Genomic DNA, 42457 nt, shown 5'->3' with positions numbered 1-42457 from the left:
GACGGCCCGCGAGGTCCTGCGCGCCACCGCCGCGCGCGTGGACGAGGCGGCCGAGCTCCGGCTGGTGCGCCTCGCCGCGGCCGGCCTGCCCGCCGACGCGCTCACGGCGCCGCGGGGGAGCCTGACGGACGCGGCGGGGCACGACCTCGTGGACCTCGCCCGCATGCTGCTCGTCGAGCGCGACCGCCACGCCGACCGGGAGGTCGCCTTCCCCGCGCACGTGTCGGCGTCGGGCCTGGTCCGCCTCGCCGCCGACCGGGACGCGTTCGCGCTCCAGCTCCGCAGGCCCGTGCCGGTGCAGCCCACCGTGCACGCACGCAGGGGCACCCGGTTCCACGAGTGGGTGGAGCAGTTCTTCACGTCGGCCACGCTGCTCGACGTCGACGACCTGCCCAGCGCCGAGGACGACGAGCTGCCCGAGGACACGGACCTCGACAAGCTCCGCGACACGTTCCTCGGCTCGGAGTGGGCGGCGCGCACACCGGTCGCGGTCGAGGTCGACGTCGAGACGCCGGTGGCGGGCGTCATGCTGCGCTGCCGCATGGACGCCGTCTTCCGCGACCCGGAGCGTGGGCACGACGCCGTGGTCGTCGTCGACTGGAAGACCGGGCGGGAACCCCTCGACGCCGCGGCCCGCGCCGCCCGTGAGGTGCAGCTCGCCGTGTACCGGCTCGCGTGGTCGCGCTGGACGGGCCTGCCGCTCGACCGGGTGAGCGCCGCCTTCTACTACGTCGGCTCGGACGCCACGGTGCGCCCCGAGCGGCTGCTGGACGAGCCCGAGCTGGAGGCTCTCATCCGCGGCGAGTGACGCGCGGCGGGGCGACGGCGCGCGATCACGCGCCCGCCGGGCCGCCCAGCCACTCCTCGATGAGGGCGCGGGCGATCGAGGCGCGGCCGGGCGGGCTCAGCCTGCCCTCCGCGATCGCGGCGCCGAGCTCGGCCCGCGTGAACCAGTCCGCCTCGGCGATCTCGTCCTCCTGCCGGACGAGGGACGTGGTCGTCGCGCGGGCGCGGAAGCCGACCATGAGGGACGCGGGCAGCGGCCACGGCTGGCTGCCGCGGTACTCCACGGTCGCCGGGTCCACGACCACGCCGACCTCCTCCGCGGTCTCGCGCACCACCGCCTGCTCGTGGCTCTCGCCCGGCTCGACGAAGCCCGCCAGCACCGACCGCCGGTCCGTGGCCCACTGCGGGCCGCGGGCCAGCAGCAGGCGGTCGTCCGCGTCGGTGATCGCCATGATCACGGCGGGGTCGGTGCGCGGGAAGTGGTGCGTGCCGTCGGCCGGGCAGACCCGCACCCAGCCGGCCTGTGCCACCTCGGTCGGCGTGCCGCAGCGCGGGCAGTGGGTGTGGGAGGCGTGCCACTGGGCGAGCGCGATGGCCTCGACCGCCAGGCCCTGGTCCAGGTCGGGCACGTCGAGCGTGCGCAGGCCGGTCCAGCCGAGGTCGGGACCGGCGGCGGAGCCCGAGCCGTCCAGCACCGCGGCGAGGTACGCCACGCCGTCGGCCTCCCCGAGGAAGAGGCGGGTACGGACGGCGAGGTGCGCGACGTCGTCGGGCGCGAGGAGCGCCACCCGGGAGCCGGCCGTGGCGACCGTGTCGCCGTCGAGCAGGAGGAGGCGGGTGGCCGGGTCCTTGAGCAGGTCGTCCACGAGGCGGGGGTCCGTGCGCCGGTGGGCGGCGCGGTCGTGGGCCGACCGGACGAACGGGAGGTCGAGAGGGTGCACCGCTCGACGGTAGCCGCCGCACGCCGGACCCGTCGCCGCCGGAAGCCTTGTCTCACAAGACTTGTATTGCAAGTCTTGCTATACAAGGTTACCGTCCTGCCATGAGCGAAGAGCGCATCTCCACCAATCTCCGCAAGGGAGTGCTCGAGTACTGCGTGCTCGCGCTGCTCTCCCAGGGCGAGAAGTACGGCCTCGAGCTGGCCGACGCCCTGACCGCGCGCGAGCTCATCGCGAGCGAGGGCAGCCTCTACCCGCTGCTCGCCCGCATGCGGGAGAACGGCCTCGTCGAGCCCCGTCGCGAGACGTCGGACTCCGGCCGCCCCCGTCGCTACTACGCCATCACGGAGCACGGCACCGAACAGCTGGCCACGTTCACCCGCGTGTGGACGTCGCTCGCCGCCCAGGTCGACGCGCTGCTGGAGGGACCACGATGACACCGAGCACCACGACCACGGAGCAGACCACGATGGCCACGGACACCGAGCAGTCCTACCTGCGCGCCGTCACCAAGCGGCTGCGGGCGCTCACGCCCGAGCAGCGCGCGGCCGTCCTCGACGACGTGCGGGCGCACTTCGCCGACGCCGCCGAGGCGGGCCGCACCCCGGAGCAGGCCGTCGAGGGCCTCGGCGACCCCGCGACGTTCACGCGCCGCGTGCAGGCGGAGCTCGGCCACGACGCCGGGCGGCTCGACCGGATCCGGCGCGTGCTGCAGTGGACGGCGGTCGGCATGGCCGTGTTCACCGCGATGTTCGAGACGTTCCTGTGGCCCGAGGGCATGACCTTCGGGCTCCTCGTCCCGTACCGGGGGGACGGCTTCGCCGTCGTGCTGTGGAGCCTCGTCCCGGCGCTGGTCACCGCGCTGCCCCTGGTCGTGCCCGCCCGTGCGCGCACGGGCACCGCCGTCGCGGTGGTCGCCGTGCTCACCGTCCTGGCGCTCGCGGCGCAGATGACCTTCGTGCCGACGGCGATGCTCGCCTGGGCGGCGCTGGTCGTACCGGTCGCCGCGCGGCACGGCCGGCCCGCGCCCGCCTGGCGCATCACCGGTGGTGCGCTGCTCATGCTGCCCGGAGCCCTGATGGTGACGGGCGCGATCGCGGGGAGCTGGGGCCTGGAGGCGGACGCCGTGGCCTACATCGCCGCCCTGCTCGGGCTCGGCCTGCTCATCACCGTGGGCCGGAGCTGGACGGGCGCCGTCGTGGCAGCCGTCGGGGTGGGCGTGCTCGTCTGGGCCACGCTCGACCTGGGCATGCTGGTCCTCGCCGTCTGGTGGGCCGGCGGCCTGTTCCTCACCATCGGCCTGTCCCACGCTCTCGCCCACGCGGCCCCGCGGCGGGCGGACCGCGCGTAGCCGGCCGGGGACCAGCACGGCGGTGCCGCGGCACCAGGTAGGGGCGCAGTACGGACACGCCCCGGTCCTGGTCCGTGGCACCGCCGGTGCTGCAATACGGTGTGCACGTGTCCCGCACGCCCCTCGCTCTCGCCGCCCTCTCCACCGCCGCCGTACCCGGCCTCGACGCCCAGTCGGTCCGCGTCGGCGAGCTCGCGGGCGACTACGACGTCGCCGTCGTGACCGGTCAGGACGGACAGGAGTGGGTGGTGCGCGCCCCGCGGACCACGGTGGCCGGTGCTGCCCTCGAGGCGGAGATCGAGCTCCTCGACGCCCTGCGGCTCTACATCGACACGGGCGTGCTGCCGTTCGTCGTGCCGCAGGTCGCCGGCCACGCGCTGCTCCCGGAGGGCGGCCGCGCCGTCGTGCACCGGCGGATCATCGGGACCACGCTCGACGTCGAGGCGCTCGAGCCGGGACCGGGCCTCGCTGCCGACCTGGGCCGTGCGATCGCGGCCGTCCACGAGCTGCCGACGTCGGTGGTCGAGACCTGCGGGCTACCGAGCTACACCGCGTCCGAGTACCGCGAGCGCCGCCTCACCGAGGTGGACGAGGCGGCGCGGACGGGGCGCGTGCCTCCGACGCTGCTGCGGCGGTGGGAGACGGCGCTCGAGGACGTGTCGCTGTGGCGGTTCCGGCCCGTCGTGGTGCACGGCGACCTGGCGCCCGACCAGCTCCTCGTGGACCGGCAGCGGGTGGTCGCGGTCTCGGGGTGGTCGGAGGCGCGGGTGGCCGACCCGGCGGACGACCTCGCGTGGCTGCTCGCGGCGGCGCCGCTGGAGGCGGTGGACTCGATCATGGAGGCCTACCAGCTGCGCCGCACGGAGCTGAGCGACCCGCGGCTGGCCGAGCGCGCGATGCTCGTGGGCGAGCTGGCGCTGGCCCGGTGGCTCCTCCACGGAGTGCGCCACCGCCTGCCCGAGGTGGTCGAGGACGCGACGTCGATGCTCCAGGACCTGGACGAGGCGACGGCCGACCAGGCCTGAGCGGGCCTGAGCGGGCCGGGTCCGGGCGGGCTCAGGCCGCGAGCGCCTTCTTCACGTCCGCGAGCGACGGGTTGGTGGCGGCGGAGCCGTCCGGGTAGACGACGGTGGGCACCGTCTGGTTGCCGCCGTTGACCTGCTCGACGAACGCGGCGGCCTCGGGGTGCTCCTCGATGTCCACGACCGAGTACCCGATGCCCTCCGAGTCGAGCTGGGTGCGCAGCCTGCGGCAGTACCCGCACCAGGTGGTGGAGTACATCAGCACGGTGCCTGCGGCGGGTACGGGCGAGGTCGCCTCGGACATCGCTCCTCCTTCGGGTCGGGTCGGATCGTGTCAGTGGTTGCTGCGAGAATCGCAGACGATGCTCACCCAGACCAACTCCGCCGGTCCGGACGCCCCGGGACCGAGGACCCCTGACGCGATCCTGTCCGCGCTCGACCCCGAGCAGCGCGAGGTGGCGCTCGCGCTCACGGGGCCGGTCGTCGTGCTCGCGGGTGCGGGGACGGGCAAGACGCGTGCCATCACCCACCGGATCGCGTACGGCGTCCGTGTCGGGGCGTACAAGCCGACCGGCCTGCTGGCCGTGACGTTCACCGCCCGCGCGGCCGGCGAGATGCGGACGCGGCTGCGTCAGCTCGGCGTGCAGGGCGTGCAGGCGCGGACGTTCCACGCGGCGGCCCTGCGCCAGCTCAGCTACTTCTGGCCGCGTGTCGTGGGCGGCGCGCCCCCGCGCCTGCAGGAGCACAAGGCGCAGCTCGTGGCGGAGGCGGCCCGGCGGCTGGGCCTGTCGGTCGACCGTGTGGCCGTCCGCGACCTGAGCAGCGAGGTCGAGTGGGCCAAGGTGTCGCTGGTCACGGCCGACGACTACGAGAAGGCGACGGCGCTGACCGGCCGCCCGGCGCCGTCGGGCTACGACACGCAGGAGGTGTCCCGGCTCATCGCCGCGTACGAGGACGTCAAGACGGAGCGCGGGGTCATCGACTTCGAGGACGTGCTCCTCATGCTGGCGGACATGCTGAACAGCCACCCGGCGGTGGCCGACGAGGTGCGGTCGCAGTACCGGCACTTCGTGGTGGACGAGTACCAGGACGTGTCGCCGCTCCAGCAGTTCCTGCTCGACCAGTGGCTCGGCGGGCGCAAGGAGCTGTGCGTGGTGGGCGACCCGTCGCAGACCATCTACTCGTTCACGGGCGCGACGCCCCGCCACCTCCTGGAGTTCCGGCGCACGTACCCCGACGCGCAGGAGATCCGCCTGGTGCGCGACTACCGGTCCACGCCCCAGGTGGTGCACCTGGGGAACTCGGTGCTGCGGCGGGCGGGGCGCGACGGCGGGGCGCACCAGGCGCTCGAGCTGGTCGCCCAGCGCGAGCCGGGCCCGCCGGTCGCGTTCCAGGCCTACGACGACGACGAGGCGGAGGCGAAGGGCGTCGCCACCCGGGCCGCGCGGCTCATCACGTCGGGCACGGTGCGCCCCAGCGAGATCGCGGTGCTGTACCGCACCAACGCGCAGTCGGAGGCGTTCGAGGCCGCGTTCGCCGACGCCGGCGTCGGGTACCAGGTGCGCGGTGGCGAGCGGTTCTTCCAGCGCAAGGAGGTCCGGGACGCGTTGGTGCTGCTGCGCGGCGCTGCCCGGTCCGCTGACCCGCAGCTCGCCATGCCGGACCAGGTGCGGGACATCCTCGCCGCGGCGGGGTGGGCCGACCAGGCGCCCGCGGCCCGTGGCGCGGCGCGCGAGCGCTGGGACGCGATGCAGGCGCTCGTCACGCTCGCGGACGACCTGGCGGCGTCGGCGCCGCCGGACGCCCCCGCGACGGTCGCGGGTCTCGTGGCCGAGCTGGACGAGCGCGCCGCGGCGCAGCACGCGCCGACGGTCGAGGGCGTCACGCTCGCGTCGCTCCACGCGGCGAAGGGGCTGGAGTGGGACGCCGTCTTCCTCGCCGGCATGAGCGAGGGCCTCATGCCGATCTCGCTCGCCGAGACCGACGCGGCGGTGCACGAGGAGCGCCGGCTGCTGTACGTCGGCATCACGCGTGCCCGGGTGCACCTCGAGCTGTCCTACGCGCGCAGCCGGAACCCCGGCGGCCGGGCGACGCGCAAGCGCACCCGGTTCCTCGACGGCCTGTGGCCGGAGGACCGGCGCGCGCCGCGGACCCGCACGGCGTCCCGCAGCCCGGGGCACGTCGAGCTGACGGACGAGCGCGACGTCGCGCTGTACGAGGCGCTGCGCGACTGGCGGCTCGAGGTGGCCCGGGAGACCGACAAGCCTGCCTACACGGTGCTCACCGACTCGACGCTCGCGGCCATCGCCGAGACGCGTCCTTCGGGCACGGCCGAACTCGCTCGCGTGAACGGCATCGGCCCGGCGAAGATCGACCGGTACGGCGCCACGATCCTCGCGATCGTGGCGGCTGCGAGAGGCCTCTGAGAGAGGTTTCGCGGGCCCGGAGGCGGTCCACGAAAAACTTCTCGAGAAAGTTCGGAAAAAGAGTTGGCCCCCCGCAGCGGCCCGGCATAGTGTTCAGATGTCCCTGACAGCAGTGGGCGGGATCGAGAGATCCGGCCCGGATTCGAGTGAGGAGGTGGGTGTGTTGGAGATGAACCAGATTCCGCAGGCAGATCTGTACCTGAGCGGTCGTGTGCTCGGCTGCGAGCCCGCGCCGGCTAACGGCACAGCTCTGTCCTTCCGCGTGCGCACTCACCGCGGAGGCGTCAAGCCGTCCGCTCTCGCAGCACTCGACTCCGTGTGTCCAGGGGATTCTCCGGTCCAGTAGACCGAAGAGTTCCAGGCCGCGGAGTCCACCAGGACCCGCGGCCTCATTTTTTGCCCGGAGACCCGGCCCGTCGTGGCCGGCCCAGGCCGAAGCCGTAGCCCGGGGTCCTGTTCCACCCGACGTTCATCGACGACGTTCATCACCACAGGACACAGGAGACAACCGTGCGCCTCACTGCGCTCCTCGACACTCTTCCCCAGGGCGGCTCGGGGCCCTGGGACCCGCCTCAACTGCCCGCCACGAGCGGGACCGGTTCGGACTCGGCGGAGTTCAACCGACTCATGGACACGCTGCTGCCGTGCCGTACCAACGACCCGGAGCTGTGGTTCGCCGAGCACAGCGCGCAGGTCGAGCAGGCCAAGGCGCTCTGCCGCACCTGCCCCCTCATCGAGGGCTGCCTCGCCGGCGCCCTCGAGCGCCACGAGCCCTGGGGCGTCTGGGGCGGCGAGGTGTTCGTCGACGGTGTCGTGGTGGCCCGCAAGCGGGGCCGTGGCCGGCCGCGCAAGTCGGAGAACGTCGCCGCGGCCTGACGCCTGACCGGCCCGGGGTGCCCGCCGTCCACGGCGGGCGTCCTAGGCCGGCAGGTAGACGCACCCGCACCGCGGGTGCGGACCCGTCGGGTGGACACGGGGCAGCCCCGCCGGGAGAGAGATCTCCAGGCACGCACCGACGGCCGCGGGCCGGTGCCCGTCCAGCAGGGCGAGCACCTGGGCCGCGGCCGTCGCTGCTGCCACGGCGGCGAGCGTCGCCTCGTGCGCCGGCTCCGCCGTCGTGCGCAGCTGCGCGGCCAGCGCGGGCCACCGGGCGTCCACGTCCGCGCGCGCGAGGTCCACGCACCTCACGCACGCCGACCGCCCGGGCAGCACGAGGGGGCCCACCACCATGTCGGCCTCGCGCACCACCACGGGCAGGTGCGGCACCCCGAGGCCGAGCAGCCGCTGGTACCGCGCCGGGTGCGCGGCGTGCGGCTCCACCACCACGACGACGTCGAGCCCGCCGAGGTCGGGCACCTCGTCGGTCCGGACAGCGGCCCGCGGCGACCGCTCCGCCAGCAGCGCGCGCACCGCGTCGTGGCGTGCCCTGCCCACGTCCGCCGGACGCAGCCCGCCCAGCCCGACGTCCGTGACCTGCACCGGCTGCGGGTCGTCCAGCACCAGGCTCCCGACCCCCGCGGTCCCGAGGTGCTGTGCGACGCCGGTGCCCACCCGCCCGAGACCCGAGATCCCCACCGTCCGCCGCGCGCGGTCCGCGAGGGTGACGAGGCCTGCGCCGTCGGGGCGGAGCATGCCCAGCACCGTCGCGTCGGCAGCGCCGTCCGCCGCCGCGGTCACGGCACCCACCGTGCCGGGCACCGGGACGAGCACGCCCGCGCGCACGAGCGCCGTCATGATCTCGTCCCGCCGCTCTGCCGGCACGCCGCACCGCGCCGCCGCCTGCTCGAGGGTCACGTGCCGCCGCTCGGCCACCTCGCCGAGCCACCGCTCCTCGTCCGGCGTCAGCCCGGACAGCACGAACGACCACCGCGGGTCGGACCCGCACTGCACCTCGCCGCCACCCCGGCTGAGCACCGGCGTGCCGGGCCGGAGCCGGAGCGGGGAAGGACGTCGCACGTCCTCAACGATGCCCGACGCCGGGAGCCGCGCCCCGCCGTCGTCCACAGGGCCAGAGGTGCCGGACGCCGGACTCTCCCGAAGAGAGTGCAATGCACCACCCGGCCCCGGAGTTCCCGAGTGCGCCCAGAGCCGAAAGCCCGGCGCGCCCCTTGCCCGGCCGGTTACGGTGACCCTATGAGCGACCAGCACCAGCCCGGCGATACCCCCCAGTCGTGGGAGGACATGCTGCGCTCCATGCTCGGCGACGGCGCGGACGACGTCATGGCGGAGATGCGCGCACGCGGCATCGACCCGACCGCCCTCGGCGGTCCGCCGGACCCGATGATGATGCAGTACGCCCTCGCCCAGGTGCAGAAGATGCTCTCGGCCGAGGGTGCGGGCCCGGTGAACGCGGACGTCGCGCACGACGTCGCGCGTCAGGTCGCCGTGAGCGAGGGCGACCCGTCGCTGACCGGCCGGCAGGCCAAGGACGCGACCGACGCGCTCGCGGTGGCAGAGCTGTGGCTCGACGCCGTCACCGACCTCCCGCCCGCCGGCGGCACGCGCCGCGCGTGGAACCGGTCCGAGTGGGTCGAGGCCACGCTGCCCGTGTGGAACGAGCTCGCCGCGCCCGTCGCGACCTCCGTGTCCGAGGCCCTCGCCACGGTCCTGCGCGACCAGCTCCCCGAGGGTGTCGACGACGGCGAGGCCGTGCCCGGCATGCCCGCGGGCGTGCTGCACGGGCTCGGTGGCATCCTCGACCCGACCCAGATGATGCGGCGCCTCGGCTCAGCGGTGTTCGGCATGCAGGTCGGGCAGGCGGCCGGCACGCTCTCGCGCGAGGTGTTCGGCGCCACCGACGTCGGCCTGCCGCTGCTCGACAGCCCCGACACGGTCCTGCTGCCCACGAACGTCGCGAGGTTCGCCGACGGGCTCGACGCCCCGATCGAGGAGGTCCGGCAGTTCCTGGCGGTCCGCGAGGCCGCGCACGCGCGGCTGTTCACCCACGTCCCGTGGCTGCGCTCGCACCTGCTCTCCATCGTCGAGCGCTACGCCCGCGGCATCACCATCGACCTCGACGCCCTCGAGGCGCAGGTGCGCGACATCGACCTCTCCGACTCCGACGCGCTGCGCAGCGCGCTCTCGGGCGGCGTGTTCGGGCTGCAGAACACCGACGAGCAGAAGGCCGTGCTGCTCAACCTCGAGACCACCCTCGCGCTCGTCGAGGGCTGGGTCGACGAGGTGACCGCCGTCGCCACCCTGCCGCACCTGCCGCACGCGATCCCGCTGCGCGAGATGATCCGCCGCCGCAGGGCCGCGGGCGGCCCGGCCGAGCAGACGTTCTCGACGCTCGTCGGCCTCGAGCTGCGCCCGCGCCGGTCGCGTGACGCGGCGACGCTGTTCGCGATCGTGTCCCGCGCGCAGGGACAGGCGGGGCGGGACGCGATCTGGGACCACCCCGACCTGCTGCCCGGCACCCTCGACCTGGACGACCCGTCGGGCTACCTCGTGCGCCGCGAGGCGGCGGAGGCGGAGCACGCCGACGTCGACGCCGCGCTCAAGGAGATCTTCGGCAGCGCGGAGGACGCCGAGCCGCCGACGGACCAGTCGGGCACGGACCAGCCGGGCACGGACCAGCCGGGCACGGACCAGCCGGGCACGGACCAGTCGGACGCCGACCGGCCGGAGGCCGACGACCCCACGGACGAGGACCGCGGCCCCCGGTGACCCCGGGCCTCTGACGCTCACTCCTCCTCGCGAGCAGGCGGTTCGGCACGTGGTCGGGCACGGAGGCGTGCCTGATCGCCTGATCGAGGCGGACCTCGGTGGAGTCGCGCGGTCTCAGTCGTCGTCGTCCGTGGTGCGCTGACCCGGTTCGTCCTGCGCGTGCGAGGCGCCCTCGAGGAACCCACGCGCCCGGTCGGTCCGCGGGTACACCTCGAGGATCTTCCAGAAGTCCGGTCCGTGGCCCGCGTGCAGCAGGTGCGCCAGCTCGTGCAGCAGCACGTAGTCGAGCACCCAGGACGGCATGCCCTGCACTCGCGTCGAGATGCGGATCGATCCGTCCAGCAGCGTGCACGACCCCCAGCGCCGACCCTGGTTCGACGACCACCGCACGCTGGAGGGCTGCGCCCGGCCCTCGAGGTACTTGGCCGACAGCTCGGCGGCGCGCTCCATGAGCTCCTGGTCGGACGGGCGGCGGCGGCGTTCCTTGTCCTCGAGCCGAGCCACCATCTTGGCCACCCACTCCCGTTCCTGTGCCCGAGAGAAGCGCGCAGGAATGGCGACGATGGTTCGTCCACCGTCGCGATAGGCGCTCACCGTGGCGGTGCGACGACGGCTCCGGCGCACCTCCACGGACGTCAGGGCGTCGTGGGCCACAGGACGACCGTAGCGTGTTATCGGCGTCACGTGGGATAGAACACACCGTTCAAGTGGAAATTCTTTGCCCGACGGCGTAGTGGTTGCCTCATGCGCACCGGGCCCGCCTGCGGATACATGGAACCCCCAGCCACGTGCGGAATGATGGGCCGGTGACCGAGATGCGTGACCGCCAGCCCGCCCCGCCGCCCGAGCCGGCTCCCCTCGAGGACCCGGCGCCCCCGGTCGCGCCCGTCACGCGCCGTACCGTGACGCTCGGGGTGTCCATGCTGGCCACGGCCGTGCTGGCCGCCGTGGCGCTGGTGCTGCCGACCCCGTACGCGATGCGCTCGCCCGGACCGACGGAGGACACGCTCGCGCAGGGCCTCATCCAGATCGAGGGCGCGCGCACGTACGAGTCGACGGGCGAGCTGCGCCTGACGACCGTCTCCGTGCTGGGCGGCCCGGGCTACCCGATGACGGCGGGCCAGGTGATCCAGGGCTGGCTCGACCCGCGGCGCTCCGTGCTGCCGGTCGAGGCGATCTTCCCCGAGGCCACGACGCAGGAGCAGCAGCAGGAGGTCAGCCAGGCCGAGATGGTCTCGTCGCAGGAGTCCGCGACGGCCGCGGCCCTCACCGAGCTGGGTTACAAGGTGCCCGCCGTGCTCGACGTCGCCGGCACCGAGGACGGCTCCGGCGCGGACGGGAAGCTCGAGGAGGGCGACGTCATCACGGCATTCCAGGGCGAGGAGGTCGGCACCTACGCGGACCTCATCGACGGCCTCGCGAAGACGGAGCCGGGCGACACCGTGACCCTCGGCGTCCGGCGTGGCGACCGCGAGCTCGACGTCGACATCCGGACCACCGGCAACGGCGAGCGGGCGGTGCTCGGCGTCTTCATCGACCCGCGCTACGAGTTCCCCGTCGACGTCTCGATCGAGATCGAGAACATCGGCGGCCCGAGCGCGGGGACGATGTTCGCGCTCGGCATCATCGACAAGCTCACCGACGACGACGAGGCCAACGGCAAGGTCATCGCGGGGACCGGCACGATGAGCCCCGAGGGCACCGTCGGCCCCATCGGCGGTATCGAGCAGAAGCTGTACGGCGCGGCGCGCGACGGCGCCACGTGGTTCCTCGCGCCCGAGGCGAACTGCGAGCAGGTCATCGGCAACGTGCCCGACGGGCTGCACGTGGTCCGGGTGGCCACGCTGGCCGAGGCCCGCCACGCCATGGAGCAGATCGGCCGTGACGAGGGCGCGGGCCTGCCGACGTGCCCCTGACCGGGCTGCCCCCGACCGACCTGTTGATGACCGTGTGTTGCACATCCGGATGTGGGAACCTTGTCGGGAACCAAGAGCACCGTCCGGCCGTTCCACCGGGGTACGGCCCAACCATTGATGACGTGAGGTAACGCAGAAGTGTCCTTCGCCGCAGCACCTCGCCGCCCCTCGGGCGGCGCCCCCCGAGCCCGACGACGCAGTCCGCTGGGGATGGCGGTCGTAGCGGTCGCGGTCGTGATCGCAGCCCTGCTCCTCCTCGCCCAGTTCTGGACCGAGGTGATGTGGTTCGACCAGATCGGCTTCTCCCGGGTCATCTGGACCGAGTGGGGCATGCGGGCGGCCCTGTTCGCCGCCGGCTTCCTGATCATGGGCGGGGCGGTGTTCTGGTCGTTCACCGCGGCGTACCGTTCGCGCCCGATCTACGCCCCGAGCACGCCGGAGCAGGCGACGCTCGACCAGTACCGCGAGGCCGTCGAGCCGCTGCGCCGCGTCGTGATGATCGCGGGCCCGGTGCTCGTGGGCTTCTTCGCCGGTGTCGCGGCGTCGGCCCAGTGGCGCACGGTGCTCCTGGCGTTCAACAGCGAGCCGTTCGGCGAGGCCGACCCGGAGTTCGGCATCGACCTCGGCTTCTTCGTCTTCCACCTGCCCGCGCTGCGGTTCGGGGTCGGGTTCCTCATCTCCGTCGTGGTCATCGCGGCCATCGCCGGCGTCATCACGCACTACCTGTACGGCGGCCTGCGGGTCGGGCCGGCCGCGGCCGGCCCCCGCACCACGACGGCGGCGCGCGTGCACCTCGCCGTGCTCGGCGCGGTGCTGCTGCTCCTGGTGGGCGCGAACTACTGGCTCGACCGGTACTCCATCCTGACCAACGCCGGCGACCGGTTCGACGGTGCCTCCTACTCCGACGTGCACGCCGTGATCCCCGCCAAGGGCATCCTCACGGTGGTCGCGATCTTCGTGGCCCTGCTGTTCGTCGTCACGGCGTTCCGCGGCGACTGGCGCCTGCCCGCGATCGGCGTCGGGCTCATGGTCGTCTCGGCCATCGCCATCGGCGGGATCTACCCCGCCGTCGTGCAGCGGTTCCAGGTGAACCCGAACGCGCAGGAGCTCGAGGCCGAGTACATCCAGCGCAACATCGACTCGACGCTCTCGGCCTTCGGCATCGAGGACGTCGAGAAGGAGCAGTACGACGCGACGACCCAGGCCGAGGAGGGCGCGCTGCGCGAGGACGCGGCGACCGCCGCCTCGATCCGCCTGCTGGACCCGCAGATCGTGTCGCCGTCGTTCCGCCAGCTCCAGCAGAACAAGCAGTACTACAACTTCAACGACTCCCTGTCGGTCGACAAGTACGAGATCGACGGCGAGAAGCGTGACACCGTGATCGCGGTGCGCGAGCTCAACCTCGACGGCCTGGGCCAGGACCAGCGGAACTGGGTCAACGACCACACCGTGTTCACGCACGGTTACGGCGTCGTCGCCGCGTTCGGCAACCAGCCGGGGCCGGACGGGCGTCCGGCGTTCTTCGAGGGCGGCATCCCGTCGCAGGGCGCGATCAGCGACCTCGAGGACGGGTACGAGCCGCGCATCTACTTCAGCCCGAGCACCCAGACGTACTCGATCGTGGGCGCGCCCGAGGGCACCGAGCCGTGGGAGCTCGACTACCAGGCCGACGACGCGGACGACGGCGGTCAGGTCAACACCACCTTCACGGGCGACGCGGGGCCGCACATCGGGTCGTTCGGCAGCAAGCTGCTCTTCGCGCTGAAGTTCGGTGAGGAGCAGATCCTGTTCTCCGACCGCGTCACCAGCGAGTCGCAGATCCTCTACGACCGCGACCCGCAGCAGCGTGTCAGCAAGGTCGCGCCGTGGCTCACCCTCGACAACCGGGTCTACCCGGCCGTGGTCGACGGGCGCGTGAAGTGGATCGTCGACGCGTACACGACGAGCGACGCCGTGCCGTACTCGACGTCCACGCCGCTCGACGAGGCCGTGGCGGACACCCTCACCCAGCAGCAGGGCGGCGCCGTCATCCTGCCGGAGGAGGTCAACTACATCCGCAACTCGGTCAAGGCGACCGTGGACGCGTACGACGGCTCGGTCGACCTGTACGCGTGGGACCCCGAGGACCCGATCCTCCAGGCGTGGACGAACATCTTCCCCTCGGCCGTCAAGCCGATGGAGGAGATCTCCGGCGACCTCATGAGCCACCTGCGCTACCCCGAGGACCTGTTCAAGGTGCAGCGCACGCTGCTCACCCAGTACCACGTGACCAACTCGGCGGAGTTCTTCTCGGGCCAGGACTTCTGGAACAACCCGGCCGACCCGACGTCGGACTCGACGCCCGCGGCGCTGCAGCCGCCGTACTACCTGACGCTGCAGATGCCTGGCCAGGAGGAGTCGACGTTCTCGCTCACCTCGACGTTCATCCCGGGCGGTAACACCGACCGCGAGGTGCTCACCGGCTTCCTCGCCGTGGACGCCGACGCCGGGAACCAGGACGGTGTCAAGGCGGAGGACTACGGCAAGCTACGGCTGCTGGAGCTTCCCCGCGACACGACGGTGCCGGGCCCCGGCCAGGTGCAGAACAACTTCGACTCGAACCCGACGATCTCCGAGCAGCTCAACATCCTGCAGATCGGTGCGTCGACGGTGCGGCGCGGCAACCAGCTGACGCTGCCGGTGGGTGGCGGCCTGCTGTACGTCCAGCCGGTCTACATCCAGTCGACCGGTGGCACGCAGTTCCCGCTGCTGCGCAAGGTGCTGGTCGCCTTCGGTGACGACATCGGCTTCGCCGACACGCTCGACGAGGCGCTGGACCAGGTGTTCGGCGGCGACTCCGGTGCGGAGGCCGGCGACGCCGGTACGGCGGAGGACGAGGCGCCGGTCGCGCCGCCGGACGACGCCGAGGGCGGGGCCGACCCGACCGTGCCGTCGACCGAGCCGTCCACGGAGCCGTCGACCGAGCCGTCGTCGGAGCCCGGTGGTGGCGCGGGCGGCGCGCCGTCCGGCGACGTCGAGGCCGCGCTGCGCGAGGCGGCCGACGCCATGGAGGACGCCAACGCCGCGCAGCGTGCGGGCGACTGGGCGGCCTACGGCGAGGCGCAGGAGCGTCTGCAGCAGGCGCTCGAGGACGCCATCGCGGCGGAGGAGGCCCAGCAGGGCTGATCCCGGTCCCGCACGCGGACGGCCCGCAGGTCACCAGGTGACCTGCGGGCCGTCCGCTGTTCGGGACCGTCACACCGGACGACGGCGGGCCACGACCACGGAGTTGATGACGTCGTCGGTGGGGTGCACGACCTCGAGCACGTCGAAGCCCGGCGTCGCCGCAAGGTCCACCGGCGGGTACAGGAGGGTGCGCAGGCCGCGCGCGCTGCGCGCGAGGAGCAGCGTGCCGGGGCGCACGGCCTGCGCCACGCGCTCGAGGATCGCGGTCTTGGCCGTCGGGGTCTCGCCCACGAGCGCGGCGAGCACCACGACGTCGTACCCGCGCAGGTCGGCGTCCGCGGCGTCGGCCTGCTCGAACCGGACGCCGGTCGCGCCCGTCCGCGCGGCGACCTCGCGGGCCAGACGCACGGCCGCGCCGTCCCGGTCCAGGCCGACGACCGGGCCGCCGAGGGCGTCGGCGTACCCGAGGGTGCTGAGCGGGAGCGGGCCGCAGCCGACCACCGCCACGGCGGCGGGGGCCGCGCCGGCCCACTCCCGCAGCAGGCGGACCTCGAGGGCGGTCAGGCGCCGGTAGTTGTCGAGGTAGGGGAAGGCGGCGAGCTCGGCGCGGGGGTCCGGCGCGGCGGTGATGCGCGCGGCCCAGTCGTGCTCCAGGGCGGTCTCGCCGCGGGCGGACAGCTCGCGCACGGTGTCCTGCCGGCTGCTGACGTCGGGATGGTCGAGCACGGCGCGGGCCTGTCCCTCGGGTGCGGCGAGCACGGTGTGCACCAGGTCGCCGAAGAGCGCGTTCGTGCGCGGGCCGGGTCGCAGGTGGGGGAGTGCGGCGAGTTGGTCGGTGAGGTGGACGATGCGGTCGGCGGTCAGGGTCGTGTCGCTCAGCTCCGTCGTCATGGGGCGATCGTTCCACGGCCGGATCGGTTCGACGCCCTGTGACCTGCGTCTCGACCGGCCGATCCGGTTTGCGTCCTGACCGGAACGGTGCGTAGAGTAGGGATCACCGACGCGGGGTGGAGCAGCTCGGTAGCTCGCTGGGCTCATAACCCAGAGGTCGCAGGTTCAAATCCTGCCCCCGCTACAAAGTCAGGCCCGGAGATCTGCGGATCTCCGGGCCTGAAAGGTTTGTAGAACTTGAGCACCGCAACAGAAACGCAACTTTCCGTAAGTAGCGCGCGGGCGCAGTGTCCGTCCCGTAGTACTTCGGGCATGACGACTCTTCTCGAACCCGCCCCGATCCACGCTGGCAGCGACTTCTCCGGCCTGACGACCGTGGATGCCGCCCGTGTGGCGGCAGCGATTTCCGCTGAGCGCGCCCCATCGACCCTGGCCTCGTACGCCTCGGCCTGGCGTCTCTTCACCCGATGGTGTGCCGACCGTGGGCTGGCGTCGTTGCCTGCCGATCCGGCAACGGTGTGTGCCTACCTGGCCGAGCGGGCAGACCTCGGTCTGGCCAACGCCACGATCACGGCGTGCTGTGCCGCGATCAGGTACGAGCACCAGCGGGCCGGCGCCCCGGACCCGATCGCAGACCCGACCGTCGCGAGGGTGCGACGAGGCCTGCGACGCATCCTCGGCGTCGCGCCCCGTCGGCAGGCACGTGCGTTGGTGACCGAGGACATCCGGAACATGGTCGATCAGATCGACAGGAGCACCGCAGCGGGGGCGCGGGACCGCGCTCTGCTCCTGCTCGGCTTCGCTTCAGCCCTGCGCCGGTCGGAACTGGCGGAGCTGGCGCTCGACGACGTCTTGTTCGTGCGAGACGGCGTCCTGCTGAACATCCGGCGGTCCAAGTGCGACCCCGATGCGAAGGGGCAGGTGGTCGCGGTAGCCATCGGCGCGCACGCCGTGACCGATCCGGTGGCAGCGCTGCGCTACTGGACCGCCGTGCGCGGGACCACGCCGGGGAACGTGTTCACCAGGATCCGCTCGAACGGCCGCCCGACCATCGAACGCATCAGCGGCCACACTGTCAGATGCATCATCCGCACTCGGGCCGCAGCTGCGGGGATCGAGAGCGAACGGGTCTCGGGGCACTCGTTACGTGCGGGGCACGCCACGGCCGCCGCCCTCGCCGGTGTACCCCTGGACAGGATCGCCGCCCAGACCCGCCACAAGGAGATCTCCACGCTCGTCCGGCACTACATCCGCCCGCTGGACGCGATGGCAAACACGTCGAGCCGGTCGCTGGGACTCTGAGTTCCTGGAGGGCGGATCAAGATGCGCCTGAGCTAGGTCACCCCCCTCCAGGCAGTGCCTGTCGCGCTACTGCCTGGAGGGGTTGTGGTGGAACCGCCGTGCGACCTAGGCCGACTCTTACCGCGCTGTGAATGTGATCGAGTGGCCGAGCGCGCTGACCGGCAAGAGGCAAACGTCGAGCATCAGATGTAGAACCCTCCGGAGACTTCGATCGACTGGGCGTTGACCCAGCGGTTGTCGTCGGAGAGCAGGCTCGCGATGACACCACCGACCTCGTCGGGCTCGCCGACCCGGCCCAGTGCCGTAGCGCCGGCCAGCTGCGCCTCGAATTCCTCGTTCAGGCCGCCGCCAATCTCGGTGCGGATGGCGCCGGGCGCGATCGAGTTCGCCCGGATGCGGCGGTCGCCGAATTCCTTGGCCATGTAGCGAGTCAGGACCTCGAGGCCGCCCTTGAAGCTGGCGTACGGTGCGACGCCGGTGGTCGCGACGCGGCTTGTCGCGCTGACGAGGTTCACGATCTGGCCGCCGTCGGCGATCAGGGGCAGCAGGGTCTGGGTGAGGAAGAACGGGCCTTTGAGGTGCACGCGGAACAGGCCGTCGAACTGTTCCTCGGTGACCGTGGCGATGGGGTTGTAGAGGCCGTAGCCGGCGTTGTTGACCAGGTGGTCGAAGTCGGTCCGGCCCCAGGTCTCCTGCAGGGTGCTGCGGACCGTCGTGGCGAAGGCCGCGAACGTGGTGGTGTCGGTCACGTCGAGCGCCAGCGCTACCGCCGTACCGCCGTCGGCCTTGATCTTGCCGACGACGTCCGCGGCCGCGTCCGGGTTGCTGTTGTAGGTGATGATGACGCCGAGGCCGCGTCGGGCGCAGGCCAGTGCTGTGGCGGCGCCGATACCGCGGCTGCCGCCGGTGATGATCGCGATGTTCATGACACTGAGTCTTCGCCCGCGGCGGCGACCGGAGAAGGGCGGGGCTGCCTAGGAGTGCCGCACCCTGGCTGCGATCAGGAGGGCGCGACGCCCGGCCCGCCGCCGAGCCGGGCTGTCAGTTCTGGACGGGAGCTGATGCCGACCTTGGCGTACACGGCCTTGACGTGGTCACGGACCGTGTGGATCGAGAGGTGGAGCCCCGTGGCGATCTCCTTGATGGAACGACCTTCGACAAGCATCGACGTGAGCTGGGTCTCGCGTTCTGTCAGGCCGTAGAGCGCGACCAGCAGCGGCCACATGGAGGCGCCGGTCGCCGGCTCGAGCCCGAGGACGACGGCGCCGTCGACCGAGCCGCGCAGCACCTCGGCGCGTACCGTCACCAGCTCGCCGCTCGCGACTCGGATGCGGGAACGTGCCGGCCGCAGCGTGCGGCCCCCGGCAGGCCCCGAGGCCGGCTGACGGTCCTGGGCGCGCGCCTGGAGCGTGATCCAGCGCAGTGACGCGGGAAGTTCTTCGTCCGACGTGTGCACGCCGAGGCGTTCGAGCCAGTGCCCACCGTCGGGCGTGAAACCGAGCACCCGGTCGTCGCGGTCGGCGACGACGGTCCCCGACCGTTCATCGACGGACGCGGCAGACCACTCGCCGCTGTTGCGCACCACGGTCCGCAGCAGGTCCGTGCGCAGGGCCAGGCCGACGTCGCGCGAGATGGCCGAGATGACTGCGACTTCGTCTCGCGTGAAGTCAGGTAGGTCCTCGCCGCGGTACAGGCACGCGGCGCCCCAGGTCCTTCCACCGTTGCGTGCGAGCACCCGCATCTGGTCGCCGCCACCAGCTACCCGGTAGTGACCGTCGAACTGGGCGGAGCGGGCGTGCTGGCCTGGGAGGGCCAGCCCAAGGGTGGAGACGTTGCGGCTCTGCCGGTCGAGCTCGTCGAGGCGGTTGACGTCGTTGGCGGCTACCTCGTACTGGAGCGCTGGGTACTCGAACGGCCGTAGCTCCATCGGGAGCAGGGTCTCCGGGTCGGACGTCCACCAGTCGCCGCCGTCGAACTGGACCACCTTCCGCAGGCGGCGTTCGACCTCGTCCAGGAACTCCCGTGCCGCAGGTGGACGAGCCGCCAGCTCGGCGACGGTCTCGCGTAGTGCAACGACACGATGGTCATGCAGGGAGATCTGAGAGGTGACCACCTCTGCACAGTACGAGGCCCGGGTGGGTTGCGACATCCCCCAGGTGCGGGGGTGTTCGTCACCCCCAGGTGGGGGATGGGCTCGCGACACCGGTCCGCACAGGCTGGAGCCATGTCAACCACTTCCGCCTCCGCCGGTCCGACGGCCGGCCGACCCCGTGGCACGTCCTTGGGCCGGGCGCCCCGGGGTGCCAAGCTCCCGGTACGACCGGGCCTCTTGCTCGCCGTCCTCGCGATCACCCAGCTCACCATCCAGCTCGACACGACCATCGTCACGGTCGCGCTGCCGTCGGCGCAGGCGGACCTCGGAATCTCTGACGCCGACCGGCACTGGGTCGTGACCGCCTACGCCATCACGTTCGGCGGCCTGCTGCTGCTCGGCGGCCGGGTCGGTGACTATCTGGGGCGCAAGCGCGCGCTGGTGTGGTCGCTGGTCGGGTTCGGCATAGCGTCTCTGCTCGGCGGCATCGCCGGTAGCGCGGGCCTGCTCTATGCCGCGCGTGCACTGCAGGGCGCGTTCGGTGCCGTCCTCGCACCGGTGGTCCTCTCGCTGATCACCACGAACTTCACCGAGCCGGCCCAGCGAGCCAAGGCGTTCGCGGTGTGGGGCGGTGTAGGTGGACTGGGCGCGTCGCTCGGACTGATCCTGGGCGGCGTCCTGACCGAGTACACCTCCTGGCGCTGGACCCTGCTGGTCAACGCTCCTCTGGCGATCGCCATCGCCGTCGCAGCGCTGCTCGTGGTCCGGGAGTCGAAGGCCGCAGTCCGCGGCCGGCTCGACCTGCCCGGGACGGTGACGTCGACCCTCGGCGTCGCGGCGATCGTGTACGGCGCCACCCTCGCAGAGGCGTACGGCTGGGCGTCGATCCAGGCCTTGGCGCCGATCGTGGGAGGGCTGCTCCTGCTGGTGGCCTTCGTCGGCATCGAGCACCGGACCAAGGCCCCGCTGCTCCCGCTGTCCGTGCTCACCGACCGCGTCCGCGGCAGCGCGTTCGGAGCGACCGCGCTCCTGGCCGGCGCCATCTTTGCCAGCAACGTGCTGATCATCTACTACCTGCAGCAGGTGCGCGGATACAACGCGCTCGAGTCCGGGCTGGCCTTTCTGCCCACGACCCTCGCCGTTCTTGTCTTCGCCACGGTAGGTGGGCGACTCATGCTCAGGTTCGGGCCACGCGTCGTGATCGCGACCGGCGCGGCGTCCGGGGTAGCCGGGTTCCTGATGCTCTCCTCGTCGAGCAGCGCCACCGGGCTCGCCGTCCTGTTGCCCGCGATGGCACTGGTCGGCGCCGCAGTCGGCTTGTCCTGGCCCGCGCTGAGCGCCACAGCGCTGACCGGCGTGCCGGACGAGCACTCCGGGGCAGCGGGCGGAACGGTGAACGCTGCCCAGCAGGTCAGCGGTGCGGTGGTCATCGCCGTACTGAACACCGTCGCCGCCAGCGTGACGGTCGCCAGCGGCTCGCTCATGGACGGCCTGTCCGTGGCCCTCCTGGTGTGCGCCGGCCTCATGGTCGCCACCGTGCTCGTCTCCCTCAACATCACCGTCCCCCGTGAAAGGACCCGGTCATGACTCTCTCCGACCTCACCACCGAAGCCCCGCTGAGCACCGGCTACGACACCGCGACCCGCGACGACCCAGCCTTCCAGGACACGTTCCGGCACGGCTTCACCACCATCGACGACCTGCAGATGCACTATGTCGTCGGGGGCGACGGGCCTACCCCGATCGTGCTGCTGCACGGTTTCACCGAGACCTGGTACGGCTGGCTGCCGATCATGACCGACCTCCTACCGGGCCACACCGTGATCGCGATCGACCTCCCCGGCCTCGGCGACAGCACCGGTTCCCTCCCGTCGCACGACAAGGTCACCCTCGCCGGCTACGTCCACCGGCTCCTGGACCTGCTGGGCTTCACCAGCGGCGTCCAGCTCGTATCGCACGACGCCGGGAGCGGTATCGCGTTCGCCCTGGTCACCCAGTGGCGCGACCAGTTCACGGGCTGGCTGATGATGGACTTCCCGATCGTTGGTGGGTCGCTGCGGTACGACCAGGTGCGCCCGCTGTCCTTCCACTTCGCGTTCCACGAGCAGGAGCCCCTGTTCGAGGACCTCGTCGCCGGGCGCGAGCGCCTCTACCTCGACTACTTCTACCGGGTCCAGGCGGGTGGCGGTGAGCTGCCGATGACGCCCGGGGTCCTCGAAGAGTACGTGCGGGCGTATGCCCGGCCTGCTGCGCTGCACAACGGGTCCCGGTACTACCAGGCGTGGCCGCAGGACGAGGTCGACAACCGGCTGGCCATGGCGCTGCCGCTAGCGATCCCGGTGCACGTCCTGGCTCAGGCGCCGCTGCTCGATAGCTTTCTGCAGGCCGTCCGGGACGCCGCGCCGCAGGCCACGGGTGCGGCGTTGGACACCGGCCACTGGATGTTGCACGAGGCACCTGAGGCAGTCCTGACCGCGATCAAGGAACACTTCGGCTACTGACTGTGATCAGCACCTCCTCGCGGCTGCTGCAGCTGCTGTCCCTGCTGTGGTCGCGGACGAGCTGGACGGCCGGCGAGCTCGCGCAGCGTATGGACGTCACGGAGCGGACGGTGCGACGTGATGTCGCCCGGCTGCGCGACCTCGGTTACGACGTCGAGTCGGATCCCGGCCACTGGGGTGGTTACCGGCTCAGGGAAAGTCGCAGCCACCTGCCCCTCGTGCTCGACGACGAGGAGGCGCTGGCCGTCAGTGTCGCGCTGCGCGAGGCCGCGCAGACCAGGGTGCTCGGTGACGACCAGGCGGTACTGTCGGCGCTGCTGAAGCTCCGCCAGCTCCTACCGGCGCGGGTGGCGTCCCGGCTCGGTGCGATGGACGGCGTCTTCGAGCACACCACAAGGGTCTGCGGGCAGCCGCTCTCGCCCGGGATGCTTGCGGGGTTGGCGCAGGTCTGCCGGCGCGGCGAACGGATCACGCTGTCCTACCGGAGCATGCAGGGGACCGACACGGTGCGTGACGTCGATCCGTATCGCCTGGTCTTCACCGGGAACCGCTGGTACCTCGTGGCGCTGGACGTCGCCAAGGGAGCCTGGCGGACCTTCCGCGCCGACCGGGTCATCGACGTCCACCCCACCGGCCGGCTGGTGCACGTGCCGGACCCGCCCGACGCCGCACGGCTCGTCGCCGAGATGCTCGTCAGCGACTACCCGCTCTACGCCGTCGTGCGCCTGCCGCTCTCTCTCGACGACGCGATGCGCGCCGTGCCGCCCACCGCCGGTACTCATGAGCCGGACGGGCCGCACGCCACGATCGTGCGGATCGGCGGCACGGACGCGGAGTCCCTCGGGGAGTACCTGATGCGCCTGGGAGTTCCGCTGACGGTCCTGTCCCCGGACTCGGTGCGGGAGGCGGTGCGACGACGGGCCATAGCGCTCGTCGAGAGCAACGGCTCGGCCGGGGCGACAGGCTCGTCGCCCCGGCCGTAGCGCCGCCGTCCGCGCTGCTGTCAGAGGTCGACGATGATGGTGTCCGCGATGCTGGTGGCCAGCTCAGGGCCGTAGGCCGAGGCGGGGCTCTGGAACCCGGCGGTGAACTGCCCGTCGAGTACCCGGCGTGCGATCTCCACCGAGCTCAGCTGGGTGAACGTGTAACCGGTGGGGGTGTCGATCAGCGATCGTGCCACCGCACCGTCACGGCCGGTCACCTCGGCGATGGCCAGGTAGCGCCCCTGGGCGCGTTCCTGCGCGGTGGGGCCCGCGTCAGCGGGGTCGACGTCAGGGAAGCCCGCGTCCGTACCCAGGAACACCTCGATGTTCCCGATGCCGGTCGACTTCAGTCCGGTGATCAGGTCGCCCATCGGGGCGGGTATGCAGTCCTCCGGGCCGTTGCCGAAGTCGAACGACCGCGTTCCGGCTTGGTCGAGCCGAGTCAGCTCTCCGGACCGGCGCACCAGGGTGCCCAGGTCCTCGATACCCGCAGAGCTGGCCAACGAGCCGCGGGAAAAGCCGCCGGTCACGCGCAGCGCGATCGTGAGCTTCTCGGCATCGGCCACCCGGCGGGCGGTGTGCAGGGCGAGGCTGTCGCTCGGCACCACGTCCCACCCTGTCCCGGACATGACCATGACCCCGGCACGAGACGCCGCAGCGTCCTTCGACTCCGCCAGCGCGAAGATCTCGAACTCCGCTGTCGTGTCGAGATAGTGCACACCGGCCTCGACGGCCGCGTCCATCAGCTGCCGGGCCGTGTGCCGGAACGGGCCAGCGACGTTGAGCACACAGTCGACGTCCCGCAGCGCGCTGCGCACCCCGTCGATGTCATCGACGTCGAACACGCGGGACGCGACGCCCAGGGAGCCCGCCAGGTCGCCGACCTTTCCGGCGTCCCGTCCGGCCACGGTCACGTCCAGGCCGACCTCCACCGCCCGCTCCGCGACCAGGCGACCGGTGTACCCGGTTGCACCGTAGATCAGCAGTCGTCGTCCGCTCATAGTTGCCGATTCCCCTCTCAGGACCGGGCCCCTCCCGGTCCATCCGCACGCTATGGACCTACCCGGACAGGTGTGGTCCGGAAAGCTGGACCGGTTGTGTGACGCAGCGGACATCGGTACGACGACGGAGCAGTTCGGTGCCGACACGCCGTTGGGCAGTGGATCAGAAGGGCGAGGAGCCCTGTTGCTGCCGGCTCCGATACTGGGCGATCGAGACCTCGGTGCCGTGCGCGATCATCGCCAGAGCCTCGGCGAAGGTGTCGTCATCGAGGGAGTCGGCCCCCGTATCCTCCACCGTCGAGGCGGGTGGGACCTCCAGCAGCCCGAGCTGGCTCGCGGCCAGGCGTTGCTGCTCGTGGAACGTGAAGCCCATGACGAAGTGCATGACCGCCTCCGCTGCCACCTCGGCCAGAGCGTTGGGCACGCCGTGCAGGCGAGAGACATCCAGGAGCTTGGTCCGCACGGGTGAGCCGACCAGCCCGAGGGCGAGCGAGCTCGACACCAGCTCGGACGCGTCCCGGTGGGCGAGCAGGCACTCACGCATCCGCGCGCCCAGCGTGAGCACCGCCTCGTGCATGGACATGTTGCCGATCGATACCTCCCCCATCGGCGCGAGGATCCGCTCGCTGACCGCTGCCAGAAGGGCCTGCTTGTTCGGGAAGTGCCAGTACAAGGCGCTCGGCTGGAGGCCGAGGGCGGTCGCCAGGTGCCGCATCGTCAGATAGGGCAGGCCCTGCTCGTCCAGGAGGTGCAGGGCCATGTCGGCAACGTCGTCGCGACTTCGTCGTAGCGAGGTCCCCGAAGCTGGCATGCTGCCACTATAGTAACCTGAACAGCGTTCAGGTGAACGGTGTTCAGGTCGGAGGTGAGCAGGTGTTCCTCGAACACGGTGTGCGGCGTCGAGCATTCGACGCGACGGACATGGCGCGCGTGGCTGTCTTCGTCGCGCTGATCGCGGCGCTCGGTCTACCGGGTAGCTTCAGCGTTCTCGGCGCGGTACCGATCACCGCGCAGACGCTGGGCGTCATGCTCGCCGGAGCGGTCCTCGGACCTCGGTTGAGCGCACTGGCCGTCGTCGTGCTGCTCGCGCTCGTCGCCGTCGGGCTGCCGCTGCTCGCCGGAGGGCGCGGCGGAATCAGCGCGTTCGTCGCGCCCTCCGCCGGATACCTGGCCGGGTGGGTCGCCGGGGCGTTCGTGACGGGCCTGATCGTGCACTCCTCGGCCCGGAAGCCGAGCATCTGGAGAACGGCGATCGGCACGGTCGTCGGCGGGATCATCGTCGTCTACTCGTTCGGCATCCCCGTGCAGAGCCTGATCACGCGCCTTTCCCTGGAGGAGACGGCCCTCACCAGCCTCGTGTTCCTCCCCGGAGACCTTGTGAAGGCGACGCTCTCCACCCTCACCGTCGCGTCCCTCCTGCGCGCCTACCCCCGTGCGTTCCGGCGCACGTGGCTCCCGTCCCGATGGCGGGACAGTCCGGCTACGGAGACGACGCGATGACCCCGCGCATCGTGGTGCTGCGGGGTTCGCCCGACGAGCTCGTCGACCGCATCCAAGCCGTGCGTGGCCGCAGGGACGTCCCGCTCGTCGGCGACGACCGCTGGCCTGCGGCGCAGTGGTCCGCGGTACGCGACCTCGCCGACGCCGGTCCGGTCCCGGACGGCGCGGCCTGGGCGGCCCTGACCTCAGGGACGAGCGGGGCACCGCGGATCGTGCTGCGCACCGACGCGTCGTGGGAACGGTCCTTCGCCGTGGTCTCGAAGCTGCTGACCGACGGGACGGCCGTGGACGAGCTGATCATGCTGCCGGCCCCGCCGTCGTCCTCGCTGACGCTGTTCTCCCTCGCCCACGCGCTCAGCGGGGGACCGCGGCCCGTCTTTCCCGGCGGCCGGGAAGCCACCGAAGCAACCCTCTTCCACGGCACACCACAGGCGCTGCGGACGATGCTCGAGGCCCGAGCCCTTCCGCGGCTGCGGACCGCCCTCGTCGGTGGCTCGCGCCTCGACGCGGGGCTGCGCGCGGACGCGGAGTCTCTTGGTATCCGCGTCGTCTCCTACTACGGGGCGGCGGAGCTGTCGTTCGTCGCGCTCGACGAGGGGAGCGGCCTGCGGGCCTTTCCCGGGGTGGAGACCGCCGTGCGGGACGGCGAGCTGTGGGTTCGCTCGCCGTACACCGCCCTCGGCTACCTCGGTCGGTCCGGCCCGTTGCGTACCGGCGGGGGATGGGCGACGGTCGGTGACCTCGCGACCGTCGACGGCGGGGTGCTGACCCTGCGCGGCCGCGGGGACGAGGCCATCCTCACCGCCTCGGCCACTGTCGTCCCCGACGAGGTCGAGGCGGGCCTCCGGACGCTCCCGGGAGTCGCCGACGCCGTCGTCTTCGGGATTCCCAGACGCCGCGTCGGGGCCCTGGTCGCCGCCATGGTCGAGGTGGACGCCCACACCCCGCCGCCCACGGCGGGCAGCCTGCGCTCGATGGCCGCGACCCGGTTCACCCCCGCACACCGGCCCCGCGTGTGGTTCACCGGCCAGCTGCCCCGCACCGCATCCGGAAAGCCCGCACGAGCGGAGGTCCGGCGCCTGGTCGCCACTGGCGAGGTGGTACGACTTGCCTGACGAGCCCGTCATCGTCGCCGCACGCCGCACGCCGATCGGCACCCGCAGCCGTGCCCTCGCCGAGCTCAGACCCGAACAGCTGGCCGCGCCTGTCATCCGGGCCACCCTCGCCGACGCGGAGGCGGCCACCGGGTCGACGCTGACGGTCGCCGACGTCGTGCTCGGCAACTGCATGGGCCCCGGAGGCAACCTCGGCCGTGTCTCCGCGCTCGCCGCCGGGCTCGGCGTCGGCGTGCCGGGCGTGACCGTGGACCGACAGTGCGGCAGCGGCCTCGCCGCCGTCCTCGACGCGGTCTCCGCGATCCGAGCCGGGGACGACCGCCCGCGCATCGCGGGCGGCGTCGAGAGCGCGTCCACGGCCCCGACCAGGTCCGTCGACGGCGTGCCCTACGACCGGGCGCCGTTCGCGCCGTCCGGCTGGCCCGACCCGGACATGGTCCGCGCGGCCGAGGACCTCGCCCAGGCCGACGCGATCACCCGGGAACGGCAGGACGCGTACGCGGCGCGCAGCCACGGGCGGGCGCGCGCCGCCCGCGACGCCGGACGGTTCGACGCCGAGCTCGTCCCACTCGGGGACGTGCGCTCCGACGACTCGACCGGTGTGACCGAGTCCCTGCTGGCCCGCCTGAACCCCCTGATCCCGGGCGGCACCGTCACCGCGGGGACCTCGACCCGGATCAGCGACGGCGCCGCGACGGTCTCCGTCGTGCCGCATAGGCTGCGCGCGGGGGCCCCGGGCCTCGTGGTCCTTGGGCACGCCACCGTCGGCTGCGACCCGGCCCTGCCCGGGATCGGCGCGGCACCGGCCGTGCTCGCGGCGCTCGCGGCCGCGGAGGTCACTATCGGTGACGTCGCGGCCGTCGAGATCGTCGAGGCGTTCGCGGCGCAGTCGCTGGCGGTGCTCGGCCGCATCGGCGTCGACGATGACGACCCACGGGTCTGCGTCGACGGCGGGGCCCTCGCCCTGGGCCATCCGTGGGGTGCCAGCGGCGCGGTCAGCCTGGTGCGGCTGTTCAGCCGCCTGGTCCGCTCCGGGGCGCCCGCCGGAACCCTCGGGATGGTCGCGGCCTCGGTCGGCGGCGGGATGGGTGTCGCGGCAGTGGTCGAGGTGCTGCGGTGAGCTACCTCGAGCTGGACTCCGTCAACGTGCGGCTGGGAGACGGCGACGTCCTGCGCGACGTCACGTGCTCGTTGGACGAGCGCACCATCGCTGTCGTCGGGGAGAACGGTTCGGGCAAGTCCACGCTCGCGCGGCTGGCCGGCGGGCTCATCCACGCCGCGAGCGGCACCGTCCGCGTCCTGGGCCTCGACCCGGCGCGGGACGCGGCCCGGCTCCGCCGTCGCGTCGCCCTCGTGTTCAGCAACCCGGACACCCAGATCGTCATGCCGACAGTGGCGGAGGACGTCGCGTTCTCGCTGCGTGCGGACAAGCTCCCGCGGGACCAGAAGGCCCGACGGGTCGCCGAGGCCCTCCGCGAGTTCGGTCTGACCGACGTCGCCGACCGGGCCTCCCACGACCTGTCCGGCGGGCAGAAGCAGCTGCTCGCGCTATGCGGAGCCTTTGTGCGGCGACCCGACCTGGTGATCGCCGACGAGCCGACCGCCTACCTGGACGCACGCAACGCCCGCCGGGTCGCGGACCACCTCTTCGCGGACGGACGGCACCGGCTGCTCCTGGTGACCCACGACCTCGCCCTGGCCCAGCGCTGCGAGACGGCGGTCCTGGTGCAGGACGGGACGATCGCCGCCGCCGGGGCCCCCGCTGCGATCGTCGCCCGGTACGAGGCCGCGCTCGGATGCTGACCCTGTACCGCCCGGGCGACGGCCCCTGGCACCGGTTGCCGGTGGGGCCCAAGACCGCGGTGCTCATGCTGGTCGTGCTCGGGGTGAGCGTGCTCCCGTCGAGCTGGTGGGGTGCGGTGGTCAGCGTGGCGGTCTGCACGGGCTGCTACACGGTCCGGGGGGCGGGGATGCGCAGTCTGCTGGCGCAGGTCGTCACCATCCGGTGGATCCTCGTGATCACGCTCGCCGGACAGCTCGTGTTCACCGGACTGGAGGGCGGGACGGCGAACACGCTGAGGGTGTGCGCGGCCGTGGTGGTCAGCGGACTGCTCCCGCTGACCACACCGGTCGGTGAGCTGCTGGACATGCTGGAGCGGGCGTTGCGGCCGCTGGCGTGGCTGCGGCTCGACCCGCAACGCGCCGCCCTCACGATCGCCGTGACCCTGAGCACCCTGCCGGTGCTCGCGAGGCTCGAGCGCGAGGTCCGCGAGGCGCAGCGGGTCCGGGGCGGCGGACGGAGCCTGCGACTCTTCGTGATCCCGTACCTGGTCGTCGCCCTCAAGCACGCGGATGCGCTCGGTGATGCGCTGACGGCGCGAGGGGTGAGGTGACCGGGGCGCTGTCCGCCCGGGCCCCCACGGCCACCATCGTCAGCGCGAAGGTCGAATCGGCCTCGTCCGCCCGGTTGCCGGGCGGTGGCCTGCGCCGCGGGGGCTGCGCCAGGCGTGCTGGACGCGGTCGCGCGAGGGCGGCGGGCGACGAGATCGCCGACTACCTCGGTGGGAGCAGCGGCTTCGGTGGGGTGCGCCAGTAGGCTGTTCCGAGGAACCGAAGAGGTAGGACGAGCAATGAGCACCGAGCCGCGCGAGCTGCGCGCGGATGCGCGTGAGAACCGGCTCCGCATCCTGGCGGTGGCGACCGACGTCATCGAGCAGCAGGGCACCATGGCGTCGCTGAACGAGATCGCCAAGCGTGCCGGAGTAGGTCCTGGCACGCTCTACCGCCACTTTCCCTCGCGAGAAGCCCTGCTCGCGGAGGTGCTGGCGACATGGGTGAAACGAGTGGAGGAAGCCGCCCAGTCAGCTCCTGTGCGGACTCGCGACGATCTCGTGGACTGGCTCGGACGCCTTGCCGGAATCGCGAGCGGATACCGCGGACTGGCCGCGAGCATGGCCGCGAGCATGGACGACGAGGCCTCCCCGCTGCGTCATGCGCATCGCGCGAGCCTTGTGGCCAACACTCTCGTGTTCGAGCGTGCCCGCGAGGCCGGACTGATCGACCACGCCGTGGATTCAGGAACTGTGGCCCGGCTCGTCACCGGCGTGGCGATGGTCGCGGAGCAGGCGACGCTGCCGCCCGAACAGGTGCGCGACATGCTCCGGGTGATCCTGGACGGGTTGACCGCGCGCTCTGACTGAACCACGGAGGGCGCACGGGAAAGCACCTGGTGGTGCCAGCCCGTGCGTCCCTCCTGCGGTCAGCGCTGCTGCGCGATCGCGCCGATCTTCGTGGCCAGGTCGTACTCCAGAGGCCCTCGCTCCTGCATGCCCTTCTCGAGCAGCCGCTCGACAGTGGCGCCGACCTCGGGGTTGGAGACTGCCGCCCAGTAGGCGTCGGAGTGCAGCGGGTACTCCCCGTCCGGCAGGCGCGTGTACTTGTTGATGAACTCCTTGACCTCCACGATCGCCTGGTGGTCCCACCCGGACACGCGCCGGGCGAAGCGGGACACGAACTCGTCCAGTTCTGCGTCCGGGAGCGCGCGGTTGACGTAGCCGTACTTCTCCGCGAGGGCTCCGTCGAAGTCCTCGGCGCCGAGCAGGATCTCCATCGTGCGCCCGCGGCCGACCAGGGAGGGCAGTCGTCCGCTGGCGCCGCCGCCGGTGACGGCGTTGAGCGCGATCTCGACCTGGGCGAGCTTGGTCTTCTCCAGGCTGGCGAAGCGCATGTCCATGGCCAGCACCAGCTCGCTGCCCGCGCCGCGGGTGATGCCCCGGATGGCGGCGACCGTCACGGCGTCGAGCTTGCTCATGCGGACGGTGATGTCGACCCAGGCGGTGTAGTCGGTGGCCTTGGGCAGGGCCTCCGCGAGCTCGTTGTCGACGGTGACGTCGTAGTGGGCGATGTAGAAGTCGGGGTCGGCGCTGTCGAACACCACGACGTTGACCGTCTTGTTGTTCTCCAGCTCGGTGAGCAGCGCCTTGAGGTCCCTCATCATCTCCAGCCCGATGACGTTGATCGGTGGGTTGTTGAAGGTCACGCGCCAGAACGTGGGCGACTCGACCGTCAGGGTGAGGTGCTTGGGGTTGAACTCTTCGAGGAACGTCATGCCGCAGCCTTTCCAAGTATTCGGAGAGGGTCTCCGATTACTTGGTGTGCAGCATCGGCGAGCTTGCTGGTATTCCCGGGCGGGATTGCTCCTTGGCGTGCCCCGCCCCGTCCTCACGGCTGCGTGGTTCGGGTGGCCTCGAGCGTGCCGAGGAGGGCGAGGGCGTCCGCGCTGGGGCTTCCTGCCGGTGCGGTCGCGACGGTGAGCTGCTGTCCGGGTGCTTCGCGGACGTCGAGCGTCTGGTAGGTCAGGGTGATCCGGCCGACGTCGGGGTGGTTGATGACCTTCTCGGTCAGGCTGAGGCCGGCCACGGTCTGGTCTGCCCAGAAGGCTGCGAACTCTGGCGACCCGGCGAGCATGCGGGACACGAGCGGAGGGACGGCCGGGTGCGGGTTGGCGAAGCCCGCGGCCAGGCGCAGGGCGCTGACCGCAGCGCGTGCGACGTGGTCCCAGTGGGTGAAGTAGGTGCGCGCGGCGGGGTCGACGAACAGGAAGTCGAACGCCCCGACTGCCAGCTGCGAGGGGCCGAGAAGCGCCTTGGCCGTGGTGTTGGCGGCGAGGATCTGGAAACCGGGGTCGACGACGTATGCGGCGGCGTGCGGGAAGGCGTCCATGAGCTGGAGCAGCTCAGGGCTGACCGGTCCGGGCTCGGGCTGGGTGGCGGGTGCGAGCTTCGCGAGGCGGAAGGTGTGCTCACGGGCGTCCGGGCTGAGTCGCAGGGCAGTGCAGAGGGCGTCCACGACCTGCGCCGACGGGGTGCGTTCGCGGCCCTGCTCGAGACGGGCGTAGTAGTCGGCGCTGACGCCGGCCAGCACGGCGACCTCCTCGCGCCGCAGCCCGTCGACCCGCCGCGCGCCGACGTCGGGCAGGCCGACGTCGGCGGGCGTGAGGCGGGAGCGCTGGGCGCGGAGGAATTCGCCGAGGGGGCCGGGTGGTGTCGCCATGCCTTTCACGCTAACCGCGTTCGGCGGGCTCGGACAGGGTGCGGTCCTCCCTGTCTCGCGACCCGGAGTGCCACCGCACGCACAGGTTCACAGCCGTGCTCGTTCATGCGACCGGGTCGCGCAGGATCGTGCGCAACGTGTCCTGCGGCGTGCTGCGCGTGAAGGCGTCCAGATGGACCTCGTGGTGCGGCCCGCTGCGGTGGAGACCGCGCTGCTGCGCGAAGTCGCCGAGTCGTCCGAGCGTGGCGAACTCCTCGGCGAACGGGCCGTGGTGCATGACCTGGACGACGTCCTGCTCGGCGATGGTGAAGACGGTGACGTCGTCGGACGCCGTGTCCGCGGTGCTGGCCGCGCGGGTGCGAGCAGCATCGACGTCCCGCTGGGTGGTGCCGGCCGGGACCTGGGACAGGACCCGGTAGAGCAGGGACGGGACCGGGTTGACGCTGTAGAAGTCGGCGATCTCGACGGACCGGGACCCCTCGGGGTACCAGTACTGGATCTCCTCGACCGGCGCGGAGCCGGTGGCCTGGTTCAGCTCGCCGGCGATGTCGGTCACCAAGGTCTTCTTGCGATAGAACTCGTCGGTCCCCGGCGCTCCATCGCCCAGGACGGCGACATAGGTCACCGCGGGGGTGCGAACGTGCTCGGGGTCGTCGGCGGCCTGCAGGTGCTCGGTGGGCTGTGTCTTCAACATGGGTGTTCCTTCGCGGATCGGTGCGGGGTCAGGGCCAGGTCGTGCATCAGCTCGGCTCCGGCCTGGCGGGGTCGGTGCGGGCGATGGTGGACTCCAGGCCGGTGCGGATGCGGTCCATGGTCTGGGCGTAAGCCTGGTCGATGTCGATGCCGAGCTTGTCGGCCAGGACGAACGTCCACCACATCGACTCGGCGAGCTTGTGCTCCAGCTCCGCGCGCGGGTCACCCTCGATGCCCCAGGTGCCGTCGTTCGCGAGCAGGAGACGTCCGATGTAGCCGACGTCGTTGGAGAAGCCGAGCATCAGCTCGTGCAACGACCACGTCTTGCCGTTGAACCGCTCCTCCAGTACCTCGTAGAGAGAGCGGACGGCGAGCGCCTGCTCACGGGCGGCAGCGAGCGACAGTGCGGGCTCAGACATGGGTGTTCTCCTTCGAGGTGGCTGATCGGGAGTCGGTGGCTGGCGCGGGAAAGGCGGCCATGGCCCGCTCCGCCATGGCCAGCAGAACCTCTCGCGGGGTCCCGTCGGCGGCGCGGATCGCGAAGCCGCTGCTGAGTGTGATCAGGAAGGTGGCGAGCTCGTCGGGGTCTTCCCCGGCGGGCAGGTCCCCGTCGGTGATCGCGCGCCGGAACCGGTCCGCGAACATCCGCTGGACCGTGGCGCGGTTCTCCGCGAGCACGGCGTACTCGCCCGAGTCGTCCGGCGTGGCGACGGCTTGTACCGACAGGCAGCCGGCCGGTCGCCCGGGCATGGTCACGGCGAGTGCGTTGCCGACGAGGAACGCCTGGGCGCACTCCCGCGCCGTGTGCCGTTCCAGGGCGTCGGCGACGTATGCCATGTTGCGTTCGACGTACCGGCGCAACGCTGCCTGAAACAGCTGCGCCTTGTCGCCGAACGCCCCGTAGACGCTTGGCTTGTTGACGCCCATCGCCGCGGCCAGCTCCGTCAGGCTGGCGCCCGCGAAGCCTCGACGCCAGAACACCTCCACCGCGGCGTCCAGCGCCTCGTCCGTGTCGAAGGCACGCGGTCTGCCCGGTCCGGCCATGGTCACCTCCTGCTCGGATGCCGCTTCCTCGTTTTCTTAACGAGCGGTACAAAATTATGGTGCCACAGGTTCGGGGCCTGTGTCATGGCCAGCAGCTGATCGAGAGGGGGTGCAGTCCTCCCTGGATCACCCGCCCTTTCTCGCAGCCTCGCGCCGCCGCAGGGTTGGCGTGCGGGGCGGCCGATCGACGGCCTGACCTCCACAGCCTTCCAGTGAAGACCACGACAACGAGGGAGCACGACATGCCTGGAACTGAGCCCGACACCACGATCGCCGAGTGGATTGCCGCGGCCAATACGCACGACTCTGCCGCCTACCTGGCGTTCTTCACCGATGACGCCGTACTGGACGATCCCTCGGTCGGGGAGGTATTCGAGGGGCATGCGGGGATCAACGAGTACTTCCAGTCCTACTTCATCGGCTATGACACCCAGACACGACTGCTCAGCACCGAGCCACGCGACGGGTATCTCCACGTCGCTGTCGAGTTCACCGGCAACTTCCCCGAGAGGCGCGTCGGCGGAATCTTCGACGTCACCCTGACCGCCGAGCACAAGATCGCGCACGTACGGGCCGACCTGCGCCGGTAGGGGTGGCGCTCCACCGACCCTTATCCCGCTCGGGCACGGCGCGAACGACGAGGAGGGGCATCCGGTCACATCGGGTGCCCCTCCTCGTCGCTTAAGATCTGGCTCGTGCGGTCAGGCGACCGTCGCATCGATCGTGACCGGGATGTTGCCGCGGGTGGCGTTCGAGTACGGGCAGACCTTGTGTGCTGCCTCGATCAGCTGGTCGGCGGTGGCCTGGTCCACTCCGGCGAGCTCGGCGTGCAGCGCGGCGCTCAGGCCGTACGTGCCACCCTCTTCCGCGTGGATACCTACCTCGGCTACCACCGCGGAGTCGGTGAAGGTGATCTTCTGTGCGGCGGCGACGCCCTTGAGTGCGCTGTGGAAGCAGGACGCCCAGCCGGCGGCGAAGAGCTGCTCCGGGTTGGTCCCTCCGCCCGGCCCGCCCATGGCGGTCGGGATGGCGAGGGTCAGGTCCAGGATGCCGTCGTCGGTCGCCGCGTGGCCTCCGGCGCGGCCGTCACCGGTAGAGGTTGCCACTGCGGTGTAGATGCTGTCAGCCATGGTGATGCTCCTTCGTTGTGGGGGGCCGGCCGCTGGTCCGCGGCCGGCCATGGGAAAGTGGGCAGGTCAGCTGGTCGCGCGGGCCGCGGACTCGATGAGGTTCGCCGTCCTGGCCGGGTGCGAGATGTACCCGACGTGCGAGGCGTCGACCGTGGTGGTGTGTGCGCCCATGCGCTCGGCGAGGAATCGCTGTGCCACCGGGGAGATGGCCTTGTCCCGGGCCGAGATCTGGTACCAGCTGGGGATCGTCTTCCACGCGGGCTCGCCGGACTGCTCGTCCAGGGACGCCGCGGCAGCCGGGCGCTGAGTCGCGGCCATGAGGCGGGTCTGCCGCGAGGGCAGGTCCGCGGCAAAGATCCGCTGGAACCGAGCAGGATCGATGGTGACGTCGACGCCGCCCGGGTAGGGGCGGAAGACCAGCGCGTCCGGCGTCAGCTCGCTGCCCGGGTACTGCGCGGGGTCGTTGAACTTGTTGATCGTCTCGCCCAGGTCCGGGGCGAAGGCCGCCACGTACACCAGTGCTTCGACGTTCTCTGCGCCGGTGGCGGCGTTGGTGATGACCGCGCCGCCGTAGGAGTGGCCGACCAGGACCACGTCGCCGTCGACCGAGTCGACGACGCTGCGGACGTATGCGGAGTCGGATGCCAGGCCGCGCAGCGGGTCGGCGACGGCGAGCACGGGATAGCCGTCGTGCTGCAGCTCGCCGACCACACCGCCCCAGCCACTGGCGTCCGCGAACGCGCCATGCACGAGTACGACGGTGGGCTTCTCGGTCTTGCTGCGGCCGGGGTGCCGGCTGTCGGCCTGTGCCAGTCCTGCGCCGACGCCGAGTGTCAGCGCTACGCCCAGGGCGGCGCCGATGGTGGTGCGCAGCGGCCGTCGGAGCGGATTGCCGAGCCTCATGAGGGTCCCTCTCGTTCGAACGTCCGTCGGTAGACGAACTAGTACGTCTACCGTACGTCCGAAGTGACAGCAGCACAAGGTGCTCTGCGGCGGGAGGTCGATGGGCGCGCAAAAGGCCGGAGCCTGGCGCCACGGTCGTGGTGTCAGACTCCGGTCCCTTGCCGCGGGCGGTTGCTGCGCGGGGGGGGTGAGACGCTCAGCCGGCGGTGCGCGTTGCCCGGCTGGCGTCGATGACTGCGAAGATCGCCCGTTCCAGGGCGCCACCCACGCGGGACGGCTCGTCGAGGGAGCCGGCCACCATGGCGCCGTCGCGCAGCATCATGACCTCGTCTGCGGCCCGCGCTGGGTCGTTCACACCGATCCGGCCGAGCATCCCGGCGAACGTCGCCCGGTACCAGCCGCGGTGCTGCGCGACCACCTTTCGGACTGGCCCTTCCGGATCGGGGTACTCGGCCGCCGCGTTGATGAACGCGCACCCCCGAAAGCCCGGCTTGCAGCTCTCGGCGCCGATCGCCGCCGCGAACCGCCGCAGCGCCTGGGCGTCGTCGCCGGAGGACCGGCGAAGGCCGTCGAGTGCCCCGCGCTCCCACGCTGCCTGGCGTTCCAGGTAGGCCACCACGAGGACGTCCTTGGTCCGGAAGTACCGGTAGAACGTCACCTTCGTGACGCCGGAGAGCTCGATGATCTTGTCCGCGCTGGTCGCGTGGATCCCGCGCGCGTAGAACAGCTCGGATGCAGCGTCGAGGATCCGATCCCGGACGGAACGCTTTGCGGTTCCGTCAGCATCCGCAGGCGGCCGCTCTGGCGTCGTGGTGCTCATCTGCCTGCGTGCTCCCGTGTCTGTCCGGATCGATGTGAGCAAACAGGATACTCCGCGGTGTACTGACGTGTTCGTCTACTGCCGCCACGAGATGCGTCCGAGGTGTCGATGTTTGCGGACCACCACCCAAGAAGCGATGTCCGCAGTGATTCGAGCCCCGCAACAAATACGCAACAGATTCAGTCCAAACGGATCCAGCCACGCCCAGGCCCATTCCCTGAGGTTGCGCTAGCATCGTCCCTGTCAGTTGGGTTATCCCCCGAAAAACCAAGGTAGATCCCGCCGACTCCAGACCTTTCCGTAGTGGGACAACTTGGGCACAACAAGTTCCAGAGGTCGCAGGTTCAAATCCTGCCCCCGCTACGAAATCAGGCCCCGGGAATCTTCGGATTCCCGGGGCCTGAGTGCTTTTCGGAAGGTCAGCCGGTCAGGCGAGCGCCCGCAGCGCGGTCGTCCGGAGCTGGCCGAGCCGGGCGGCGTCCTCGGAGCCGGGGACTGCCGTGCAGACCACGATCCGAAGATCGCTCCCCGGCACGCTCAGCACGTCGCAGTCCACGGTGATCGGCCCGGCCGACGTCGTCGTGGCGGTCTTGCGGCTCGCGCGGTGCGCGGCGACCCGGGCCTGCGCCCATCGCCGGGCGAGCTCCGGTGACGCGCTGCGCCGCCGGTCGACCAGCTCCGTGAGCGCAGGGTCCGTCGGGTAGCGCCCCCTCGCGGCGCGGAGGTCGGCGACGAGGTCGGCGGAGAACTCCTCGGCGTGCTCGTCGTCACGGTCGCCGAGGGCACCGGACCGTGACGGAGGGGTCCGACGCGACGGTCGCGCTCGCCACGATCGGTCCCGACCGCCGACGGGGGAGTTCCACAACCGGCTGGGGCGCATCGAGTACTGACCCGAGCCGCGAGAGCTGGTCCGGCTCAGGCCATCCCACCGTTGGCGTACACCACCTGCCCGTTGACCCACCGGCCCGGGCCGGCGAGGAACGACACGACTTCGGCGATGTCGCCGGGCGTGCCGAGCCGCTCCAGGGGGTTCATCCGCGACATCCGCTCGATCGTCTCCTCGTCCTTGCCGTCGAGGAAGAGCGCGGTCGCCGTGGGGCCCGGCGCGACCGCGTTGACGGTGACGTCGCGGCCGCGCAGCTCCTTGGCGAGGACGAGGGTGAGCGCGTCGACGGCGCCCTTGGAGGCGGCGTACGCGGCGTAGCCGGGCAGCGCGAGCTTCGTCACGGAGGTGGAGAACGTGATGATCGCGCCGCCTGGCCGCACGGTCCGGGCGGCGATCCGGCTCACCACGAACGTGCCGCGGATGTTCGTGCGGTGCATGTGGTCGAGGACGGCGAGGTCGAGGTCGACGACCGGGGCCAGCTCCATGACGCCGGCCGCGTTCACGACGACGTCGACCGCGCCGAACCGCTCGGCGGTGGCGTCGAAGAGGGCGCTCACCTGGTCCTCGTCGGCGATGTCGGCCTGCATCGCGAAGGCGGACCCGCCGCGTTCCCTGATCGTGGCGACCACCTGGTCGGCAGCTGCCTTGTTGCCTGCGTAGGCGAGCGCGACGGCCGTGCCGTCAGCGGCGAGCCGCTGGGCGACCTCGGCCCCGATCCCGCGGGAGCCGCCGGTGACGATCGCGACCCGGGTCTCGTTGTCGGTCATGACATCCTCCTGTTGTCATCGATAACGCAGTGGTGAGTGCAACGGTAACACAATAGCGATCACGTCAGAGTGATAGCATCGATCACATGGATCGAACGCAGCAGGCAGCCGGGGGGACCGTCGAGGCCCCGGGGCGCGAGCATCGTCGCGAGGCGCAGCGTGCCGCGATCGAGACCGCCGCCCTGCGTCTCCTGGACGAGCAGGGTCCTGGCGCGGTGACGACGCGCGCCGTGAGCGCCGCCGCCGGCGTGCAGGCCATGACGATCTACCGCCTGTACGGCGACATGGACGGCCTCATGGTGAGTGCGGCGGCGCGGTGCGTCGCGGACTACCTCGAGGCGAAGACCACCCGGGAGCGGCACGCGGACCCGGTGGACGACCTGCGCGCCGGGTGGGACCTGCACGTGGGCTTCGGGCTCGGCCACCCCTACGTGTACGCCCAGATCTACGGTCGGTACGCGCCCGACCAGGCGAACCCGGCGGCCGACGAGGGGGCGGAGATCCTGCGCGGACTCGTGCGACGCGTCGCCGAGGCCGGCCGGCTCACGCGCGACGTCGAGACGGCGGCGCAGATGATCCACTCGGCAGGCCGCGGTGTGACGCTCACGCTGATGGCCACGCCGCCGGAGCGGCGTGACCCGTCCCTGTCGCACGCGTGCCGCGAAGCGGTCCTCGCCGCGGTCACGGTGCCGGCTGCCGAGACCGCGGCCGAGGCCGAGGCTGCGGGCGAGGCGGCGGACGGCGTGCTGTCCGCCGCCGACCGGAGGCACGCGGTAGCGCTCGGTGCGGCGCTGTCCTCGTCCGGGGCCGCGGTGCCGTTCACCGAGGCGGAGCACGCCATGTTCCAGGAGTGGCTCGGTCGGCTGACCTGAGGCCGATGTGCGCGCGGCCGGCTGATCAGCCCTCGCGCAAGGTCAGTGTCCCGGCCAGGTCGAGGTCGGCCGGCGTGCCGCCGACACCCGCCCGGGCGAGCAGCACCGCGCCGAGCGCCGTGCTCCAGAAGGTGCGGACCTCCACGGGGAGCGGACGGTCCGCGGCCCAGCCGCGCCCGGCCGTGAGGCGCGCGACGTAGCGCTCCGACTGCCGGAACAGGAGCTGCAGGTGCCGGTCGACGACCGGTGCGAGATCGGGTCGCGAGATCCCGGCGGCCAGAGCGCGCGCGACGGCGGGCAGCGACGGCAGGGCGAGCACCACGCGCGCGATCGTGCGGCGGAACGCCGCGGCGTCCGGGGCCTGCGCGCCCAGCTTCTCGAGGCGCTCGGCGTCGTGCAGCAGGGCGAGGAAGGCCGCGTGCACGAGCAGCGAGTCCTTGGACCCGAAGTGGTAGGTGACCTGGTTCGGGAAGACGCCTGCGGCCTCCGCGATCTGCGCGACGCTCAGCTCTCCGCCGGCCCGCTCCGTGCACAGCCGCGCGGTCGCCTCGAGGATGCGGGTCCGCGTGGCGTCGCCACGTCCCGTCGCGGTGCGCCGCCCGACGGTCGCGACGGCCGGGGTGTCGGTGCCGGTCTCCATGGTGGGAATTGTATGTGATACAAATGCTCCGAGAGTTTGTATGGCATACAAGAACGGAGTGATCGACATGGCGCAGGCACGGACCGAGGTGGTCGTCACGGGTGTGGGTGCCACGACACCGCTGGGCGGCGACGCCGCCTCCACGTGGGAGGCGCTGCTCGCCGGCCGGACCGGGATCCGCGGCGACGTGCTGCGCGGCACGGGCACCGACCTGCCGCCCGTGACGGCGGGCGTCCTGGCTGTCGACCCGGCGGCAGCGCTCCCGCCCGTCCAGGCCCGCCGGCTCGACCGGGCGCAGCAGGTCGCCCTCGTCGCCGCGCACGAGGCGTGGGCCGACGCCGGGGCGCCGGACGTCGACCCCGACCGGCTCGTGGTGTCGGTCGGCACGGGTATCGGTGGGGTGCAGACCCTGCTGCAGCAGGACGACGTGCTGGAGGCCGACGGGCTCCGCCGGGTGTCCCCGCGCACCGTGCCCATGCTCATGCCGAACGCCGCTGCGGCGGTCGTGAGCATCGAGCTCGGCGCCCGCGGCGGGGCCTACACGCCGGTCTCGGCGTGCTCGTCGGGCGCGGTAGCCCTCGCCCTCGGGGCGCGGCTGATCCGCGCGGGGGAGGCCGACGTCGTCGTCGCGGGCGGGACGGACGCTGCGATCACGCCGATCACGGTCGCCGGGTTCGCCCAGGCCCGTGCGCTGTCGCACCACGCGGGCGACCCCGCGTCGGCGTCCCGGCCGTTCGCGGCGGACCGCAGCGGGTTCGTGCTCGGGGAGGGCGCCGGTGTCGTGGTGCTGGAGAGCGCCGAGCACGCGCACGCGCGCGGCGCCCGGGTCCGCGCCGTCCTCGCGGGCGCCGGGATCACCTCGGACGCGTACCACGTCACCGCCCCCGCGCCCGACGGCGCCGGCCAGGTCGCCGCCATGCGCAAGGCCCTCGCCCAGGCCGGGCTCGCCGCCTCGGCCGTCTCGCACGTGAACGTGCACGCGACGGGCACGCCGGTCGGCGACGTCGGAGAGGCGCGCGCCATCGCCGAGGTCTTCGGGCGGGTGACGGTCACGGCACCCAAGGCGAGCCTCGGCCACCTCTTCGGGGCTGCCGCCTCGAGGCGATCACCGCCGTCCTCGCCGTCGAGCAGGGCGTGGTGCCGCCGACGCGCAACCTCGCCGAGGCGGGCGTGGACCCGGAGGTCGGGCTGGACGTGGCCGACCGGCGCCGCGACGGCGAGCAGCGCGCGGTGCTCAGCAACTCCTTCGGGTTCGGCGGGCAGAACGTGGCCCTGGTGCTCGCGCGACCGTGAGCGCGGGGCGCACACCACACTTGTCTCTGACGTCAGCGGTAGGTTCTACGGTCGAGGCATGACCGATGACACCTTCGAAGCACTCACCGTGACCCGCTCGGGGAGCGTGCTCACCGTGACGATGAACCACCCGCCGCTGAACCTGCTCGACAGCACCCTCATCCCCGATCTCAAGCGGTTCGTCCGCACGGTCGCCCACGACGACACCGTCCGGGTCGTCGTGCTCGAGAGCTCCGTGCCCGACTTCTTCGCCGCGCACGTCGACGTCGGCTACGGCGCGGACCCGGAAGGGTTCTTCGCGCTGAGCGCCGACGACGAGGGGTTCGAGGGCCTGCTGCCGCTGCAGCACCTCGTCGCGAGCATCCGCGTGCTGCCCCAGATCACCATCGCCAAGCTCCGCGGCTACCTGCGCGGCGGCGGCAGCGAGCTCGCCCAGGCCGCGGACCTGCGGTACGCGGCGGCCGACGAGACCTGGATGGGCCAGATCGAGGGGCGCCTCGGCATCATCCCGGGCGGCGGCGGCACGCAGCTCCTCGCCCGCGCCGTCGGGCGCTCGCGTGTCCTGGAGGCGATCCTCACCGCCGACCTGTACGACACTCGCACCGCCGAGCTCTACGGCTGGATCACGCGGGCCGTGCCGGCCGCCGACCTCGACCGGTTCGTCGACGAGGTCGCCCACCGGATCGGCTCGCGCCTGCCTGCGCAGATCCGCGCGGCCAAGGCCGCCGTCGACCCCACGACGGCGGGCGACCGGCTGTACGAGGACCTGAAGACCGAGGCCGCCGCGCTGTCCGGCGTGTACCCGTCGCCGCCGGAGATCGAGGAGAAGCTGACGGCGGCGCTCGCCGAGGGCATGCAGACGCCGGAGAACGAGCGCGCGCTGGAGGAGTTCCTCGACGCGCGCTGACCGCGCAGGCGGGGGTCGCTGACTCTCGCCGACCCAGCGATCGTGCCCAGATCCTCGGCCAGATCTGGGCACGATCGCTGGGTCGGCGGATCGGGGCCTCCTCCTGGCCATGCAGGTGCGTGTGTGCGGCACCCGCGCCGTCGCGCACCTCGACCGCACGTTTCCGTGCCCGGGGTGTCGTGGTCCAGCCGAATCGCGGAGTTTCCGCTTGGATGGGTGATAACAGCCCATACCCCGACGAGGAGAGCGCGCGATGAGCCAGGCAGCCCAGGTGGGCACCGTCTACCGGACCAGTCAGGATCTCCGGGACGCCGACCTGCCGCCCCTGTCCGTCGCGCTCGACGCCAGCGGGTACGCGGTGCAGCGCGACACCGACGGCAACTGGTACAGCGTGGCCTCGGTGAGCGCGTCCGACCTCGTGGGTACCTACACGCTCGTGCACGTCCCGGCCGAGCCGCTGCCCGCGGCGTACGGCTCCGTCGTCATCACCGCGAGCGGCACGCCGTTCATGCGGCGCTGGGACGCCGCGACGGACGACCACTTCCAGCCCGAGTGCTGGATCGGGCCCGACGGCGTCACCGTCACCGACGTCGCGCTGCGCGGCCTCGGCATCGCGCGGGTGTGGGACGCCGGAGCCGAACCGGGCTCCCGACCGGGCACCCGGTACCCGCAGGCGGGATCGTCGGCGGCCCGGCCGCCTGCGACCCGGCGGCCTGCGACCGGCGTGCCGGCGGACGAGTCGGCGCCGGACGCGAGCAGGGCTCCGGGTGACGCGGCCCCGGCGAACGGGCTGCC

At 72.0% G+C, this 42457-nt stretch carries 43 protein-coding genes and 1 tRNA gene; 24 read left to right on the top strand and 20 right to left on the bottom strand.

Annotation, left to right across the window (positions count from 1 at the left end; translation table 11 throughout):
* Positions 1-808, top strand: an 808-nt coding sequence (locus HLB15_RS08100; protein ID WP_171104794.1) for a PD-(D/E)XK nuclease family protein, incomplete at its 5' end; no start/stop codon positions are given.
* Positions 809-833: 25 nt separating this feature from the next.
* On the opposite strand, the gene nudC is transcribed toward HLB15_RS08100, so the two are convergent.
* On the bottom strand, positions 834-1727 hold the full coding sequence (gene nudC / locus HLB15_RS08095; RefSeq protein WP_171104793.1) for an NAD(+) diphosphatase: 894 nt from the start codon (positions 1725-1727) through the stop codon (positions 834-836).
* Positions 1728-1828: 101 nt separating this feature from the next.
* Here nudC and HLB15_RS08090 point away from each other — a divergent pair, with 101 nt between their 5' ends.
* The 3 genes from HLB15_RS08090 to HLB15_RS08080 all read left to right on the top strand — a co-directional run bounded on the left by HLB15_RS08090 (position 1829) and on the right by HLB15_RS08080 (position 4100).
* Entirely contained in the window at positions 1829-2161 is a 333-nt protein-coding gene (locus HLB15_RS08090; protein WP_171104792.1) for a PadR family transcriptional regulator, read from the top strand.
* Positions 2158-3075 carry a DUF1700 domain-containing protein gene (locus tag HLB15_RS08085; RefSeq protein ID WP_171104791.1) on the top strand — a complete coding sequence of 306 codons (918 nt, stop codon included), beginning with the start codon at positions 2158-2160 and terminating at the stop codon, positions 3073-3075. The genes HLB15_RS08090 and HLB15_RS08085 overlap by 4 nt, the downstream gene beginning before the upstream one ends.
* A gap of 107 nt (positions 3076-3182) precedes the next feature.
* Positions 3183-4100: a phosphotransferase gene (locus tag HLB15_RS08080; RefSeq protein WP_171104790.1), complete on the top strand. Its 918-nt coding sequence runs from the start codon at positions 3183-3185 to the stop codon at positions 4098-4100.
* Between the two features lie 31 nt (positions 4101-4131).
* Here the strand turns inward: HLB15_RS08080 and HLB15_RS08075 are convergent, their stop codons facing one another.
* Positions 4132-4401, bottom strand: a complete 270-nt coding sequence (locus HLB15_RS08075; protein ID WP_171104789.1) for a mycoredoxin — start codon at positions 4399-4401, stop codon at positions 4132-4134.
* 58 nt (positions 4402-4459) lie between these two features.
* Between HLB15_RS08075 and HLB15_RS08070 the strand changes: the two genes are divergently transcribed.
* Positions 4460-6523, top strand: a complete 2064-nt coding sequence (locus HLB15_RS08070) for an ATP-dependent helicase (protein ID WP_171104788.1) — start codon at positions 4460-4462, stop codon at positions 6521-6523.
* Positions 6524-7033: 510 nt separating this feature from the next.
* On the top strand, positions 7034-7399 hold the full coding sequence (locus HLB15_RS08065) for a WhiB family transcriptional regulator (RefSeq protein WP_308424911.1): 366 nt from the start codon (positions 7034-7036) through the stop codon (positions 7397-7399).
* A 42-nt stretch (positions 7400-7441) separates the two neighbouring features.
* Here the strand turns inward: HLB15_RS08065 and HLB15_RS08060 are convergent, their stop codons facing one another.
* On the bottom strand, positions 7442-8479 hold the full coding sequence (locus HLB15_RS08060; protein WP_171104787.1) for a ubiquitin-activating E1 family protein: 1038 nt from the start codon (positions 8477-8479) through the stop codon (positions 7442-7444).
* A gap of 177 nt (positions 8480-8656) precedes the next feature.
* Between HLB15_RS08060 and HLB15_RS08055 the strand changes: the two genes are divergently transcribed.
* On the top strand, positions 8657-10189 hold the full coding sequence (locus tag HLB15_RS08055) for a zinc-dependent metalloprotease (protein WP_229784950.1): 1533 nt from the start codon (positions 8657-8659) through the stop codon (positions 10187-10189).
* 114 nt (positions 10190-10303) lie between these two features.
* Here HLB15_RS08055 and HLB15_RS08050 read toward each other — a convergent pair whose 3' ends face one another.
* Positions 10304-10843: a SprT-like domain-containing protein gene (locus HLB15_RS08050; protein ID WP_171104786.1), complete on the bottom strand. Its 540-nt coding sequence runs from the start codon at positions 10841-10843 to the stop codon at positions 10304-10306.
* A 161-nt stretch (positions 10844-11004) separates the two neighbouring features.
* On the opposite strand from HLB15_RS08050, the gene HLB15_RS08045 reads away from it, so the two are divergent.
* Together HLB15_RS08045 and HLB15_RS08040 are read left to right on the top strand one after the other, a co-directional pair.
* Entirely contained in the window at positions 11005-12105 is a 1101-nt protein-coding gene (locus tag HLB15_RS08045) for a YlbL family protein (RefSeq protein ID WP_171104796.1), read from the top strand.
* Positions 12106-12243: 138 nt separating this feature from the next.
* The gene (locus tag HLB15_RS08040) at positions 12244-15270 is read left to right on the top strand and encodes a UPF0182 family membrane protein (RefSeq protein WP_171104785.1); all 3027 of its coding nucleotides are present in this window, start codon (positions 12244-12246) and stop codon (positions 15268-15270) included.
* Between the two features lie 69 nt (positions 15271-15339).
* Here HLB15_RS08040 and HLB15_RS08035 read toward each other — a convergent pair whose 3' ends face one another.
* On the bottom strand, positions 15340-16161 hold the full coding sequence (locus HLB15_RS08035) for a nicotianamine synthase family protein (RefSeq protein WP_171104784.1): 822 nt from the start codon (positions 16159-16161) through the stop codon (positions 15340-15342).
* 110 nt (positions 16162-16271) lie between these two features.
* Between HLB15_RS08035 and HLB15_RS08030 the strand changes: the two genes are divergently transcribed.
* A tRNA-Met gene (locus tag HLB15_RS08030) sits at positions 16272-16345 on the top strand.
* 128 nt (positions 16346-16473) lie between these two features.
* Positions 16474-17463: a tyrosine-type recombinase/integrase gene (locus tag HLB15_RS08025; RefSeq protein WP_171104783.1), complete on the top strand. Its 990-nt coding sequence runs from the start codon at positions 16474-16476 to the stop codon at positions 17461-17463.
* Between the two features lie 182 nt (positions 17464-17645).
* Here HLB15_RS08025 and HLB15_RS08020 read toward each other — a convergent pair whose 3' ends face one another.
* Both HLB15_RS08020 and HLB15_RS24760 read right to left on the bottom strand, forming a co-directional pair.
* Positions 17646-18389 (bottom strand): SDR family NAD(P)-dependent oxidoreductase, encoded by a 744-nt coding sequence (locus tag HLB15_RS08020; protein ID WP_171104782.1) that lies wholly within the window; start codon positions 18387-18389, stop codon positions 17646-17648.
* Positions 18390-18463: 74 nt separating this feature from the next.
* Positions 18464-19576, bottom strand: a complete 1113-nt coding sequence (locus HLB15_RS24760) for a helix-turn-helix transcriptional regulator (protein WP_171104781.1) — start codon at positions 19574-19576, stop codon at positions 18464-18466.
* 216 nt (positions 19577-19792) lie between these two features.
* Between HLB15_RS24760 and HLB15_RS08010 the strand changes: the two genes are divergently transcribed.
* Genes HLB15_RS08010 through HLB15_RS08000 form a run of 3 tightly spaced genes read left to right on the top strand, consistent with a single transcriptional unit; the run spans position 19793 to position 23039 of the window.
* Entirely contained in the window at positions 19793-21142 is a 1350-nt protein-coding gene (locus tag HLB15_RS08010) for an MFS transporter (protein WP_171104780.1), read from the top strand.
* A complete protein-coding gene (locus tag HLB15_RS08005; protein ID WP_171104779.1) occupies positions 21139-22056 on the top strand; it encodes an alpha/beta fold hydrolase in 918 nt (305 codons plus the stop codon). Before HLB15_RS08010 ends, HLB15_RS08005 begins: the two co-directional genes overlap by 4 nt.
* Positions 22057-22058: 2 nt before the next feature.
* Positions 22059-23039, top strand: coding sequence for a helix-turn-helix transcriptional regulator (locus HLB15_RS08000; RefSeq protein WP_171104778.1), 981 nt, complete (start codon positions 22059-22061; stop codon positions 23037-23039).
* A 20-nt stretch (positions 23040-23059) separates the two neighbouring features.
* Here the strand turns inward: HLB15_RS08000 and HLB15_RS07995 are convergent, their stop codons facing one another.
* Positions 23060-24040, bottom strand: a complete 981-nt coding sequence (locus HLB15_RS07995) for a saccharopine dehydrogenase family protein (protein WP_171104795.1) — start codon at positions 24038-24040, stop codon at positions 23060-23062.
* A 163-nt stretch (positions 24041-24203) separates the two neighbouring features.
* Entirely contained in the window at positions 24204-24800 is a 597-nt protein-coding gene (locus tag HLB15_RS07990; RefSeq protein WP_229784952.1) for a TetR/AcrR family transcriptional regulator, read from the bottom strand.
* A 113-nt stretch (positions 24801-24913) separates the two neighbouring features.
* Here HLB15_RS07990 and HLB15_RS07985 point away from each other — a divergent pair, with 113 nt between their 5' ends.
* The 6 genes from HLB15_RS07985 to HLB15_RS07960 all read left to right on the top strand — a co-directional run bounded on the left by HLB15_RS07985 (position 24914) and on the right by HLB15_RS07960 (position 29855).
* A complete protein-coding gene (locus HLB15_RS07985; RefSeq protein WP_505909233.1) occupies positions 24914-25540 on the top strand; it encodes a biotin transporter BioY in 627 nt (208 codons plus the stop codon).
* A complete protein-coding gene (locus tag HLB15_RS07980; protein ID WP_171104775.1) occupies positions 25537-26655 on the top strand; it encodes an AMP-binding protein in 1119 nt (372 codons plus the stop codon). Before HLB15_RS07985 ends, HLB15_RS07980 begins: the two co-directional genes overlap by 4 nt.
* A complete protein-coding gene (locus tag HLB15_RS07975; RefSeq protein WP_171104774.1) occupies positions 26648-27775 on the top strand; it encodes a thiolase family protein in 1128 nt (375 codons plus the stop codon). The genes HLB15_RS07980 and HLB15_RS07975 overlap by 8 nt, the downstream gene beginning before the upstream one ends.
* The gene (locus HLB15_RS07970; RefSeq protein ID WP_171104773.1) at positions 27772-28458 is read left to right on the top strand and encodes an energy-coupling factor ABC transporter ATP-binding protein; all 687 of its coding nucleotides are present in this window, start codon (positions 27772-27774) and stop codon (positions 28456-28458) included. Before HLB15_RS07975 ends, HLB15_RS07970 begins: the two co-directional genes overlap by 4 nt.
* On the top strand, positions 28452-29048 hold the full coding sequence (locus HLB15_RS07965; protein WP_171104772.1) for an energy-coupling factor transporter transmembrane component T family protein: 597 nt from the start codon (positions 28452-28454) through the stop codon (positions 29046-29048). Before HLB15_RS07970 ends, HLB15_RS07965 begins: the two co-directional genes overlap by 7 nt.
* A 237-nt stretch (positions 29049-29285) precedes the next feature.
* A complete protein-coding gene (locus tag HLB15_RS07960; RefSeq protein WP_171104771.1) occupies positions 29286-29855 on the top strand; it encodes a TetR/AcrR family transcriptional regulator in 570 nt (189 codons plus the stop codon).
* A 59-nt stretch (positions 29856-29914) separates the two neighbouring features.
* Here the strand turns inward: HLB15_RS07960 and HLB15_RS07955 are convergent, their stop codons facing one another.
* From HLB15_RS07955 to HLB15_RS07935, 5 genes are all read right to left on the bottom strand, one after another.
* Positions 29915-30763, bottom strand: coding sequence for an enoyl-CoA hydratase/isomerase family protein (locus HLB15_RS07955; protein ID WP_171104770.1), 849 nt, complete (start codon positions 30761-30763; stop codon positions 29915-29917).
* Positions 30764-30876: 113 nt separating this feature from the next.
* Positions 30877-31707, bottom strand: coding sequence for a helix-turn-helix transcriptional regulator (locus HLB15_RS07950; protein WP_171104769.1), 831 nt, complete (start codon positions 31705-31707; stop codon positions 30877-30879).
* Positions 31708-31810: 103 nt separating this feature from the next.
* On the bottom strand, positions 31811-32401 hold the full coding sequence (locus HLB15_RS07945) for a GyrI-like domain-containing protein (protein ID WP_171104768.1): 591 nt from the start codon (positions 32399-32401) through the stop codon (positions 31811-31813).
* A 46-nt stretch (positions 32402-32447) separates the two neighbouring features.
* Positions 32448-32819 (bottom strand): nucleoside triphosphate pyrophosphohydrolase family protein, encoded by a 372-nt coding sequence (locus tag HLB15_RS07940; RefSeq protein ID WP_171104767.1) that lies wholly within the window; start codon positions 32817-32819, stop codon positions 32448-32450.
* Positions 32812-33444: a TetR/AcrR family transcriptional regulator gene (locus HLB15_RS07935; RefSeq protein ID WP_171104766.1), complete on the bottom strand. Its 633-nt coding sequence runs from the start codon at positions 33442-33444 to the stop codon at positions 32812-32814. The genes HLB15_RS07940 and HLB15_RS07935 overlap by 8 nt, the downstream gene beginning before the upstream one ends.
* A gap of 242 nt (positions 33445-33686) precedes the next feature.
* On the opposite strand from HLB15_RS07935, the gene HLB15_RS07930 reads away from it, so the two are divergent.
* The gene (locus tag HLB15_RS07930; RefSeq protein WP_171104765.1) at positions 33687-34034 is read left to right on the top strand and encodes a nuclear transport factor 2 family protein; all 348 of its coding nucleotides are present in this window, start codon (positions 33687-33689) and stop codon (positions 34032-34034) included.
* A 111-nt stretch (positions 34035-34145) separates the two neighbouring features.
* Here HLB15_RS07930 and HLB15_RS07925 read toward each other — a convergent pair whose 3' ends face one another.
* The 5 genes from HLB15_RS07925 to HLB15_RS07905 form a co-directional block, all read right to left on the bottom strand.
* On the bottom strand, positions 34146-34574 hold the full coding sequence (locus HLB15_RS07925; protein WP_171104764.1) for an organic hydroperoxide resistance protein: 429 nt from the start codon (positions 34572-34574) through the stop codon (positions 34146-34148).
* A gap of 66 nt (positions 34575-34640) precedes the next feature.
* Positions 34641-35477 (bottom strand): alpha/beta hydrolase, encoded by an 837-nt coding sequence (locus HLB15_RS07920; protein ID WP_171104763.1) that lies wholly within the window; start codon positions 35475-35477, stop codon positions 34641-34643.
* Between the two features lie 196 nt (positions 35478-35673).
* Positions 35674-36297, bottom strand: a complete 624-nt coding sequence (locus tag HLB15_RS07915) for a TetR/AcrR family transcriptional regulator (RefSeq protein ID WP_171104762.1) — start codon at positions 36295-36297, stop codon at positions 35674-35676.
* A gap of 427 nt (positions 36298-36724) precedes the next feature.
* Positions 36725-37177, bottom strand: coding sequence for an MmyB family transcriptional regulator (locus HLB15_RS07910; protein ID WP_171104761.1), 453 nt, complete (start codon positions 37175-37177; stop codon positions 36725-36727).
* Between the two features lie 35 nt (positions 37178-37212).
* Entirely contained in the window at positions 37213-37950 is a 738-nt protein-coding gene (locus HLB15_RS07905) for an SDR family oxidoreductase (protein WP_171104760.1), read from the bottom strand.
* 86 nt (positions 37951-38036) lie between these two features.
* Between HLB15_RS07905 and HLB15_RS07900 the strand changes: the two genes are divergently transcribed.
* On the top strand, positions 38037-38822 hold the full coding sequence (locus HLB15_RS07900; RefSeq protein WP_171104759.1) for a TetR/AcrR family transcriptional regulator: 786 nt from the start codon (positions 38037-38039) through the stop codon (positions 38820-38822).
* Positions 38823-38847: 25 nt separating this feature from the next.
* Here the strand turns inward: HLB15_RS07900 and HLB15_RS07895 are convergent, their stop codons facing one another.
* Positions 38848-39462, bottom strand: coding sequence for a TetR/AcrR family transcriptional regulator (locus HLB15_RS07895; protein WP_171104758.1), 615 nt, complete (start codon positions 39460-39462; stop codon positions 38848-38850).
* Positions 39463-39502: 40 nt separating this feature from the next.
* Here HLB15_RS07895 and HLB15_RS24755 point away from each other — a divergent pair, with 40 nt between their 5' ends.
* Both HLB15_RS24755 and HLB15_RS07880 read left to right on the top strand, forming a co-directional pair.
* Positions 39503-41662 carry a beta-ketoacyl synthase N-terminal-like domain-containing protein gene (locus HLB15_RS24755; protein ID WP_308424912.1) on the top strand — a complete coding sequence of 720 codons (2160 nt, stop codon included), beginning with the start codon at positions 39503-39505 and terminating at the stop codon, positions 41660-41662.
* Between the two features lie 253 nt (positions 41663-41915).
* The coding region (locus HLB15_RS07880) for a hypothetical protein (RefSeq protein WP_212759633.1) at positions 41916-42457 on the top strand (542 nt) is incomplete at its 3' end.

Source organism: Promicromonospora citrea, from assembly GCF_013004695.1.
GTDB lineage: Bacteria > Actinomycetota > Actinomycetes > Actinomycetales > Cellulomonadaceae > Promicromonospora > Promicromonospora citrea.
The sequence above is the reverse complement of the archived record's forward strand: the minus strand, read 5'-3'. Positions and strand labels throughout refer to the sequence as shown.

What these genes read in the sequence shown, in the direction of transcription:
- HLB15_RS07895 (WP_171104758.1), bottom strand. Translation starts at nt 39,462, where the DNA reads ATGGAGACCGGCACCGACACCCCGGCCGTCGCGACCGTCGGGCGGCGC.
- HLB15_RS07960 (WP_171104771.1), top strand. Translation starts at nt 29,286, where the DNA reads ATGAGCACCGAGCCGCGCGAGCTGCGCGCGGATGCGCGTGAGAACCGG.
- HLB15_RS07935 (WP_171104766.1), bottom strand. Translation starts at nt 33,444, where the DNA reads ATGGCCGGACCGGGCAGACCGCGTGCCTTCGACACGGACGAGGCGCTG.
- HLB15_RS07980 (WP_171104775.1), top strand. Translation starts at nt 25,537, where the DNA reads ATGACCCCGCGCATCGTGGTGCTGCGGGGTTCGCCCGACGAGCTCGTC.
- HLB15_RS08090 (WP_171104792.1), top strand. Translation starts at nt 1,829, where the DNA reads ATGAGCGAAGAGCGCATCTCCACCAATCTCCGCAAGGGAGTGCTCGAG.
- HLB15_RS08035 (WP_171104784.1), bottom strand. Translation starts at nt 16,161, where the DNA reads ATGACGACGGAGCTGAGCGACACGACCCTGACCGCCGACCGCATCGTC.
- HLB15_RS07930 (WP_171104765.1), top strand. Translation starts at nt 33,687, where the DNA reads ATGCCTGGAACTGAGCCCGACACCACGATCGCCGAGTGGATTGCCGCG.
- HLB15_RS08025 (WP_171104783.1), top strand. Translation starts at nt 16,474, where the DNA reads ATGACGACTCTTCTCGAACCCGCCCCGATCCACGCTGGCAGCGACTTC.
- HLB15_RS07925 (WP_171104764.1), bottom strand. Translation starts at nt 34,574, where the DNA reads ATGGCTGACAGCATCTACACCGCAGTGGCAACCTCTACCGGTGACGGC.
- HLB15_RS08020 (WP_171104782.1), bottom strand. Translation starts at nt 18,389, where the DNA reads ATGAACATCGCGATCATCACCGGCGGCAGCCGCGGTATCGGCGCCGCC.
- HLB15_RS24755 (WP_308424912.1), top strand. Translation starts at nt 39,503, where the DNA reads ATGGCATACAAGAACGGAGTGATCGACATGGCGCAGGCACGGACCGAG.
- HLB15_RS08070 (WP_171104788.1), top strand. Translation starts at nt 4,460, where the DNA reads ATGCTCACCCAGACCAACTCCGCCGGTCCGGACGCCCCGGGACCGAGG.
- HLB15_RS08075 (WP_171104789.1), bottom strand. Translation starts at nt 4,401, where the DNA reads ATGTCCGAGGCGACCTCGCCCGTACCCGCCGCAGGCACCGTGCTGATG.
- HLB15_RS07955 (WP_171104770.1), bottom strand. Translation starts at nt 30,763, where the DNA reads ATGACGTTCCTCGAAGAGTTCAACCCCAAGCACCTCACCCTGACGGTC.
- HLB15_RS07910 (WP_171104761.1), bottom strand. Translation starts at nt 37,177, where the DNA reads ATGCGCCCCAGCCGGTTGTGGAACTCCCCCGTCGGCGGTCGGGACCGA.
- HLB15_RS08055 (WP_229784950.1), top strand. Translation starts at nt 8,657, where the DNA reads ATGAGCGACCAGCACCAGCCCGGCGATACCCCCCAGTCGTGGGAGGAC.
- HLB15_RS07990 (WP_229784952.1), bottom strand. Translation starts at nt 24,800, where the DNA reads ATGGCCCTGCACCTCCTGGACGAGCAGGGCCTGCCCTATCTGACGATG.
- HLB15_RS07945 (WP_171104768.1), bottom strand. Translation starts at nt 32,401, where the DNA reads ATGTTGAAGACACAGCCCACCGAGCACCTGCAGGCCGCCGACGACCCC.
- HLB15_RS07915 (WP_171104762.1), bottom strand. Translation starts at nt 36,297, where the DNA reads ATGAGCACCACGACGCCAGAGCGGCCGCCTGCGGATGCTGACGGAACC.
- HLB15_RS08005 (WP_171104779.1), top strand. Translation starts at nt 21,139, where the DNA reads ATGACTCTCTCCGACCTCACCACCGAAGCCCCGCTGAGCACCGGCTAC.
- HLB15_RS07940 (WP_171104767.1), bottom strand. Translation starts at nt 32,819, where the DNA reads ATGTCTGAGCCCGCACTGTCGCTCGCTGCCGCCCGTGAGCAGGCGCTC.
- HLB15_RS07950 (WP_171104769.1), bottom strand. Translation starts at nt 31,707, where the DNA reads ATGGCGACACCACCCGGCCCCCTCGGCGAATTCCTCCGCGCCCAGCGC.
- HLB15_RS08085 (WP_171104791.1), top strand. Translation starts at nt 2,158, where the DNA reads ATGACACCGAGCACCACGACCACGGAGCAGACCACGATGGCCACGGAC.
- HLB15_RS07995 (WP_171104795.1), bottom strand. Translation starts at nt 24,040, where the DNA reads ATGAGCGGACGACGACTGCTGATCTACGGTGCAACCGGGTACACCGGT.
- HLB15_RS07905 (WP_171104760.1), bottom strand. Translation starts at nt 37,950, where the DNA reads ATGACCGACAACGAGACCCGGGTCGCGATCGTCACCGGCGGCTCCCGC.
- HLB15_RS07965 (WP_171104772.1), top strand. Translation starts at nt 28,452, where the DNA reads ATGCTGACCCTGTACCGCCCGGGCGACGGCCCCTGGCACCGGTTGCCG.
- HLB15_RS07900 (WP_171104759.1), top strand. Translation starts at nt 38,037, where the DNA reads ATGGATCGAACGCAGCAGGCAGCCGGGGGGACCGTCGAGGCCCCGGGG.
- HLB15_RS07920 (WP_171104763.1), bottom strand. Translation starts at nt 35,477, where the DNA reads ATGAGGCTCGGCAATCCGCTCCGACGGCCGCTGCGCACCACCATCGGC.
- HLB15_RS08045 (WP_171104796.1), top strand. Translation starts at nt 11,005, where the DNA reads ATGCGTGACCGCCAGCCCGCCCCGCCGCCCGAGCCGGCTCCCCTCGAG.